Genomic DNA, 57671 nt, shown 5'->3' with positions numbered 1-57671 from the left:
ATTGTGGATTTTGCCTGCTTTGAGGCAAGGTTGATTGTCGAGCTTGATGGCGGCCAGCATGACGATAATCACGAATATGATTTACGCAGGACTGCGTTTTTGAACGCCAGCGGCTGGCGAGTGATTCGTTTCTGGAATAATGAATTCAGGACGAATGAGGAAGGGGTGTTGGGTGCCATTTTGGACGGTTTGAGCCGTCTGGTCCCCTCACCCCAGCCCTCTCCCAAAGGGAGAGGGAGCTAAAACCGCACCTGACAGATTCCCTCTCCCGTGGGAGAGGGTTAGGGTGAGGGCAACAAACCGCACCTGACAGATCCCCTCTCCCGTGGAAGAGGGTTAGGGTGAGGGCAACAAACCGCACCTGACAGATCCCCTCTCCCGTGGGAGAGGGTTAGGGTGAGGGCAACAAGCCGCACCTTACTTAAGCGTCCCCACCAGCGCCTTCCGGCTATCTTCCAGCGTCACGACGCGCTGGCACACATCTTTGCCAAACTTCTGGAAATCCGCTTCCTGATTCTTCCATTCGTTCTGAATCGAAGTCTGCAATCCGCCCAGGCTGCCTAACACACCCTGCAGTGGATTACCGCCGCCTTTCAGCACGGCTTTCGCACCCATCTCATTGATGCTGTCCTGCAGGATGCCGCCCATCGCCTGATTCACCAGGTTCTGGCCGTCGGCGCGGACCTGATCGATAGCCTTGTAGTGGAACGTCAGGCCATCCGTACGGTGCTCGATGATGCGGTTCATCTGCTCTTTCAGCTGGGCGTCCAGCTTGGTCAGGCGGGTGCGCATATTGCTGCTCTCACCCACCTCTTTAGCGATGATCTTATCCAGCGCCACGCGGCCTTTCTCGACGCGCGTCAAAGCGCCTTCGTCGATCCACGGCAGCGCCGAGCGGAGATCCGCCTGATAATCTTTCGCCTGCTCGCGTTGGGCCGCGCTCAGGGTATATTGTTTGCCGTTGTACATCACGTTGCCATCTGGCGTGATCACCAGATTACCGTTCTCACCTTTTACCTGAACGGTTTGCGGGCTGAGAATCACATCGTCGCGCGGTGTGACTTCACATTTGTATTCCGCATGGGCAGTTAACGCGGTGGTCATCAATGCCACAGCCAGCAGCGTTTTGCGCATCATATTTATCCCTCAAGACAAAACGGGCCGGCATTTGCCGGCCCTTTGCTAGTTAGTCCCACCAAATGTCGAAAAGTTCGCTAACGCGGACCTCTTCGAATTTGCGGTCTTCCAGCCATTTGCGCACGAGTGTCTGCTGTTCTTCGGTACACTTACCGATCTCTTGCTTGCAGATCAGGCCTTCCCAGGAGAGATAGCCGCTGCCATCAAACGCCAGTTTGTTCGGCTCGATCACTTCATCGATAAAGGCGTCAACTTCCTTATCAATGGTTTCTACGCTCGTCCCTTCCGGGAAACGCCATGCGACGGAAAAACCGACTTCCTGGAATTCCTCGATGTGCATCTTTTTACGCAGACGACGGCTACGGTTTGCCATTATTTAACCCTCTCGAACATTAAGTCCCATACACCGTGACCAAGACGATGGCCACGCTGTTCAAATTTCGTTACCGGACGTGAATCCGGTCGCGGTACGTAGTCGTTGCTCTGTGACTGGTTTTTATACCCGTCGAGTGACGACATCACTTCCAGCATGTGTTCCGCGTAAGGTTCCCAGTCGGTGGCCATATGGAAGACACCGCCCAGTTTTAGCTTACTTTTCACAAGCTCAGCAAATTCTGCCTGAACGATACGGCGTTTATTATGACGTGCTTTGTGCCACGGGTCAGGGAAAAAGAGCTGAACCATGTTCAAAGAATTGTCAGGAATCATTTTGTGCAGCACTTCGACCGCATCGTGGCACATGACGCGCAGGTTCTCGACGCCCTCTTCGTGCGCGGTGGCAAGGCATGCGCCCACGCCCGGTGAGTGCACTTCGATGCCGAGGAAATTCTGCTCCGGACGCGCTTTCGCCATCGTCACCAGCGAAGAACCCATACCGAAACCGATCTCCAGGGTGATCGGCGCATCGCGACCAAACAGTTCGGCGAAGTCGACTGGCTGTTCGCTGAACTCAACGCCCATCACCGGCCAGTAGTTATCCAGCGCATGTTGCTGCCCTTTTGTCAGGCGCCCCTGACGGCGGACAAAGCTGCGAATACGGCGCAGCGGGCGACCGTTTTCATCAAATTCCGGTGAAATGACGTCGTTTTTCATAAAAGAGTAGTCTGCTTGTGAGATTGTTCGGGAAACGGGCATTATCCAAAGTTAAGCCCTGTATGCAAGCATGGGAAAGATCCGGTTTACAGTCGCAAGGCGCTGTGCTGCAATCTGCGTCCCTGATTATGCGAATCGATACTCATGCAAGCCTCTCAATTTTCAGCCCAGGTGCTGGACTGGTACGACAAATACGGGCGTAAAACCCTGCCCTGGCAAATTGAAAAAACGCCGTACAAAGTATGGCTCTCCGAGGTGATGTTGCAACAAACGCAGGTCGCGACGGTTATTCCTTACTTCGAGCGTTTTATGGCGCGATTCCCGACGATCACCGATCTCGCCAACGCGCCGCTCGATGAAGTGCTGCACCTGTGGACCGGGCTTGGCTATTACGCCCGCGCGCGCAATCTGCATAAAGCGGCGCAGCAGGTGGCGACGTTGCATAAAGGTAAGTTCCCGGAAACCTTCGATGAGGTGGCGGCCCTGCCTGGCGTCGGTCGTTCCACGGCGGGCGCGGTGCTTTCTCTCTCACTCGGTAAACATTTCCCGATCCTCGACGGTAACGTGAAACGCGTGCTGGCGCGCTGTTACGCAGTGGACGGCTGGCCGGGCAAGAAGGATGTTGAGAAACGCCTGTGGGAGATCAGCGAAGCGGTGACGCCCGCGAAAGGCGTTGAGCGCTTCAACCAGGCGATGATGGATTTGGGGGCGATCGTCTGCACTCGCTCCAAACCGAAATGCGAGCTCTGCCCGGTGAACAACATCTGCGTGGCCTATGCGAATCACTCCTGGGCGCAGTATCCGGGCAAAAAACCGAAGCAGACGATCCCTGAACGCACGGGCTTTATGTTGTTAATGCAGCACGGCGATGAGGTGTTTCTTGCCCAGCGTCCGCCGAGCGGCTTATGGGGCGGACTGTACTGTTTTCCGCAGTTTGACAGCGAAGAGGGTCTGCGGGAGTGGCTGACACAGCGGCATATCAACGCCGATAAACTCCAGCAGTTGACGGCGTTTCGCCACACCTTTAGCCATTTCCATCTGGATATTGTGCCAATGTGGCTTCCCGTGTCCTCCTTCGCCTCTTGCATGGATGAAGGCGTGGCTCTCTGGTATAACTTAGCGCAACCGCCATCCGTCGGGCTGGCAGCTCCCGTGGAGCGCCTGTTACAGCAATTACGTGCCGGAGCAGTGGTTTAGCTTCGACAAGACAACGAGGAATAAGAATGGCCAGAACAATTTTTTGTACCTATCTGCAGCGCGACGCCGAAGGGCAGGATTTCCAGCTCTATCCTGGCGAACTGGGCAAGCGCATCTATAACGAAATCTCCAAAGAGGCATGGGCGCAGTGGCAGCAGAAGCAGACCATGCTCATCAACGAGAAAAAACTCACCATGATGAACCCGGAACACCGCAAGCTGCTGGAGCAGGAGATGGTGAACTTCCTGTTTGAAGGCAAAGATGTGCACATTGAAGGCTACACGCCGCCGGAAAAATAACCGCGCGGGCTGATGCCCGGCGGCGCTTCGCTTGCACTGGCCTACGGACGGTAGGCCGGGTCAGCGCAGCGCCACCCGGCAACGGTCGCGACAAAGCAAACACAACACGCAATCCCGGAATGATGAAAAAATTATTAGCGCTAGCCCTTGTTGCGCCGTTGCTTGTGTCTTGTTCCAGTAAAAAAGGCGATAGCTATAACGAAGCCTGGGTAAAGGACACGAACGGTTTTGACATTCTGATGGGGCAGTTTGCCCACAACATCGAGAATATTTGGGGATTTAACGAAGTTCTGATCGCGGGACCGAAGGACTACGTTAAATATACCGACGCCTACCAGACTCGTAGCCACATCAACTTTGATGAGGGTACGATCACGATCGAGACCATCGCGGGAACGGAGCCTGCGGCGCGCTTACGCCAGGCGATCGTCAAAACCCTGCTGATGGGTGACGATCCCGGCTCAATCGACCTCTATTCCGACGCTGACGATATCACCATCTCCAAAGAGCCGTTCCTCTACGGACAGGTTGTTGATCAGACCGGTCAGGCAATCCGCTGGGAAGGACGCGCCACCGCCTTCGCCGACTATCTGCTGAAAACGCGTCTGAAAAGCCGCAGCAACGGCCTGAAAATCATCTACAGCGTGACCATCAATCTGGTGCCAAACCACCTCGACAAGCGTGCGCATAAGTACGTGGGCATGGTGCGTCAGGCGTCGCGCAAATACGGCGTGGATGAGTCGCTGATCCTGGCGATTATGCAGACCGAATCGTCGTTTAACCCGTACGCGGTGAGTCGTTCCGACGCGTTAGGGCTGATGCAGGTCGTCCAGCACAGCGCCGGGAAAGACGTGTTCCGTTCGCAGGGTAAATCCGGCACGCCGAGCCGCAGCTTCCTGTTCGATCCAGCCAGCAACATTGATACCGGCACCGCCTACCTGGCGATGCTGAGCAATGTCTATCTGGGTGGCATTGATAACCCAACGTCGCGTCGTTATGCGGTGATCACCGCGTACAACGGCGGCGCGGGCAGCGTACTGCGCGTGTTCTCGAACGATAAAATCCAGGCCGCGAACATCATCAACAGCATGGCGCCAGGGGATGTTTACTCGACCCTGACCACCCGCCACCCTTCCGCCGAATCTCGCCGTTATCTTTATAAGGTAAATACGGCGCAGAAGAATTATCGTCGTAGATAGTTTTTTCCCCTCACCCTAACCCTCTCCCAAAGGGAGAGGGGACGGTCTGGTGTTCTCCCTCCCCCGCTGAGGACGGTTTTTCTCCCTCTCCCTGCGGGAGAGGGCCGGGGTGAGGGCAACAGACCGCACCAGCCCAACCCCATCCATACGAAAATGTTATTTGCATCACAATCTAAACTGCAAATTAATGAGGATTGCATTTTTTTGCGGGAGGTAACAAAACATAACCTCGCCTGCTGATAGAATTGCATCAAATAACAACCCTGAATGTTCCCATAACAACATATCTCCCGCTCAATTGTGAGGAAAGTAACATGAACCTTAAGCTGCAGCTTAAAATCTTGTCGTTTCTGCAGTTCTGTCTGTGGGGGAGCTGGCTAACCACGCTCGGCTCCTACATGTTTGTGACGCTCAAGTTCGACGGTGCGTCTATCGGTGCCGTATATAGCTCGCTGGGTATTGCAGCGGTCTTTATGCCAACGCTTCTGGGGATCGTGGCGGACAAATGGATTAGCGCAAAATGGCTCTACGCGCTTTGTCACCTGGTGGGGGCAGGAACGCTGTTTATGGCAGCCGGGGTGACCACGCCGGGGGCGATGTTTATGGTGATCCTCCTGAACTCGCTGGCCTATATGCCAACGCTTGGACTAATCAACACCATCTCCTACTACCGCATTAAATCTGCGGGAATGGACATCGTGACGGACTTCCCGCCAATCCGTATCTGGGGCACCATCGGCTTTATCATGGCGATGTGGGGCGTGAGCTTCGCAGGCTTTGAGCTGAGCCACATGCAGCTCTATATCGGTGCTGGCCTGTCCGTACTGCTGGCCCTGTTCACGCTGACCCTGCCGCACATTCCGGTGTCTAATCAGCAGCAGAAACAGAGCTGGAGCTCCATGCTCGGTCTGGATGCATTCGCGCTGTTCAAAAACAAACGCATGGCGATCTTCTTTATCTTCTCCATGCTGCTGGGCGCTGAGCTGCAAATCACCAACATGTTCGGGAACACCTTCCTGCATAGCTTCGATAACAACCCGCTGTTCTCCGGGAGCTTTATCGTTGAGCACGCGTCGGTGATGATGTCGATTTCGCAGATCTCTGAAACCCTGTTCATCCTGACCATCCCGTTCTTCCTGAGCCGCTACGGCATCAAGAACGTGATGCTGATCAGTATCTTCGCGTGGATGCTGCGCTTCGGTCTGTTCGCCTACGGCGACCCAACGCCGTTCGGCACCGTGCTGCTGGTTCTGTCGATGATTGTTTACGGCTGCGCCTTCGACTTCTTCAACATCTCCGGTTCGGTGTTTGTCGAAAAAGAAGTTAAGCCTGAAATTCGCGCCAGTGCTCAGGGTATGTTCCTGATGATGACAAACGGTTTCGGCTGTATTCTCGGCGGCATCGTGAGCGGTAAAGTCGTGGAAATGTATACCACCAACGGGATCACCGACTGGCAGCCAGTGTGGCTGATCTTCGCCGGTTACTCGCTGGTGCTGTTCTTCGCCTTCATCGCCCTGTTCAAATACAAACACGTCCGTGTTCCGAATGGCGCACAGCCAACCGCACATTAAGATGTGATGCTCTTGTGCCGGGTGGCGGCTTCGCCTTACCCGGCCTAAGGCTTTTGTAGGCCCGGCAAGCGTAGCGCCGCCGGGCAACATTCCGCCAGCACAATCCCCACCGACAGCAAATCTGCACTGCCTCCCGGGCTTAAGTTTCGCGCAATCAGCGCATTATCCATCTCCGCCAGCGCCGCCCGATCCCAGCCATGAGCCACGAGATGCTGAGCGTATCGCTGCACATAGCGCAGCCCTTCCATGCCGCCGCGCGACACCAGATTACTGTCCTGATTCACCACCATTAAGCGCAACAGCAAATCATGCAGCGACTGACGATTCCACTGCGCCAGCACCTTTCTTACCGTCGCAAACCCGCTCTCCGCTTCGCCGCGCGCCCCCGTTAAACCATAATCCTGATATTGACGCTCACCGGCGGTTGCCCTGCCCAAACGACCCACCAGCTCGCGATCCACCAGCCCGCGGCACATGTTACTCACCTCACAACAGAGTGTATGTGCATTCACATTCGGCACCCGCCCGGCGGCATAACAGAGCAACCCCAGCGCAAAAATCCCGCCTTTATGTGTATTGATCCCTCCCGTTGCGGCGTACATCGCCTGCTCGCAGGCCATCCCCATCGGACGAATCAGGCGCAGTTGTTCTGAGGCCGGTTTCGCGGCATGTTCCGCGCCCAGCTCCGCAAAGCGCAAAAACCACGGCGCGATGGCCGTGATGCTGCGGACAAACAGCCCGTGATCCATATCGCGATGCGAACCACTATTGAGCTTGTCCACCAGCCCCGGCTTCGGTGTGAGCTCCAGCTCCAGCCACAGAGCCTCTTCGGCGAGCAGTGGCACATTTAAGACGCGCGGTTTAGTCGCGAGCGAACCAGTCATCGGCAATCTTCTCCACGCGGGCGACAACCTGCTCGACCGGATGCTGACGCGAGCGGGAACAGGCGTGAGCGGGTTCGTCGCAGATCAGGCAGCGGCGCATGTTCTCCCCCAGCGAACGCCGCCCGACGTGCCCGGCGCTCGGGCAAATCACGTCCATATCCCACAGCCGCCCCAGCGGGTGCGTCTGTTCAAGCTCGGCGCAGTGGGCTTTGATTTCCGGTGCCTGATGGGCCACGCACCACATGGCTTCCGGCCCCGTCGGCAGCCACAAAACCTGACGATCCAGCACCTGCCAGCGGTGTTCCCACAGCAGCTGATCGCACATCTGCAACGCCACGCCCATGGTATTGCGATAGCGCAGGCTGTCTTTGATTGCACCGGGCGTCACCAGGGTCAGGGAAATCACCGGTTGTTGATAGTGCGTAAGCCAGTCAGCCTGACGCGTCGCACGGCTCTCTTTCGCCGCCAGCATCTGCGTAAGGCTGACACCCGTTTGCACGGGTGTCGCAATGGTCATGATTATGACTCCTTAACCTGTCGGACGGTGTCGATCACGCTGCCGTCACGGTAGCGGATCACGCCGACGATTTTGTCGGTAAATTCAATAGGTTTTGGCTCCCCGGTGAGCGAAATTGCGCGCGCGTATAGGGCCTCGATATCAACAACCTTTAGCCCCGCCGCTTCCAGCCGCTCGCGGATCTCCGGGCGCGCAGGGTTGACGGCGATACCGTGATCGGTCACCAGCACGTCGATACTTTCTCCTGGGGTTAAGCGCGTGGTCACACGTTTCACCACCGTCGGGATACGGCTGCGCAGCAGCGGTGCGACGACAATCGTCAGGTTCGCGGCGGCCGCCACATCGCAGTGCCCGCCCGATGCCCCGCGCATCACCCCGTCGGAGCCGGTAATGACGTTAACGTTGAAATCGACGTCAATTTCCAGCGCGCTGAGGATCACCACGTCGAGCTGATCGCAGCTCGCCGCTTTGCTGCCGGGATTGGCGTAGACGTTGGTGGAGATCTCCACGTGATTCGGATTGCGCGCCAGCGAGGCCGCTGCCTGTCCGTCAAAGCATTGAGTATCGAGCAGTTTTTCAATCAGCCCTTTCTCGTGCAGGTCAACCAGGCTGCCGGTGATCCCGCCCAGCGCGAAGCGCGCTTTCACGCCGCTGCGCTCCATTTTTTCGCCCATAAAGCGCGTACAGGCGGTGGCCGCCGCGCCGGAGCCGGTTTGCATCGAGAAACCGTTTTTGAAATAGCCGGAGTGTTCAATCACATCTGCCGCATAGCGGGCAATCATCAGCTCGCGCGGATTACTGGTGACACGCGCCGCGCCGACGCTGATCTTCGCCGGATCGCCCACGCTCTCGACCTGCACGACATAGTCCACGCGATCCTGCACCAGGCTGGCGGGCATGTTCGGGAACGGCACCAGCTCTTCCGTGAGCAGCACCACTTTACGGGCAAAATGGGCATCGACCATCGCATAGCCCAGCGAGCCGCAGCAGGATTTCCCCTGAGTGCCGTTGGCGTTGCCAAACTCATCGCTGCACGGCACGCCGAGGAACGCGACGTCGATGTTGAGCTCGCCATCCTGCAGAAGTTTGACGCGTCCGCCGTGGGAGTGGATCTGCACTGGCTCGTCCATCAGCCCGTGAGAGATAGCATCCGCAAGTTTGCCGCGCATCCCGGAGGTGTAGATCCGGGTGATCACGCCGCTCTGGATATGTTCGATCAGCGCATCGTTGCAGGTCATCAGCGAGCTGGACGCCAGGGTCAGATTTTTAAAGCCCATTTTAGCCAGCAGCGCGACAACGTTATTTATCACCCGGTCACCTTCGCGAAAAGCATGATGAAACGAAATGGTCATCCCGTCCTGCAGGCCGCTGCGCTTCACGGCCTCTTCCAGGCTTTCACACAGCTTGCGGTGATGTTTGGCGTCGACGTCGGCCAACCACGGCGTGGCGCTGTGGGCCGTATCAAAGGGTTTCAGTTCCCGCAGATGGGGGAAATTCAGGTGGAGCAATTCTGTCTGATTCATTGTGTCATCCTTAGCGACGCACGCCGGAGGCAGCGGCGCGTTCCAGCACCCTCTGCGCGTGGTCAATAATCGGCGCATCGACCATTTTGCCGTTGAGCGACACCACGCCCAGGCCGTTGCGTTCGCCCTCTTCTGCCGCTTCGATCACTAACTTCGCCTGATCCACTTCCTGCTGAGTCGGCGCGTAGGCGTTGTGCAGCAGGTCGATTTGGCGCGGGTTGATCAGCGATTTGCCGTTGAAGCCCATTTTGCGGATCAGGTTAACTTCGCGCAGGAATCCGGCTTCGTCGTTGACGTCTGACCACACCACGTCGAAGGCGTCGATCCCGGCGGCGCGTGCCGCGTGCAGCACGGCGCAGCGAGCGTAGAACAGCTCGGTGCCGTCGCCGCGTTCGGTTTGCATATCCATCACGTAGTCAAACGCCGCCAGGGCGATGCCGATCAGGCGCGGGGAGCTGCGGGCAATCGCCACGGCGTTAATCACGCCAATCGCCGATTCAATCGCCGCCATCACGCGCGTTGAACCGACTTCGCGGCCACACTCGCGCTCAATGCGCTCCAGATGGCCTTCCAGCTCGAAGATATCTTCCGGGGTGTCGGTTTTCGGCAGACGGATCACGTCCACGCCCGCGCGCACCGCCGCTTCGAGATCCAGCAGACCAAACGGCGTGCTCAGCGGATTAATACGTACCACGGTTTCGATATCCTGATACATCGGGTGCTGCAGTGCGTGGAAGACCAGCAGGCGCGCGGTGTCTTTCTCGCGCAGGGCCACGGCGTCTTCGAGGTCAAACATGATGGAGTCAGGGCGATAGATAAACGCGGTAGAGAGCATGGCGGCGTTGGCACCCGGTAAAAACAGCATACTGCGACGGAGTTTATTCATGACATTTTGCTCCAGTAGATCTGCTGCGTTTCTGAGGCGCGGATCAGCGCACTTTGCAGGCGGGCGCGGATCACACAGTCCAGCGCCCCTTTGTCTTCAACGATAATCAGCCCCTGGCGCACGTCCATGGCGCGCAGGGTTTCGTCGACCACCTGGCGGATCTGCTCGCCAAACTGCTTAATCACTTCACTGTGGATGACAATCTCCAGCTCGCCGTGGGCGGGGGCGATTTTCACCATCAGGTCGCTGGACTCCTGCGTTCCGGCCAGCGCCTCCCTTACAATATTCATGATAAATTCCTGATAGTTATGCGACTTCCGCGCTCGCGCTGTAGTGCGCTTCGAGATGCGCGAAAGTGGACTCCGGGACAATTTCCCGAATGCGGGAAAACTGCTGTGTCTTGAGTAAACGGCGCACTTCTGACGCTGAAATAGCGTTTCCTGTCGCCTTAATGCGCGGCATTTCCACCACCTCGATTTCCGCTGCGAGGAGCTGATGCAGCGTCTGGTTGTACTGGCGGGTGATGTCGCAAAACGGCTCCGAGCCGATAAAGCGATGGGTGATCCCAAGCGCGGGGGCGATAAAGTCGCGGAAAATCAGTACGTCGATTTCGCTCCACGCCTGCTGCACCTTCCCGGTCTCTTTGAGGAAATAGGCCGGGAAGGTGGCGCGGGAGATGATGTACTGCGAGCCTTCATGCACCGAGACATTCGGCAGATGCGCCACGCCCGCGCGGACCATCTCCAGACGGTCGCAAAACGGGAAGAACGACGCATCCTCGCGCACCACGAACAGGTGCAGCCAGTCACACTGGTTCGCCGCCTGCTCCACCAGATGTCGATGCCCGAGGGTGAACGGATTGGCGTTCATCACTATTGCGCCGATTTTTTCCCCGCACTTGCGGCTACGTTGCAGCGAGCGACAGTAACGCTCGATACCCTGCGGCGTGTTTTCCAGCAGCACCGCGTTGTTGCCGCTCTGGGCAATCGGCCAGAAACCGCTGCGGGCGAAGCGCTCTTTGTTGCACGGGCGGGTGCAGAGAAAGAGGTGAAAATGGCCGCGCGCCAGCGCAGCATTTTCCACTTCGGCCAGCAGACGGGCGCTGAGATTCGCGCCCCTTAGCTTTTCATCGACCGCCACGCACTTGATGACATTGGCAGCGAGCCCTGCGCATCCCACTAACTGCGTGCCGGACCAGGCCTCCACAAACAGCGTGATGTCGTTGTCCAGCCCCAGGCCGCTGTCCGCCAGCAGATAGCGAATCTGGCTTAAGCGTTCCGGGTGTTGCGCGACAATCGTATGGCGAAAGTCGATAGGGAGTTGCGAGTGCATGCTGCCGCCTTAATCAGTGCGCTGCCGCCAGGGTTTGCGCGGGTGCTTCCATGATCACATTGCTCAGATGACCGATGTTTTCGATCTCCACCTCAATACGATCGCCCTCTTTCATAAACAGTGGCGGGTTGCGTTTCTTACCCACGCCGCCCGGCGATCCGGTGATGATCACGTCGCCTGGGCTGAGGCGGGTAAAGGTACTGATGTATTCGATCAGCTCAGCGACCTTGTGGATCATGCTGCTGGTGTTGTCTTCCTGTACCATGCGGCCGTTGAGCCAGGTGCGGATCGCCAGACTGTGCGGGTCCGGGATCTCATCGGCGGTCGCCATCCACGGGCCAAACGCCCCGGTCTGCCGCCAGTTTTTTCCGGCGGTGAACCACGTGTGCTGCCAGTCGCGGGCGGAGCCGTCCATGTAGCAGCTGTAACCGCCGACATGGCGCAGGGCGTCTTCACGACGAATGTTTTCGCCACCTTTGCCGATGATCACCGCCAGCTCGCCTTCGTAGTCAAATTCACAGGAGTGGCGCGGTTTGAGCACCGGCGAATTGTGCCCGGTCTGTGAATCCGCAAAGCGAACGAACAGCGTCGGGGCCGGGTTGTGCTGGTCAAACTCTTTGCGTTTGTCGGCGTAGTTCATGCCCACACAGAGGATTTTTTCCGGCTGCTCAATCACCGGCAAAAAGGTGATGGCGCTCATCGGAATATCTACGGCGTCGTTGAGATAACGCGTGGCGTCCGCCAGGCCGTTACCCTGCAATAGCGCTTTGAGGTCGCTGTAGCGATCGCCCAGACGGCGACCTAAATCCACCACGCCGTCGGCCTGCACGATGCCGTAGCTGCGTTTACCCTGATACAGAAAACTTGCGAGTTTCATTATTCTTTCCTGAAGACTTAGACGAGGAAGTTGCCCAGAACCAGCAGCGAGACGGAGACGTTAATCGCGCCGCCAATTCGGGTAGCAATTTGGGCGAACGGCATCAGGCTCATACGGTTGCCTGCGGTCAAAATCGCCACGTCGCCGGTACCGCCCTGCCCGCTCTGACAGCAGGAGACGATGGCGACATCAATCGGGTGCATACCAATCTTTTTACCGACGAAGAACCCGGTCGCCACCAGCGCGGAGACGGTGCTGACAATCACCAGCAGATTGCTGACGGTGAAGGCATTGACCAGTTCCTGCCATGGGGTGATCGCCACGCCAACGGCAAACAGAATCGGGTAGGTCACGGAGGTCTGGAAGAATTTGTACACCACCTGAGAACCTTCCAGCAGGCGTGGAGACGCGCCGTTGCAGAGCTTCACCAGCACCGCCACAAACAGCATGCCAACCGGAGCAGGCAGGCCAATCAGCTTGTGACCGAGCATCCCCAGCATGTAGAGCAGCACCGCCAGCAGTGCGCCGGAGGCAATGGTGGTCACGTCCGCTTTACCGGAGAAGGCCGGTTGTGACACGTTGGCGTCAGCATTAGCGCGGTTTGGCATCAGCTGGCCTTCGCCGGTCAGGTGCGGATAGCGTTTGCCCAGCTGGTTCAGGCAGCCGGAGATAATGATTGCGGTTAAGCCACCCAGCATCACCATCGGCAGAACGCGACCGAGGGCCACGCCCTGATCCATGTGCAGCAGCGTGGCATAGCCGATGGAGAGCGGAATCGCCCCTTCGCCTACCCCGCCCGCCATGATCGGCAGAATAATAAAGAAGAAGATCTGGAACGGCTCAAGACCGAGCGCCATGCCGACGCCCATCCCGACGATCATGCCGACGATTTCGCCGCACAGCATCGGGAAGAAAATGCGCAGGAAGCCCTGAATCAGCACCGTGCGGTTCATGCTCATGATGCTGCCGACAATGATGCAGCAGATGTAGAGATAGAGAATGTTGGTAGATTTGTAGAACTTGGTGGTGGACTCGACCACCACGTCCGGCAGCAGGCCGTAATAGACCATCGCCGACGGGATAAAGGTTGCGCAGATTGCCGCCGCACCGAGTTTGCCGACAATCGGCAGACGCTTGCCGAACTCACCGCAGGCAAAACCGAAGAACGCGAGCGTGGCGACCATCACCACGATGTCGCTTGGCAGCTTACCGCCCAGGCAATCAATGGCGATCAACGCACCGGCTAACACAAACAGCGGCAAAGGAATGATCCCGACTTTCCAGGTATCCATAATGTGCCACCAGCGCTCTTTAAGCGACGGCCGCTGAATATCAATCGGGTCGTGGGTAACAGAGAAAGAATCGTCAGTAGTGCTCATAATTAAGCCTCTTGGTTATTTGTCCGTTAAGCGTAGAGTCGCAAAGGCTTACTTAATGTGAGGAAAGGCATATTAAAACCGAAGTTTTAATGGCCTCTATGGTTTTAATGGTTTCTTTTATTTAATGTGATTAACGCCGTATTTATTGCCGTGGTTTTTATGGTTTCTTTTCCAGATTGTACAAACAAATAACATTGTTAAATTAGCATTAGGACCCGCCTGAATTTTCTATTTTTGTTTTGCGATCAGCGCTGTGGAAATGATCACAAGTTTCAGGCAAAGCCCGTGGTTAGCGGGAAAAAGATGATATATTGGCACTCCCTGCTGATACCGTGCGTGATAGTCATGAAAGTGTCGTTTCAGATTAAGCTCTTTATTTCGCTGGTCGTCTTTTTCTCAGTGCTCTTTGCATTACTGGGTGGATATTATTATGTCGACGTCGGCAGGCAGCTTTATCAGGAGATGAGCACGCGCGCCAAAATACAGGCGGAGGAGATTGCGATTATTCCCACCTTGCGCAAAGAGGTGGAAAAAAAGGATATCAAAGCCATTCGTGAATTTATGTTCAAAATAGCGGTGCGCAGCGATGCCAGCTTTATTGTCATTGGTGACAATAAAGGTCTGCACCTGTTCCATTCTGCGTTTGCAGATCGTATCGGTAAAACGCTGGTCGGCGGGGATAACGAGGAGGTGCTGCACGGGAAAAGCACCACCACCATCCGCAAGGGGGGGTTGGGGATTTCGTTGCGCAGCAAAGCGCCGATTTTCAACGATGCGGGAGAAGTGGTAGGGATTGTCTCTGTCGGATATCTCACCAGCTATCTCGACACCATTACCGTCAGTAAAGTGGTGAACATTTTGATTGCCGCGGTGCTGCTGCTGATCGCCTTGTTTGTCTTCTCGTGGTTTTTCACCCGCAGTATCAAAAAGCAGATCTTCTCCCTCGAACCGCGCGAGATTGGCTTACTGGTACGACAGCAAAAAGCGATGATGGAGTCGATCTACGAAGGGGTGATCGCTATCGATGATAATTACCGGATCGAAGTGATCAACCAGGCGGCGCGTAATTTACTTGGTTTGCCGCAACCCGCACGGGAACTGCGCGGGCAGCTGATTAGCCAGGTCATCGCTCCGGTGCCGTTTTTCGCGCCGCAGACCATGCTGGCGAAAGATACGCACGATGAGATCTGCCGTTTTAACGATCTGACGGTGATCGGAAGCCGCGTGCGGATCATGCTCGAGGACTCCCTGCAAGGCTGGGTGATCACCTTCCGCGATCGCAACGAGATCGACTCTCTGAGCGCCCAACTCAGCCAGGTCAAACGCTACGTCGATAACCTGCGCATCATGCGCCACGAGCAGTTGAATCGTATGACGACGCTGTCGGGATTGCTGCATATGGGGCGCTACGAAGAGGCAATTGGCTTTATTCAGGCACAATCGGAGCACGCCCAGGAGCTGCTGGACTTTATCTCCTCGCGCTTTAGCTCGCCGACGCTGTGCGGCCTGCTGCTGGGGAAAGCGGCCCGAGCGCGCGAGAAAGGCGTTGAACTGAACTTCGATCCCGCCTGTCGGATGGACAAACCTTTTGCTCCCCTGCTCGAAGCGGAACTGATTTCCATCATTGGGAATTTACTGGATAACGCCATCGAAGCCACCCAGCGCGCACCGCATCCCCATGAACCGGTGGAAGTGCTGATTAAGCTCAACGATCGGGAACTGATCATTGAAGTGGCAGATCATGGCGTCGGCATTAAGCCCGAGATCCGCGAGCGGATCTTTGAGCGCGGCATCACCACCAAAACGCGTGGCGATCATGGTATCGGCCTGTACCTGATCGAAAGCTATGTCACCCAGGCTGGCGGCTCCGTTGAGGTTGCCGATAACTCGCCTCGGGGCGCTATTTTCTCGCTGTTTATTCCCGCCACGGGAACTCCGCCGCGCCCCGTTCAGGAACTGGAAGAGACTGACTATGCAACATGAACATATCGACGTATTGATCGTTGAAGATGAGAACGAACTGGCACAACTTCACGCGGAACTGATTAGCAAACATCCGCGCCTGCGGCTGGTGGGGATCGCCTCTTCTCTCGCAGAGGCTCAGACCCTGCTTTCCAGCCTGCAACCGCAGCTGGTTTTGCTCGATAACTATTTGCCGGACGGCAAAGGCATCACCCTGATCAGCAACCCGTTGCTGGTGCATGCCAACTGCTCGGTGATTTTTATCACCGCCGCCAGCGACATGGACACCTGTAGCCTGGCGATCCGCAACGGCGCATTCGACTACATTCTGAAACCTGTTTCCTGGAAACGGCTCAGCCAGTCGCTGGAGCGCTTCGTGCAGTTCGCCGAGCAGCAGCGGGTATGGAAGATTGTCGATCAGCAGAACGTTGATTCCCTGTATCAGCTGCAGGCGAAAAACTATCGGCTGGACAGCGGGAGCAAAGGGATCGAAGAGAACACGCTGGCGCGGGTGCAAAGCCTGTTCAACGACAAAGCGACGCACTGTTTTTCCGTGGATGAGGTGGTGAACGAAACTGGGTTGAGCAAAACCACGACCCGGCGCTATCTGGAACACTGCGTGGATGCGGGGTTTTTAAGTGTGGAGATGCTGTACGGGAAGATTGGGCATCCGCGGCGGATGTATCGGCGGAGTGCGGAGTAAAAAAGCCGGGTGGCGGCTGCGCCTTACCCGGCCTACGGTCATGGTCCCCTCTCCTTTTGGAGAGGGTTAGGTTGAGGGGAAAACTACCTCAAAACATACCCATACAACCGCTTAATCCCGTCCGCATCTTTCTCGCTGTACACGCCCTGCAACTCAGGCGAGAAGCCCGGCAGCAGATTCACGCCCTCTTCCAGCGCCAGGAAATAGCGCTGCACCGCGCCGCCCCAGACTTCTCCCGGCACCACGCACAGCACGCCCGGTGGATATGGCAGCGCGCCTTCGGCTGCAATGCGCCCTTCGGCTTCGCTGATACGCACCAGCTCCACGTCACCGCGAATATAGGCCTGATTCGCATCCTGCGGATTCATCACCACCGCAGGCAAACTCGCTTTGCGGAACATCGCTTTTTGCAGATCTTTCACGTTAAAGCTGACGTACAGATCGTGCATCTCCTGGCACAGGTCGCGAATCGTATAGTCGCGATAGCGCACCGGGTACTTATTGAAGATGGTTGGCAGCACCTCGGCGAGCGGCGTGTCGTCTTCGATGTGCTGCTCAAACTGCCCCAGCATCGCCACCAGCTGTGCCATTTTCTCGGCGCTTTCTGCGGGCGTCAGCAGGAACAGAATGGAGTTCAGATCGCACTTCTCCGGCACGATGCCGTTTTCACGCAGGTAGTGGGCGAGGATGGTGGCCGGGATACCGAAATCCGTGTAATCGCCCGTTTCCGCGTCAATGCCCGGCGTGGTCAGCAGCAGCTTGCAGGGATCGACAAAATACTGCTCGTCAGCGTAACCCTCAAAGCCATGCCACTTCGCGCCCGGCTCAAAGCTGAAGAAACGACGCTCGCTGGCAATCGCATGCGTCGGGTGATCCTGCCACGGCCGCCCCGCCACCACCGGCGGAATGAAGGGTTTGATCATCTTGCAGTTGGCGATGATCGCTTTGCGCGCCTCAATACCGAGCTCGACGCACTCCGCCCACAGCCTGCGCCCGCTCTCCCCTTCATGGATTTTGGCGTTGATATCCAGCGCGGCGAATAACGGATAAAACGGACTGGTGGAGGCGTGGAGCATGAAGGCATTATTCAGACGCTTGTGCGGGCAGAACCGCGCCTGACCGCGAATGTGGTTATCCTTTTTATGGATTTGCGACGTTTGCGAGAATCCGGCCTGCTGCTTATGCACCGATTGGGTCACAAAAATTCCCGGATCGTTCTCGTTGAGTTCCAGTAACAGCGGCGAGCTATCGGCCATCATCGGGATAAACTGCTCGTAACCGACCCACGCGGAGTCAAACAGGATGTAGTCGCACAGGTGGCCAATCTTGTCGATCACCTGACGGGCGTTGTAGATCGTGCCGTCGTAAGTGCCGAGCTGGATCACCGCAAGGCGGAACGGTCGAGCATCAGCGGCTTTTTCCGGCGCCACTTCGCGGATCATCTCGCGCAGATATGCATCGTCAAAACAGTGTTCGTCGATACCGCCGATAAAACCAAACGGATTACGCGCGGCTTCCAGATACACCGGCGTGGCCCCCGCCTGAATCAGCGCCCCGTGGTGGTTGGATTTGTGGTTATTGCGGTCAAACAGCACCAGATCGCCGCGCGTCAGCAGTGCGTTGGTCACGACCTTGTTGGCCGCGGACGTTCCGTTAAGCACAAAGTAGGTCTTATCCGCATTGAATACTTTTGCCGCGAACTTTTGCGCATCTTTAGCGGACCCCTCGTGGATCAGCAGATCCCCGAGTTTGACGTCTGCGTTACACATGTCAGCACGAAAAACGTTTTCGCCAAAAAAGTCGAAGAACTGACGCCCCGCCGGATGCTTTTTGAAGAAGGCTCCGTGCTGATGGCCAGGGCAGGCAAAAGTACTGTTGTTCATCGCCACATACTGGCTCAGGGTGTCAAAAAAAGGTGGCAGTAAGTTCTCTTCATAGCGACAGGCTGCCGCTTCCAGTTCCAGGAACTCTTGCGCTTTACCGCTGATGACTGCCATGACGCCTTCTGGCGCAACATCTGTCTCCTGCGAGAAGATAAACACCGGAAGCTGGAACCCTGTGCGTTTCAGCAACGCGAGAATGCCGCTGCGGCTCTCGGCCAGGGTAATGACGACTGCCGCCACATCCGTAAAATCGGTACTGTCCAGCGCCACCACTTCACGGTGCGTGGACAGAGTGGAAATCAGCTCATGGCTGACGGCAATTTTTAGTGATTTCATAGGCGTAGAGACCCGTTTCAAGGGGAGAAGAGATCCAGACAGGAGGAGAAAATTCGCGCAATAATGTCACCTTTTATTTTGAGGTGCAAGACAGAGACTTTATGCATTTCAGGCAGCGAAAGCTACCCGTTCTCCGCCTTCCTCATGTAATAATAATGCAATATCAATGATTAAATAGCGGGAGTGTATTTTGGTTATTGGACCCTTTATTAATGCCGGTGCCGTACTACTCGGTGGCGTGCTCGGCGCGGTGTTAAGCCAGAGATTACCTGAACGTATTCGCACTTCCATGCCCTCGATCTTTGGGCTGGCGTCACTCGGCATCGGCATTTTGCTGGTCATCAAATGTGCCAACCTGCCAGTGATGGTGCTTGCCACCCTGCTCGGCGCACTGATCGGTGAGTTTTGTTACCTGGAGAAAGGGATTAACGGCGCAGTCAGTAAGGCCAAAAACCTTATCTCTCGCCCAGGAAAAGCCGCAAGCGGAACGCATGAGACCTTTATTCAGAACTATGTGGCCATCATCATTCTGTTTTGCGCCAGCGGGACGGGGATATTTGGCTCGATGCAGGAAGGGATGACCGGCGACCCCAGCATTCTGATTGCTAAGGCGTTTCTCGATTTCTTCACCGCCACCATCTTCGCCACCACGCTAGGCATTGCCGTCGCGGCGATTTGCGTGCCGATGCTAATGATTCAGCTGGCGCTCGCCACCTGCGCCACGCTGATATTGCCGCTCACCACACCGGCGATGATGGCAGACTTCACCGCCGTGGGCGGCCTGCTGCTGCTGGCAACAGGACTTCGAATCTGCGGAATTAAGATGTTTGCGGTGGTGAATATGCTGCCCGCACTGGTACTCGCGATGCCGCTCTCAGCCCTGTGGACGCACTTTTTCGCCTAAGTTGTCATCAAAGTGGTGAGAGAGTGTGCACTCCGTTGCGAAATCGACAAATTTCGTTGACGCCGGATGCCCAATCGGGTTTAATGCGCCCCGTTGCCCGGATAGCTCAGTCGGTAGAGCAGGGGATTGAAAATCCCCGTGTCCTTGGTTCGATTCCGAGTCCGGGCACCACTTTCACTTCTTTAGTGGTCTTCAGAACTCCTCCAAACTCCTGTATAATCACACACATATCCCGTTTTATCTCTCATCGAGCTCCACGGAACTCCATACAGTTCTTTCCCAATCCAGACTCTGTTGGGGGCCATTGTGGGGGCTCATCGTGTTCAACGTGATTCAGGGGCCCCCAGATGGCACTGACAGCCCGGCAGGTAGAGACTGCCAGACCCAGAGAGAAAGAATATAAGCTCGCCGACGAACGCGGGCTATTTTTGTTGGTTAAACCCAATGGCGGTCGTTACTGGCGAATGAAATACCGCGTCGCCGGTAAAGAGAAAAAATTATCCATCGGTGTTTATCCGGATATCAGTCTTGCCGAAGCGAGACTCAAGCGTGACGATGCACGTAAAGTGCTGGCGGAAGGCGGTGACCCGAGCGAGAAAAAACAGCTCGAAAAACTCACCAAAAAGCTGACCGTCGAAAATACGTTTAAAGCACTTGCACTGGAATGGCATCACCATAAGCTCGCCTCGTGGTCAGAAAGTTACGCTGAAAGCGTTCTGGAAGCGCTGGAGAAGGATATCTTCCCGCATGTGGGTAAACGCCCTGTCGCGGAAATCCTGCCGCTGGAGATGCTTGAAGTACTGCGTATGATTGAAAGGCGCGGTGCGCTGGAGAAAATGCGTAAGGTGCGTCAGTATTGTAACCAGATTTTTCGTTACGCTATCGCCACCGGCCGCGCCACCATAAACCCCGCAGCAGAACTTACCGGCACACTTACCCCACCTAAGACAGAACACTTCCCTCACCTCTCCGTCAGCGAGCTCCCGGAGTTCCTCGACAAGCTTGCGGCTTACCACGGCAGCCCCATCACTCGAATGGCAACGAGCCTGTTGTTGCTTACAGGTGTGCGTACGATTGAATTACGGGCTGCTGAATGGTCGGAGTTTGATTTTGATAATGCGTTATGGTCGATACCGGAAGCACGGATGAAAATGCGCCGCAAACATCTGGTGCCGCTATCGGATCAGGTCGTGGCGATCCTGCGTGAGCTACAGAGCCTCACCGGGCAGTACCGGCTGGTGTTTCCGGGTCGCTGCGATATCAACAAGCCCATGAGTGAAGCCAGTATCAATATGGTGCTCAAACGTATCGGCTACGACAAACGGGCAACCGGCCACGGGTTCCGTCATACGCTGAGTACCATTCTGCATGAAAACAGCTTCAATACCGCGTGGATTGAAATGCAACTTGCTCACGTCGACAAGAACAGCATCCGTGGTACCTATAATCACGCGCTTTATCTGGACGATCGCCGGGTGATGATGCAATGGTATGCGGATTTTATTGATAAACAGAATGCAGCCAGGACCACTGTAGTGTAAATCATGCTTATTTTTCGCTCACAGATGTAACGTAGAGTTGCATCTGTTTTTATTTTTTTACATCAAAACCGAATAGATTAACCATTGATACTCAAAATAGTAAAAGGAAACTATTATGCCTGATAGTAACTCATCATCATTCAAACTCGACTCATCATGGTTTAATCGTTATGCAAAAATTAATTACTCCGTAGATGAATGGTATATAGCCATTTCACGCAGAGCAAGAGCCTGTAGAATTTTCGATAACTATTTCAGAATCAAAGGGAGCGAAACCCCCTTCCCTTTGCTCGGTTATGCAGGAAACAGTAAATACCATAAATGTGAACTCATTCGTACTCTTGGCAAACAGCCGTCTGACAGAGAGTATATGGCTCACATTCTATTGCAGCCTTATTATCAACAAGGATTAATTACCGTCGATATCGCAAATAAACTTCGATATAAATATAGCCGTTCAGATGAGGATATTAGAAATTTAGTAAGAATAATAACAAGAGCAATATCTAAGCGCGAAAATATAGATAACAACAATACAGAATCTGCTGAAAAAATACTTGAGCTACACGAGATAAATAACGTTAATTTCGACATCATATCCTCAGACTTAACCTTGAAAATATTTAATCCTGAACCTTACATAGAAGAATTAAAACTTAGATGTAGTGACAACTATACGCTTATCGATATAGAAGAAAAAATCAAATCAGGAAAAATATTAACCATCCTCTCCAGTGATGATTTTTATCCTGACATTACAGACATCATTAACATCAAAATGCCTTTATCACAACGTGAGGAAAAATCATTTATAAACCTTACATTCCCAGTAAGCGACTTCTCTATATTTAACATGTTCTCTAGATACACTGGCGATTCAGATAAACTCATTCAGGAGGTATCTAAATATTTGAGCGAAGGAAGTGAATGTTTAGTAAAAAGATTGCGGGAAGAATTTATTACGGATGATAGTCTCAATGATAATGCATCCCCAACCAGTTTGCTTATCGAAGATTTGAAAACATTTGGATGGAATAAAACAATTGACAGTAATGGTGCATTATCGTTAAGCCGAGCAGTATGCTCCATTGATTTAACCATTCCAGAAGAAGAGATCCTTTATAATTTTCGCTTGTGGCTTAATCAGTATACGCAACCCACTCACACAGACACGGAGAATAATACTCTTCGTTCAAAAGATGATAGTGATTTAAAAAACAAAAAATTAACAGAAGAAAGAATAGAAAGAAAAACGACAACCAGGAGTAAAAACATAGAAAGGCTAGAGATGGAAATAAAAAAATTAAATAAAAAACACACTGACATAGTAAATACCATCCTCAACTTTGAAAAAAGGTACTTACTTTGTTTTCTTGACTTCACCATCCTCTCTCTTCTGAATGAGAATCTATCTTATAATGATATAAATAACAATCATATTCACAATCAAGTAATCGATAAAGACCAAAAAAAGATGTATTTTAACCTTGTCCGAAAAGCGATGGATAAAACGTTCATTAAGGAATTGCAATTAGAAATTAACTCTGACAAACATGCTCAATACCGAGACCTGAATATTGAACGCCACTAATATGGGTCTTGCATCAAATTTTTTCGTGATGGTAACTTATGTTCAGAAACCAAAACAATGGAGTAATCACGCTGGCTCCTGGTTTTAAAGGGCGATCGTCACTACCGGACAACCCTGCCGCCATGTTTTACGGCGGCTCGCGTCTTGGTTAAATCACGCATAGCTTTATGAGTCAGGTCAGGTATCCAGACAGGGGGGAATTCACCAGCACGTAGCAATCTGATAAAGGAAACAGCATTCCGATGATCATTACTGATCCTTTATGTCGTCGATTCTAGAATTCAGGAAGGAACGATAACCTACATGCCACATTCATTACTGTAAATTGATGCTATAAGCCAAAACAACAGGTACTTGCTTCATAGCAGGAAAGAACCTTGTCGTATATTCCCGGCAATTTCTGGAATAACCGACGAACTAACTGAGGTTAGTGATTAATCGTACTAGTATTAAACGCCACCAGGACGCCAGGGATAATCAACTGCCAGCGTCTCCTTATGCACAACAAACCAGACATAGGCTGCAATATTTGTCGAATGAATGATGACCTCCTCTGGAATATCTCATCAGTGCTAACAGCTAGTATATAAAGTCATATCATCAGCTGCGATCATGGCTGGAAATGTGGAGCGCTACAGTAAGCGTTATCAAAAAGAGCAGACTGAACAGAATCGAGCCAAAACGTGATTTCCATCTTTCTCCCCAACTACATATGCAAGTGTTTTAAGTCAATTAAAAAAGTCAATCATTTTTTTTGCCATTTAATTTTTCCGTGATCTGATCGCCTTGTTGGTCTGAGAATGCGCGTGTAATTAATACAAATATACGCGAGCTTTTACCATGACAAAACCTAAAAACAGCAGCACGGAATCGGTAAAGATCGATCGTCTGCTAACCATGAAAGAATTTGCCCAGTTAACGGGCATGAGTCTTTCATGGCACTACGAGCAGAAGAAGCAGGGTAAACTCCCGGCCGCTATCTGCCTTGGTCGCGCCCGCCGCTACCGCGAAAGCGATGTGCTGGCCTGGATCCAGCAGCACTCTGACGCTAAGGAGGCTTAATCATGGGTCGCCTTAAATTCAGCCCACAGCTGGTAACAACCACTCAAGGCCGCGAACATCAGACTCCCCTGCCGGTCGCATTCGTACCGGAAGTTGATGTCCATACTGTCGCTGGTGAGCCGCTGATGGTGGAACCACGCCAGTATAACCGCAAAAACTCACTTGAACATCTGGCCGAAAACCAACAGATTTGTGCAGAGCAGGTGCTCTTGGCGCTTTATCAGCTCATTGATAACCAAAATGATGATGGACAAGATCCCGCCAGCCAATACGCATTTTATAGTGAACGCCAGCAACGTAGTGGGCAAATGCTCAAAATCCTTTTGGAACTACGTATCCCATCTAAACGTTTTCCACTTGATTTCGCCCAAAACTATATCCATCAACTTGAAAATTTCGCATTTCAGTTAGGTGAATTGTGTCAGCATAATAGCGATATTCACCCGGTACTCATTGAAATTATTGACAATGAATACAATCAGCTGATACAGCACAAGTATGAGATCATTCAACTGATCCAGTCATGCCCGGAGCACCAGAAAGAGGAGTTGGCAGGCCCTACACGCTTTTGCCCACCACAACCACGTCCTGATGCAGTGTACGTACCACCGACGCAACAGGGGCCAGCTAACCCGGCACATAGCAACAATGACATTCGCAAACACGCTAGTACAACGGGTTCTGGGGAGCCAGCCTCACATATACCAGTGGTACCCGTCGGTGTTAGCCAGGCTAATGCGCATCAGCGCGATGATGATTCATCGTTTTTTTTGGCGAAATCATCAGCTAAAACTGAACAGCTACCGGCTACGGCTACGGCTACGGCTACGGCTACGGCTACACACGACAGTGTAGCGACAAAACTGGCGCGGAGCACAAACGTATCAGCCATCCACGAACAATTCACTACTCAATGCGTTGCCAGACTTTTAGGCAACGCAGCTACGGTCGATTCTGCTGGCCCTGAAGAGTCGCAGATACAAACCGTTAAACGGTGCCACTTGCCTGCGGGCGCAGTGACTCACTCTTTTGCCACCATCAGCATCAATCATGCCGAAAGTGCCATACAACAAAAATGTGCAGCGACCGTACCCGCTACGCCGATAGCACCGGCTCACGCAGGTATTGCCAAACGCGTATCAATCGAGGCTCCCCGCCTCTGGTCGCAGCCAGTACGTCAGCGTAAAACATCTGCTTGTTCCAGTGTCCGCACTGGCCCCGAATTAGCTAGCTACTTTTCAGAGCGTAATCAATTTATTACACCAGCGCTGGCCCCAACTACGCTCACGGCCCGGTGTAACGTTCCGCCGTAATTTTTAGCGGAACACTTCCTGTCACAACCATCCTTATCGTCAATACCTTTAAAAATGGTGTTGAAGGGAGCGTTGTGCCCAAAATCCAGTGCGGTGACAGCTCATACCTGCCCGTACAAAAATAAAGGAGCACAATATGTGCGCGATGAAAACCAATGGACATATTAAGTATCCAGGCCGGATAGCCTGCGGAGATTATCCTGTGGACGATTTGCCCGAAGAGCTTTACCAGGTTGCAATAGAAATACAAAAGCTGACGCAGGCGCCATTTGAGATGATTGTGTCATGCATACTGTCTGTTTTGTCTCTCGCAGCTCAGGGAGCCTATGATGTAAAAGCGTTTGAAAGTCAGGGAACTATCCCTCTTTCACTGTTCATCATAACGCTGGCTTTATCTGGCGAACGTAAGACAACGGTTGAAAAGCTGCTCATGCGGGTATTTCGCGAGTATGACAGCAAGGCGGCTGAACAGTATCAGCTGGATTTACAAAACTACCAGATTCTGTCAGACATCTGGAAGACAGAAAAAAAAGCACTGGAATCAGCACTTAAAGCGGCAGTCAAAGGGGGGAAAGAGCCGCAGGAATTCAGAGACCGCCTGGAAGCTCATGGGCACAAAAAACCGAATGAGCCAGTAAAACGACAGCTCATTTACGACAACACGACCGAAAGGGCGCTGCTTGAAGGGCTTCGTGGCAGCGGTGCATCAGCCGGGTTGATGTCTGATGAAGGTGGCAATTTGCTGAAAAGTAACATTTTTAGCAATCTTCCAACGATAAACAAGTTCTGGAGCGGAGGGGAAGCTCCCGTTAACCGCATGAAAGACTGTTTTATCGTCAAGAATGCGCGACTCACTATGCACATGATGGTTCAGCCAGATTTGTTTTTATCGTCTGAAAAGCTTACAGAGCATTTTTTCCGGGAGTCCGGTGCTGGGGCGCGTTTCCTGCTGTCGTACCCAGTAAGCACCATGGGAGAGCGTTATGAATCATCTTATAGCCTGACACTTGCTGAATGCACAGAACTTCAAAAACTTGAAGTAAAACTTCAGGCATGGTTAGAAGAAAGTCTGAACTGCAATGGTGAACGTCAGGTACTCGTGGTGGGTGATATGCACTATCTCACAGGATTGCATAACCTTGTCGAAAGAGAACTTAACTACGGCCACACACTGTATGATTTTAGCGATGTGGGCTCTAAGATCATCGAAAATACGGTACGTATTGCCGGGACCTTACACTTACTTACCCGCAAAGATAACTCGCTCATTATCCCACGGGAGTGTATTGATTCCGCTCACGCGCTTTGTGGCTGGTACGTCAACCAGTTTATGAGCATTTTCTCTGAAAATGCCAGAGACGAGCATGATGAAGCTCTGGTAATGGACTGGCTGGATAAGTACCACACTGACCCGCGCTGGCAGGCCGGTTTTCCTGTCAGTGACGTAGCAAACTTTGGGCCGAGCGCGTTGCGTAACAAGGACAAAAGAATACACCGGGCCCTGGAGAATATCGTGGCGAAAAGTAACGGAACATTCATGTTTGTTGAAGCACCACGTAAGACACCAGGTCGACCAGGTGTGAAATATTTTGTTTCCAATAGCCAATTTAACGACTATTGGAAAAGGTCCTGAATAAGCACAACTCCCGACCATTATGGTCGGGTTTTCTGATTTAGTTTTTTCATCACACGGGGGAAAGCCGCTTATTCCGCTTAGCTTAAGCGGAATAAGCGGCCTTTTTGCTTCACTTCTGAAAAATTTCGCTTCATTGCATTGGATTTAATTCGGAACAAAATGAATATGTCAACAAAATCCACGCAAAATACTGTTTCAGCATCAACATGGTTTTCACGTCATCTGCGGGATCCTGACGCCGATGACCTCACCCCTTCAGCCTTGTGCAAACTGGCGGGTTGTAACCGTCCGCTGTACCGCATTTCCGAAAACGCAGCGTGGCGACTTTGCCAGAAGCATTATGACAGTCGGTTGCTGAAGCAGCAAAAAAAGTTGCAACCACCTGATACCCTGCATTGCAAATTCTGCGGCAAGGTCATCACCAGCCCGCGTAACTCCACCTATTGTGGTCGCAATTGCGCGAATGCCGACCGTCGCGTGATCGACGATGCACACACCGTTAAAGTGTTGAGCCATTCCTGGTGGCGAAATATTGAAACGCTGTTTCGGCACAACCCCTTCGGCCTTGACTCTGCCCCCTCCCCGCTGACCGATATTCCGGGGTTGTGGAAACTTTATGCCCTGAAAGCAGCCTGCCAGCAAAGTTTTAATGTCATCGAAGGTGAATGGCTTATCGATCCGGACACACATCAGCCGGTGGAAAAGCTGACAGCATCCATCAGACTGGAATTATGCCATCGCAGCCCAAACGCTCGCGGAGGCGCAAACACCCCACATAATATTGTTATTGCCCCCGGATTCACCAACCGCCCCCTGCAGAGCCGTCAGCCACCACAAAATGCAAATGCCCGGTTCAATGGTATTCAGGCCGGAACTGGCGGTCAGCCCATGACGCAAAGTTTGATTACAGAGTTGAAAACTCGCTACGGTGAGGACGATGTCCGTGCAATGATGCAAAAAATCAAACCTTCGTTCGCCGGGAAGCTGAAAGCCTACCCACACCGCAAGCCCGGCTATGCCACGCTGTACAGTATCCTGGTGCTTGAATGCAAACGGCTTGGTTTTACCTGTCTTGGTAGCCAGTTAGATAAACTCTACCGGCTTAGTGCCGACGCGTTGGGGTTACACCTTGAGTTACTGGCTTCAGCGTTCTTCATTGCTCTACAAACCCAGGATGCCGACGGGCTGATAGAAACGACAGAGCAACTTGACCTCAATGCCAGTTGTCGGATGACCGAAAAACCGGCAGACCTGAACATGCTCAACAGAAACCTGCGTCTTCCTTTACTGGTCTACGAAGGTTCACCGATGCATACTTTGCTCTGTACTGCCAATGCCGTGCTACGAAGGTACCTGAAAGTCGATATCTTCGAATCTGTTCAGACGCACTTTTTGAAACTGTATAACTCTGCGTTTTACCAGCCACCCGTGCTGGCTTACAGTCCACTGGAACTGGTACCGCTCAGCAGCCCACATCATAAGGAACACCCGGAGCATGACCAGTGGGCGAAAAGGGTCCACCGCAAGGGACGGACAACAAAATGGCAAAATCAGCGTCTGCATCAGGCCATCAGCGATGAAGTTAAAAAGACCCAGACCCGGCGCTCATAAACAGCAATGGTCCCGATCAAAGCCAGTTCACCAGCAAGATGACTATTTTGCCAAACCATCGGCAGACTTGCTGGCGGGTGTGGCGTCATTCCGGATATTCGCCTAATGGTATATACCTTCACTCACGCCACCATTCTCCCCCATCCGCTACCCGAGCGTCGTTGCGCGTATGCGCCCCATTGCATCCACGTGACCTGCTGGCGTGCGCACGGCACGTCATCAGGGCTCGTCTATGCTCACTGGCTACACAGCACATCGTCAGCTCGCAGTCACTCATAACCGTAGCCTTCACACGCTCATCCCTATCACCGCTGACTGGTTAGCGCGTAATCTCGCCGGTCGCACGCTATAACTAACGCACTCAAGCCTTCCCCTGCACGCACACCCACTTGCAACCCGTCTGTACTCGTGCGCTTACCCGACCGTAGCTGCATTTCTATACAGTACTCGTTACACCTTTCTTACCAGCGTGTATAAGCTGCTTATTATCCTTACAGCTCACCGACTGGTTATTGTTCACATTTCGAACATCTACATACGTACCCTCTTCTGTCTAACCGTAAAATTATTCAGTGAAAGTTCGCGGTAGTTTATTTTTCATTCAAAACTAAACGGTAGTTTCTTGCTGCAATCTATTCACTCTCATTCTATTACAATTACGCCCGCAGGTTGATGCTCTCCACTACTGCTCGCCTACTGCTGCTTAATACGTAATCTTCGTGGTTCTTTTTAGCTCTGTCTACACGGTGTAAGCTGCTGTCCTTGTTATTGCAACCGATATTCTGATTACCTGTATTTATTGCTCTAACCATCCTTATTAGCGTAAGTATTCTGACTTTTGCTTTTATAGTTCGCGCAAGATATGACTGGTAAGTCCCCTCACCTACAATTGATTATCAGCAGATTAAATCAGGGGTATTTATCGCTATTTAATCGTGTTTAGTAGGCTATTTATTTCACTGGTGCGTCATGACTCCACGGGTATTGGTGAATGCTCGTTATTCGTAGTAACGATGTACTCTGCGATTAAAAACATACTCACTCCCTATATTTACCATACATTACCCCTCCCAAAATAATGAGCAACGCACTTAAAACAGTGGTTCTCACCCATGCTAGAAAATCATTAACATTAGCGCTCACTGCTCCTTTTTTTAATTGAGCAGAATACCATTTAAAAAATCCGTACAAATATCTGTATAAAGGAATATTGAGATCTCTACCGGTCTGATAGCAGTCATCACCGCAGAAATTCAAACCCATTGTCCGAAAAACCGCCAGCGCAGCATCGCGCTCTCCTGACCACAGAAAATAGTGTGACAATGCATATTTTTTATCATCTGAAGTAATATCCGTACGCAACAGGTCGATCAGCGCCTTAGAGTCAGCTTGTGATAGATGGTGGCTGAGAGTGCGAGTATAATAATACTTATCACTGATAATGGCGTTATCAGGATATTTTTTTAGCGCAGCGTCTAAATCGGGCTTCGTTTTTGATTTATTGTAAATAAGTATACCGTAGATGTCTTCTGCCTGCGTCTCACTGGTGGGTGTATAGTACGAGCGGTCAAACGTTTTTCTGTAAAAGACTGCCCCCAGGTGAGCTATTTCCCCCTCATTATTCATTGCTGTCGTCTCCCAGTAATTAAAATGCCCGCCACTATTTTTCCATGCGAAGAAACCATGGCCTGGCGCATAAACAATATATGGCTCAATGCCGTGCAGTCTTGCGGCATCCATCAATAAATATGTGTTTGTGTCGCAGTCAGAGCGATTTATAGCATAGTTATTCGAAACCTCAACGCTTGGGGTATAGTAAAAGTGAGCGGCAATCACGTGGCTCGCACATTTTACGAAACCCGTCTGCCCGGCATCCGTTCCGTCAGATCGGCATTTCTGATTCACCGCATTAAGGTACTGATTCACTTTGTTAATGGCTTTGCTGGCGGTTATTTCGTCAGTAATACCTTGTTTTAAATCCTTCATTATCAACCGATGAGTCAGTAGCGTCATATCAACCCTCGTATCAGTTTTTCTACCTTGCTCATCCCGGTATCGTTGATAGAAATCTCGCTGATAGCCCTCCCATTTGTTCGACGATGAAAAAGCAGTCTGGCATCCGTATAATAAAAGAAAAACCCCCGTAGATAATAATATTATATCGAGTGATATCCATATATTAACAAATAACAACACTACAAACCTAAATGACCTCTTTATAAAATTGGATGATTTTACTTTCTCGATAATAAACATTTTTGATTACACCTTACTATACAGGCTGTTGCGTTGTTCTGGATTGCTTTTGATACAAAAATAATCTCTTTCCCACTCTCTATCTGTCACCGCTGACGGTATCCGGCGTATACGGCTGGAAAAGCGGTAACGAAACGCATCGGGCACGGTACTGAGATCGGCTTTAATGCTGTAAGCCGTCCCGCGCTTTTTACCGTTGACTACCACCCTCTTCTGACTGAGCTGTAGCGGGTCTCGCTGGCGATCAATCAATTGTGGTGTCTGCAGCAACAACAACCGAAAAGGCAGCGCAAAGCTGGTGACGTAATCCACGTTCAGGATCCATTGCGTTTAATCGCAATGAGCAGTCCCACGATAAAGACCAACACCCCGATTAACCCCAAAAAGATCTCAACCTGATACATATATTCGTCCTCAGCGCACCAGCGCTTCCTGTATCGTAGATATCTTCTCCAGCTAACCAGCAAAGTCAGCATGTTTCAGACGAAGTTTATTGTTAATAAGAACAAATTCAAAATTCTCAGAATGGTCACATAGCTCAGACAGGCCAGGAAGTTGGTTATTTGCTGAAGAGCCGACATACGCTATCATTTCATCGTCACTGAATTCAGCACTACTGATGGCATCGCACACGCCATTCACAAAGTGTCTCTGGTCATTTTCCAGATAGTAGTACAGGCCTTCATCATCGTCATCCGCAGGATAATATTTCCTGCTTTGCTCTTTAGCCGATAAAGCATTATCCCGGTGTTCTTTTATTGCCAGCGTCTGTGGCTCTATCGTAATCTGGCTCAGCGGACTCAGTTCATCTATGACAGATGCAGAGTACTGGTCAAACAACGCCTCCGTCATTTCCTCTGGTGGATTATCTTTATTTTCAGGCAGGAATGTCATGTCCCAGTGGACAGGAAAATCAAGGTAGGATTTCACCTTTGCAACATTTTTCTCCCGCAACGCGCTCTGAAATTGCTGAAACTGAGTCAGCATTTCACGCTTTTGCGCGTCATTAAGCGGAACTGGAACATCTACTTTTTCAGCAGGTTCAGGCTTGTCAATATCCGTCAGATCCAGGAGCACAGGAGTCATCTGGTACATAGATTGCGCTATAACAATTTTTCCCTGTAGGGTGATTTTTTTGCCAACCATTCGTTCGTATTCCGGGTATTTATCTGAAGGAATAATTAACTGAACATACCTGTCCCATTGAGCCTGATCCATATCGGCTCCTGAAACACACTGAAGATCAACGGTTTTTAACTCAAGATCAGTTTCTTCATGCACACGATCTTCTTCAACTGCGTATTTTCTTTGGGTTACCACGCCGTTCAGCGTAATATTTTCACCCTCTTTATAGCAGTACCTGGCTGTAGCAGCAGAATCTAAAATATACTTTCCTTTACTTTCATCAAATGCAAAACGAGAATTATAGTAGATTTCAGTAGGTTCATTATATAAAAGTGAAGAATGTTTATATCCATCAAGACTTCGTGGGCAATTCTCAGGACGATTAAGCATCATATCTCTGAACGCTGACCATGATTTTTTTAAGCTGTCACGACCTATAGGTATATCAGTATCTCCAGTCAGATCTTTCGATGTATTATCCATGATATACTCAAAATTATTAGCTTCCAGTGCTTTGCAAAATGCTGTTGTGTTTGCTATATAGAGCGTTTTTTTCTTCTGTGATTCCGGAGAAAGTAAACTCTTTAATAATTTAATGTTTTCATGCTCTGTTTCAGTGATAAGTGCATCGACATTTGTAAATGCAGGATGATACCAGGGTTGCTTCCTAAAATATTCATCCATTTCCCCGCCAGCAATAAAGGTATAGCCATAACGGGCATAAATTTCATTGAGCATGATTTTCAGGTCATCAACATTTTTTGCATTTGTATCTGCAGTTCTTAACGTAAGCAGAGTACGGGAGGCTTCAGGATATTCACCAGGAAGGGTGATATTTTTTACCTGAGGAATGAATTCATTATGATCGCCATAATTTAATAAGGTGCCTTTCATTCCTTTTGGGATGACCCCTTCTTTTTCTGAAGTCGCAAGAAGCTCCACACATCGTATATTTTCATCACCGGTAACCGTAACCGTGTTGTCCTTCTTCTCCATAAATTGCAGAGAACACCATGGTGCGCCATCTGAGATGGAGCCATCATCAGGTATGACCCGTTGCCAGTGATCTGAAGTCACCGAATCGGCATAAATACCAAGCCATTCATCTGCCGTATACTCATCACTTGCCCCTCCCACAAAAAATTCGCTACTATCACCAAAGAATTTAAAATCACCGGATTTGTAATCTGTTTTCTTCCCCTGGTAATAAATCGGCTTATCTTGATTGTTTACATCTCTCGCCATTCCGGCCATTGTCACGCTGGAAAGCAACAACCCTGTCAGGGTCACAAAAATATAATTCTTTATCACTTTGCCTAACCTTTAGTTACAGGATTATTTTCATTAGTTACTGGGAATGATGTGCTTAAGTAACCTCATCACACAGAGGAAGATACTCACAAGAACATATTTATTCACTGAAAGCAGTTGCTGTGATAATCATTCATTTAATCTCTTCAGCGGTTGCAGAACAGATATTCCCTATAACATGCTGAGGTATAAAAATGAGGGTGTCTTTCAAAAAGTCACTTCCTGCATGCATTTGCTCTGCGCCAGTATCGCAGTTGATTGTAGAAGCAGATGCCTGGCTCCATTCACAGGAGTCGTGTTCTCTACAGGCTCATCATAGCAGTCATATCTTTTATCCATGACAATTATCATTTTATTACAATGCCTCTGCGTACCACTTACTTTTTGTTGTTCCATTTCTGATATGGAATTATCATTCAACAACATATCCAGTAAATTTATCGATTTCGCATACAGGAAGTCGGTTCTAATTATCATGAATGCCGGAAATATCAGTCAGCAAGACGGGTGAATTATCATTAGCAGTGGCGGCCAGTTCAATACGGCCATCGATGGTTACATGATGATTTAAATAGCGGCTGTCTATTTTATCACTATCTATCAAATCTATCTGCATAGATTTATTCCAGTTCGGCGAATCACGGGTCTCAGCGCCAGTGACGCACGTCAGGGGCTTATCAGGATAAAGAAACCAGTCATATACTTTCTCATCTGTTTCAGGATTTTCTCCCCAGCCAGGAGGGCCATAGAACATCTCTTTTTTCAGTACGCCGGAAAAAGAAACCCTGTCACCTTCTTTTAAACACGCAGCCGTTGCTGAAATGTTAAACATAACGAGCACCGTGAATAGCACATGCTGTACAATATTCTTCATTTTTTCTGGCCTTATCATCTGTGCCAATGGATTATTACTGCAGCACCAGTAATTTTTCAGAGGTCGTTTTCGTTACCTCACCACTGCCGCTGCCGACAGCCTCCATATCCGCGCGAACAACGTTCACCTGCCCAGGATGCGCCGTATCCGGTTTGATAATATCGGAATCGGAGAGTTCCTCTTCAACGTTGACGTTATACGAAATCGGTGCGATATCACGTATCCACTGCTTTTGCTGAATATCATAAAGATAGAGTGGTGCCCATGCGCCCATATACGACCCGGTATGGATAACCGCCCGGTCCCGCCCGCTGTTATCCAACGACGGCAGTGTGATAATGCCTTCAATCAACCGATCGGTGACGTTGACGGGCGCAACACCGGGATCGCTGCTCCATAGCAGACTATTACACTCTGTCTCTTCGGTGCACACCTCTCCGGTACGGGGATCGAACGACGTTGTCCAGACGTAGCTGACATGTTTACCATCAAACTTCCCCTTAGCAACGGAAGCATCTGGCTTTTCGCCCGATTTCTCCTTCTGGTTATAGCGCGTCACGCCATCTGTTTCGCCGGTAATTCGCCAGCCCTGAGGCAGCTTTCTGACCAGAAACTCTGCCGGGTAATTTGCTTCGTGCCCGGAACTGAGCGTCACGTTTTTGACAAAAGTCACCCGCACATCGTCCCTGCCGGATTGTGACTCTTCATCGCCTGCAGGCTGAATCATCAACTGGCTGGCAATACGCTGAACGTAGTACGCCTCATTCTTTTTCACAAACGCCTGCTCGCTGGCAGTCACCTGCTGCACAGACATCGATTTTCCGTACCATTCTACCTGATCGGCATAAACCATCTGCGGCTGCGCATCAGCATGGTGATTAAAAACGTCATTCCAGCGGTCCAGGAGCGCATTAATTTGTTGCTTATCGGTCGCATTAAGCACGACCTCCGCTGAAGAAGAAAAACTCACCAGACTCAGTAAAATAAGCGACGCGCTGGTCGCTGTGCGTGCATAATTAAGATTCATACTCTTCCTGATAATGAAATATCAATAAACAAACTGCTTAACCAGTGCCAGTTTCACCTGGCTTGCGTACAGAAATAACAAAGATACGTTGCTTTTCATCCGGCGTTCCTGCACTGGCCGCGACCAAAACCTGCACCACCATTAAAATATGCAGGCCATAACCACCAAAAGAATGCGCACAGACCTGGTACGATTCTTTGCTGGCTATGTTTCCCTGGTTCAACATAATCTGGCGCTGGCAGCATCTTTTACTTACCCGCAGATCAGACACCGTTATGAATCATTTTTTCTTCATATTCCGGACCTGATCCGGAAATGCCCTGAACATTGCGCCATTCGGCCTGGCTATTCCCATTTTTTCCTGTGTGGCATTCGCGGCTTTGTTGATTGCCGAAATATCTAATTTTTCCTGTGCAATAACCGCAGGTGCCACCATCGACTGGCAGTACTGACGTCGCTGGCGGATCCACTCCCGTTGCGCATCGGTATGCTCAGTACTGTTCATTACCACCAGCCAGCGGGCCGCTGCCCTGCGCCATAACCCTGCGGCTTCCAGCTTTTGAGCAGTGGCATCATTAACCCTTTCAGACATCGCTCCCCCTTCTTCTTAACATCCTCAGCCACCGGTCTTTATGTAGAAGGCGATAAAGGACAGACCGCCGTCGTTATTCCCGTGCTCTTACTGAGCCGGGCCAGCACCATCTTCTGGTGTCCGTCTTCAGCTTCCGTCAGCCAGTCACAGGCCATTCCGTTGGGCACCGGGCAACAAATCATTACGGCACTGTCGGTATCCGCAAATTCATCCGGCTTTTTTGGCACCGCTTTGCCGGTACATCCTGCCAGCAGCAGGGTGGTTAACAGCACGCATAGCACTTTTAGCATCAGGCAGCCTGGTCAGAGAGGATGCGGCGCAGGCAGGCTATCTGCAGCACTGCCGGAATGGTCACCCGGTAAGCGCTGCCGCTGACGGCTTTCACCCCGTTCAGCGCTGCTCCAAAAGGACCGCCCAGACCCGCTCCGCGCAGCAGACCATGCCCGACAACACCGATGGCGGCGTGCGTACGCAGGATTTTACTGAGTTGCCCTGAGAGCAGGTGCGATACGCCCGCAGCCAGTTTCTTGTCCTGCATCAGTTGAGGAAGCAAGGCTTCCAGCTCAGTGACCTTTGTATCCACTGCCGCCAGGAACTCTGCCTTATGCGCTTCATCCATCTTCTGCCAGCTGTTGCGCAGGAAATGCTCCAGCAGGCTCTGCTCTATCTCCAGGGTGAACATGGTTTTGTCGGCCTTCAGCTTCAGGCGCTTGCACACATCCATCAAAATGGCCCGGTACAGCAGGCCATGACCACGCACCTTATTGGCGATACTGTCACCGCCAAAATGCTGCAGCTCACCGGCAATCAGCTTCCAGTTGCGACGATGCTGTTCTGGATGGTTTTCAAGCGCTTTAAACTCGCCATGCTTCAGTAATTCACTGGCAAGCCGCTGCTTTCCCTTATCGTCGTGTGTCAGTAATTCGGTAATCACCTTTAACTGCTCTTCTGAACAGTGTTGTAAAAAATGCAAATCTTCGTCGTCTTTGTACGTCAGTCCCACAATAATTTCCTCGCAATAAACAATAGTGAAACCAGAGGCGCCGGGTTAACGGCAAAATAAGAAAATACGTTGTTATTTTTGTGTGACGGATATCCGGACATCGTCAGGTAGCGCGCTGATTCATTAATGGCGCGCTGTTTCGCTATGCCAGATTTTCAATGGCCTGAAAGAAGACGTCTTCGGTCAGGGTGCTTTTCATCGTGCTCGCCTGATGCTCTTCCCGAATAAACCAGCCACCTTCCGGTTTCATGCTCAGATAAAATCGCTTTCTGCCGGGTTTGTGATCTGGTGTGTCAACGGTGAGCGTGACACAGCCTGTGCATCCATCCTGGTAAAGCTGTTCCGGCTGAATACTGACGCTGCGAATGTCGTTCTGCAGTCTGATGGTGGTGATATCGTAACGGGACACACCGCTGTTAAGACTGCGCCCCACGGTACTCAGGTCCTGCAGGGATATTGTCGTGATAACCACCTCAATGCCGGTGCCATCAAACCACTGCTGTATCTGCCGGGCCAGCACGGCCATTCGCTCACAGAAGGTCCGGATATCATCCTCAACTGAGCCGCCACCGGGCGTGGCTGCGTGTTGCTTTTGCTGCACTTTTTTAAAAAACTGTTCCCTGACTGACACCTTATATCCCCGCTTTTGATGTGTTGCCTGACGCTGTCATCCTGTTCATTCTGGCTCTTAGCCTGTACTGCCGTTCACGGGCTTTACCCACCGAACGGTAAGTGCGCCCGGGAAATTTCACCGCCAGTTCGCACAGCGGCAGATGCGCATATTTCTTCAGCAGCGCCTGCTCTTCCTCACTCCACATTTTCTGCCGGTTTTCCCCACCGCCCAGAAATGTAATCCCCAGCTCACAGGCCCTGATTTTTACCGCGTCCGTCGACCTGCCCGGCAGGTATTTTGATACTGCGGTTCCCTCCTGCGGGTAGTGAGCGGCCAGAATGCATTCTTCTTCCCGGCTCCAGCCTCTCGCGCTCACTACCCCCAGCCTGCCTGCCATCCAGGTGACCATTCCCGGTGTACGCTCCGGCAGCAATGCCCTCACCGCTGCATTGCCTTCCGGGTAGTGAGTGCGCAGGATATCTTTTTCGGCTTCTGTCCAGGCGGGTCCATTTCTGCGTGAACATTCCAGCGCGCCCGCCGCAGAGCGAACCGACTCTGGCGAGCGGCCAAGATATTCTGCGATTTCCACTGCCGTCATATCCTGGCGATAGTGCTTTTCCACAAAATCCAGCTCGCGCAGTGTCCAGGGCGACCGGTGGTTCCGGTAAGGAGGGAAGTAGCTCATCTGCCCGGTTCCCGCTGCACGACAAGCGCATAGCGAGCGGTAAGCTGCTTCAGCGCTATTTCTGTCTGGCTTTGCAGAGCAACAGGAGACTGCCCCGGCGGTATTTGTGCCAGTTGCCGCAGTTGCTCTTCCACCGGTACCGCGCGGTTAAACGACCGGGTGATGTCATACACCATGGTTTTCAGCTCACTCCCCGTCAGATAGCGCCCTTTCCGCTCATCCAGCGCGTTCAGTTTATCGCTCAGTTGTTGTAACTGTGTCATGCCCTGATGCCAGCCGTTGAGGTTTTCAGCAGGAAGCGCCGTGGCATTAAGTTCCTGCTGCCACTGTTGCGCCAGTTTCTGGCTCTGCTCTGGCCACAGTGCCTGCATCTGGCGAACCAGCTGATTACCGTACTGTTGCGTCCAGATCGGTGACTGGAGGGTAAGGCGATTGAGCTGTTGCTGCGTTTGCTGAACCAGGTCACCCGGCAGGTTGCCTTTCTGTCTCAGGCTCGCCAGTTGTTGCTCTGTCAGCGCCGCCGGCAGCGGTGCCAGCGAAGCATTCAGTTGCGATATCAGTGGGTCTGGCCGCTGAAATACCTGCCAGCCCCACAGCCCTGCGCCGCCTAACACCAGCATGGAAAACGCGCCGATTGTAAATGATTTCCAGGGACACACCGACGGTGGGAGTTCTTTCGCCACAACTACTCTGGGTGCAGGCTCTTGCTGTGCCACAAATATCCACTGCGTGGCAGTTAGCTGAGTACTTTCGGTCGCCGTAGCTGACGGTAGCACGACGCCCTCATGCGCAGCTTCCTGGCCAGTATCACCACTATTTTCCAGCCGCACCGCCGCGTTATGCAGTTGTGAACGCAAAGCCTCCAGCTGGCTGACGTGTTTCAGTTCAAGGCGCTGCAAAACTTCGCCCATATCGGATAAATGCTTCTCTGCCTGGTAGAGTTTTCCCAGGTCGGTATACGAGAACGACAGCGTACGCACCACCTGTTGCAGGCGCTGACTGAGGCTCGTCAGAATTTCCATCCGGGCGTGTACCGGCTGCGGCCAGAGACTGCCCCACTGGTGTGAGAGCAGCGCATCCATTACCGCCAGCCCTTCACACAGTCCGTCCAGTCCGGCAAGACGGGTGCGTGCCAGCGTATACCAGGCTGCAGTTTGTAACTCCATGCCGTTCTGACTGAAAAGGTTGAGACAAAGCGTCTCCACGTGCTGCCAGTCCACATCCGGGCGGGCCGGATGTGTCAGTTTGCTGAGTTCATCGCGCAGTTTTGCATAATCCGGCAAGGCCCGCGGGTCGCCTCCGGGCCGCAGACGTTGCGGAGTTCCGTAAGACATCTGTGATATCCCTCAGCTAATCAGTCGTCACCAAAGACTTTCAGCGTCGCCATATCCGAGGAGTTCACCGTATGCCCGGAGAAGGTGATTTTCGACACGCAGCGCTTGTTGTCATTATCACTGTTAATGTTAATCCAGTCGGTGGTGGTGCCTTCCTTAATTTCCGAAGGGACATTCAGCGTCTGGCTGCTGCCTTTAGCCGCCTTAAAATAAACGGTAGCCCCACTTAAGTTCAGGTCCCCATGTTCAGCGGTCAGTTGCAGACGTTTTATCACCCGACAGACCGGGATTTTCAGCGCCAGGTCATTCGTTTCATTACGTGGCATGGCAATCACGCCCAGTGCTTTATGATCGTTCGCCTGAACGGACAGGCTCAGCAGTAAGCCGGTTAACAGGCACGGTAATGCAAGACGACATTTTTTCATCTTCAGGTTCTCTGTGGTTAGTGTGAATAATGGTTCAGCCCCGGAGAATATTCCGGCCAGGGCAACCGGTCAGCGGCTTAGCCACTCTGGAAGGTGAGCCCCAAGCGGCATCGCCGGGGTGGTAAAGCGCAGCGGTGTTTTCTCAAGCCTCAGCGCAGTATTAAAGTAGTGCAGTTCGCCAAAGGGTCCGGTTTCGGTTGCCATACAGGCAGCAATCCATTCTTCGTCCGAACCTGTGGCTTTTTGCCATCCATCCACCAGCCCCTGCTGTTGCAGCCAGGTAGCGGTGCGGCATAGCGAGACGTCCACCTGCCAGGCTCCGCCTTCACGGCTCTGACGCTCCAGTGCCATCAGAACGCCAAGCGTGGCAAGGTATCCCGTCAGGTAGTCATTCGGATAAGTGGGTCCGAGCTGAGGTCTCTGATTTTCCCCCTGCGCCATCGCCATACCCGTACAGGTCTGCGCCAGTTGTTCAAAACCGGGGCGATTTTTCCACGGGCCAGTGTGACCGTAGCAGTTCAGGTTCACGGCTATCAGATGCGGGTTCAGTTGCACCATTTCCGGAACGCTCAGGCCGTAGCGTCCCAGCGCTTCCGGGCGATAACTCTGCACAAACACATCGCCGTCACTCACCAGCCGTGCGGCGGTCTGCTGGTCAGCCAGCACGGACAAATCCAGATACGCATTGCGCTTGCCGTGGTTGGTGTCCACATCGAACGGCAGAATGCGTGGCCGGTGCGGCGAGGAGATATGCAGCACATCCGCTCCCATCTGCGCCAGACCCCGGGTGGCGGTCGGTCCGGCAATCACATGGGTAAAATCCAGCACCCGCAGGCACTGCAGTGTTTGCTCTGTACCATAGAGCCGGGAGCGCGGTGCGCTGTCGCTCACTTTCGTCAGACGAATCAGCGGTTCAGCACAGACTACCCGCCCCTGCGGATGAGCCTGCCACTCCTCAAAAGTGCGAACCACGGCACCGCAAAGTCCGGCATCCGCGAGTGTGGACTCCAGGTATTCGGCGTTCCAGGTCATCACAGCATCTGCAATGCAGCTGCGGTTATTGGGCACATTGAGGATATCCAGAATGCCGTCGCGCAGCTTCGGGTAGCCCCCGTGCAGAAATATCCAGCGGCTATCACCGGTGCGGTAGAAATCGGTTGTCGGATAGTCCGGGTCGTTGTACTGCCAGTTGTGCCCGTTCTGGCGCTGGAAAGCGACTGCATACGTCGAGGCCGCTGCGCTGTGGTAGTCCACCGTAATCTGCTGCGGGGCCATACCCTGCTGCACACGGAGTGAGTCCAGCATCACCCCCTGCAGAGCCAGCACAGCAGCCGCCGCTTCGCCGATACGAAAAGGCATCGGGTATACCGGGTCGGCACCGGTCAGCGTGACCCGGTCAGCAGGAAAAGCATCCAGCCCCAGTTCACAGCAAAGGTTTTCGAACAGGATGTATGCACTCATAGCAGGATGCTCCAGTTGTTACGGATGTTTTTATCTGACATCAATACCTGTAGCTGATGCTCCAGGGCGTCGCAGTGTGCGATATCCCGTCATTACGCCGCTTCGGTATCTGTGCTGTCCAGGCTCTGCCAGTACTGAAGCGCCACCGGATCGGCAATGTATTCAACCTGCCCATGATGGCGCTCCACTTCGTTAATGATCTTCGCCAGCTCCACCCGGAAGAACTCTTTACGCAGATTAATTCTATTCATCCGGTAGTGCTCAAGGTGTTCATGTAACACTTTCTCCAGAGCCGGGGCATCATCACAGGAGATCATTGCATGGACATCAAAATCAAACGGCACCGAGGCATCACTCAGCTCTTTAACCCTGTCCATTGGTTCAAGCCGCCGGGTCATGCCTACTTTATAAACATTCTCACCGAAGGAGCCGATGTTCGAAATGATATAGACGTGCCCCTGCCGGGTGAGCTGAGCCATGGATTTGGCTCTTTCATACTGCTGGTGAACCGCCGCAATTTGTTGCTCCAGCTCAACACGCTGCCTTTCCAGCTCCGTCTTGTGCGCACCTTCCGCAGCCAGAAGCGCTTCCTGCAGCACCCGCTGCTGCTCTTCGAGACGGTGCTGTTCTTCTTCCGCTTCCTGCTGTTGTCTGCCCAGCTCATCCTGGCGTTGCTTTTCCTCACGCATCTGGCGCTTAATTTCTGCCTGATATTCCTTCTCTTCCTGCGCTTTTTCCAGTAAGGCAACCTTATCAAGGAATTGCTGTCTGACGCCGTTCCAGTCGGCATTATCCTGCAATTCAAGATGGGTGATTTTTTCACGAATAGCCGCATACCCGGCCATCTCTTTTCTCAACTGGTCGTACTTACTTTGCCAGTTATTGATGGTGGTGCCTGCAAGCAGCGTTTTCGCTTTAAAGGTATATGCAGAGTCCACGATGCGCTGCAGCGCACGGGAGGATTTGGCTCTGGTTTCGTTAAACACCTCTTCACGGCGGGCAAGGCGTTTGCGCTCACCGTACATCACGCGCTCTACCTCATGATTTACCCGTTCAGTAAAGGCATTCTCTTGTTGCTTCAGCTTTTCCCTGGCCTCTTCAAGTTCTGCCGTGCGTTGTTTAAATCCCCGATAAATAAAATAGCGAACCAATATGCTAACCAGAATCAACAGACCGAAGAACAGACCAATAATCCCGGCAGGTCCGGATGCAGCCTCAATAAAGCGCTCGTTGATATTAATTAACACTCTTATTACGGCATAAATAGCCCATAAAATGACACCAAGAATAATCAAAATACCTGAAGCGGCATCACCGCCACTTTTTTTTCTGGCCATATATCAGTCCTTTGCTGTTTAGAAAATAACTGAGGGGAAAAATCGACATAACGGCTAAAGCTATGACATAGCTCGTGCAGTGAGGAATTGTTGATTTTTCAGATGCCGGATTAATACTCGTCCTTCCGGCATAAATTCTGTGCCGTAGCGCACCAGCCCAATCCCCTTAAGTTCTGCATCAATGGCGTAGCGCAACTCACCTGGCACTTTCTGTTCGAGCAGGGTCACATTGAGGGACTGCAAACGAGGTTCATACTTGAGCAGGACACCGGCCAGCGTTTCGATCAGCTCGTGGGCTGTCCCGGGCATGCCTTGCAGAATTTTGGTCATATCCGGCAAACCATAATCTGGTAGATGGGATATGGTCCCGGCCCGGGCATTCAAAATACTCTGGATGTTATCCAGCACGGATAAAATTACCTGGTCTTCTTCGTTTACAACTTCAAGGGGAAGGTCTCCTGTAAAGTTGCCAGTAAGAATTTCGTATAAAGATGCTGATTTTCTATCCAAAGTAAATACCATGTGGGATTAAATATTAATTGGGCTCAGGAAGATACGTTTTAATATAATATTCCCTTGTTCTTTGGAACCATTCCGCACGTCCAAGTCAAGCTCCTCTCGCGGCAGTTTAAGATACTCGCAAAATGTCATGAATGAAATATCACCTCAATATACTTGATTTATAATCATTTCATTTTCTGCACTTTCTCACAACAACCAAAAATAGTATTAGCATAGCACTGGATAATATTAACGGGGCAATATAGACGAGACTGGCAATTTCTCCGTATTTTTCTAAAAGAGCAACGAAAACATTTAACTCAAAAACATCATGGTGATTTCGCATATGATTTTTCAATGAAAAAATGAAACTATTCACCACATTAAAAAATAGAAGACCAATCAATATGTAGAATCTAACTTTGAATCGATTGGGTGTGTTTTTTAGCAGAAACAAACAACTAAAAATCAATAGAAGAAAATTGAAAATAGTAACCATTAAATCAAATCGAAACAAAGAACTTAAATAACTTGAAAGTTCCCCTTCGTTTACAATATCATAATAATGTAGTTCCCCACGATAATAGCCAACATTTAACAAGTAAAACAAAACAATGCTAACAAGTAAAATTAATGAAAAGTAAATTAAGAATTTCATCTCCAGTCCTTAATCCAGATTTCGAATGGCGGCTCTTACTGGATGGTATTTTTCATACAACCTCGTTCCGTAAGCTTGCCCTAAATTATTAGCTTCCATGTCTGATTTGGTGTCATCCCAGCTCCCTCCATTTATTAAATCATATGCTTCTCCCGCATATTGCGCTGTATCCGTTATAATTTGCATTGTATTATAACGTTTCCCTGCGCTATATGTAAAATGTTGAATTTTGTCGTATCCCGGGCTTGTGTGTGTTTTAGGAATAAGCGCCTCATAGATATGATAAAAAGCCAGTAGTTCTGACCTCATGTAGCTATCCTCCATATTTGTACCAAATATACTGACAATTTCATCAACAACCGAATCAGGATCTTTTGAGTTCTTTAGGAAATATTCAAATATCTTCACCATTAAATCCCTGTATATTAGCCTTGAATAATCCCCCTTACCTGCATTGCTTTCATTTTTTAAACACTCTAATGCATGTTTAATATATTTATTGGTGATTTCACTCGGGTTGTTTATCTTATCTATTGTTTCCTTCGATGTTTTAGATACACCGCCAGATCTTCTTTTTATATAATACCCAACCGTTAAGTTACGTTCTTTCGCTATTTTTTCAATCTCACTCAGGCCCAGTAAAATGGCCTGATTGCTCTGCTTGTTTATGGTGTAAATATTTAATTTTAAGTTAAATGAGCACGTATTGTCTTGTTCGGCACAGGTTTCTGATACGGTAGATTTTAAAGATATTTCTTTTGTTTTTATATCATCAAAAACGCTTAAATTTATTTTCTTAAGTTCAACACCCCGAATGTAAATGATTAGCATTACCTTAACGTGCCTATCATTAATACCAATTGACGCGATCGTTTTTGACGAGTCCAACTTCCCCGTAAGAGGCATTCCTATTTGGTCCATAAAAACAAGTTTATAATTGATGTATTGCTCATCCAAATACACAGGCAAATCAACAATCTTTACGGCCTCAGTATAATAATTCTTACTATTAATCATTTTCATCCTCTTGATCTAAGATGATATGAATACTGAATTTTTTCTTTCCATTTGTATAAATGGAATCAGTGTATCCATTTTCATCAGTTATGCCTGACGTTATCTCCCCTGATTCATCAATTAACAAATATCTTGCATGGGGAACAAAATTTCCGACTGTGTTGCTTAACTTAAATTGAAGATTATAGAAGGAGTGAATTTGCTGAATCATTTTTGATTCTATCGGTATTGTATTTGCTCCCGCCGCCATAGTCCTTTTCACTTTGCGCATATAGGTCGCTGTCGTGCCGTACTCGACCTTCCCGGCCTCAAGCTTCAGGTAACTGCCACCACCAATTAGGGTGATACGTTTTTTTCCGGCAAAGGAGATGTCACTCGCTGAGCTCAGCGTCAGCTTCTTCTCAGCGAACAAACGCATACTGGCGTTTTGCGCCTGGACATCTATTGGCCCTTCCCCGGATTTCAGGCTCAGTTGACCGGTGCGGGCAAAGAGCCCCAGCTTCTCCCCGGTCAAAGCGGTCGCATTGCCCATCACGCCAACACTGAAGTCTTCTCCGGCGTTAAGCGCAAGGTTCCGGCCAGCGGCCAGCTGCATATCTTCACCGCTGGTCAGAGCCATGCCTTCTGGCGCAGAGAAAAGCACCGCTTCATTGAGCGGTTTCAGTCGCTGCTCAAACATCTGTATCTGGCTGTCGACATCCCCTTTCAGCGCCAGGGCCTTTTCTGCGGCCATTTCCAGCTGTTGCAGTTGCTGATTAAGCCTGTCGATTTCCTTCAGCGCGGCATCCATATCAAGAGCATCACCCTGGGCTTTCGCCTGAGCATCCGCAGCGACAAAGAGTCCCTTTCCTGCTCTCAGGGTTCCCCACTCATCGGTGCGCAGCTCTGTGCCTTTACCGCGCAGTTGTCCCTTGCTGTCCACCAGGTTTCCGCTGTTGAGCTGCGTCTTGCCGTATTCCGTGGCGAGTTTGATGTGCTCCTCACCTCGCTTGTCTTCCATCCGTAATTTTGAGTTGGCAGGCGTCCGGAGGATGTTCCGGGTGTGATTGTCCCGGTTCACCAGGTCGGGATGCTCGGAGTCGTGCAAGGCATAGGCGATGTACGGCAGATCAATATCGCCATTGCTGTACGCAATCGCCACTTCGGTGCCATCGATGAGCGGCGTATGCCAGCCCAGCGTTTCACCGGAATAGGGCTTCGCCATCCGTAGCCATAGATAACCGTAACCGGGTTCCGTGCCTTCCCGGTCGAAGTCCAGCTTCACCCGATAGCGCCCCTGCTCGTCCAGGTGTGCGTAGATATCATTTTTTTCGCGACTTTCGATCCGGGCCGGAATCGTACCTGGGATGACCGGACGTGGGATCTCTGCCGGACGAAAGCAGTAACGTTCGGTGTAAGGCAGGCCCCAGACCGACACATGCAGACGGGAATCACGCGCACCCCGGAAGGTCAACAGCGTGAGGATCACACCCTCTTGCAGGGCCGTAATGACGTCGCCCTGCGGCTCCAGCACCTGCCCGGGTGTGAGGTGTGCAGCATTGCTGAACAGGTGAACACGGGCCGACCTGTTGAGCTCCCGCTCGTGGTGAAGTCGGGCGTAGAACGCGCCAGATTCAGTTTCCGGCTCCGGGCTGGCGTCATCACCCGCTTCACGATAAGGTGCCGCGTAACGGTAATGCTCTCCGGTGGTGACAGCATTATTACGCACGCTGACCGCCGCATTCATCGGCGTAGTGGCTGTCCGGTAGTTGTAATCACGCGTGGTGACAGTGCGGGTGGCAATGTTGTGCCAGGTCCGCACATCCCAGACCGATTCTGCTGCGCCGTCGAACAACCCCGAGGGCTCGCTGTAGGGCAACTGCACATCAAACTGGTAGTTAAGCTGGCTGTCGGCCAGTATGTAGGTATCCAGACCGCGCACGTCATCCATCATCGTGCGCCAGTAAATGCCCACCTCAGACAGAATGCGCTGGATGAATTGCAGATCCGTCTCCTGCCACTGAGTGATAATTTCACGCGGCGGGTACGTATGCTCCAGTTTGAATTCAAAATCGGGACCTTCCAGACCGTGTTTACGCAGCACCTGCTCAACCACCTCAGGAACGGACTGGTTCTGATATACCGCGCACTGTCGGGTGTATCCCAGGAGCGCCAGGCGCGAACTGAGCGTAAGCCGGTAGTGAGACTGATCCTTTGAGGTTGAAAGCCATTCCAGGCGGGTCACCATGCCGTGAACACTTTTACCGCTCCGCATCCGGAAAGAGGCATATTTCATCAGTACCGCTTCCGGGGGGATGTTCGCCTGAAGCGTGGTGAACTCGATGTCCCAGCTGAAGGGTTCGCTCAGTGCTTCCCTGCCGTAAAAGCGCAGAACATCCGGCTTCACTGAACTGTCATTGATATCCAGAAAATATCGGGTCTGTCCGTCAAAAAGCGCTAACCAGTTATCCATCACTTCACTCCTTCACCGGCACGAGGCTGAGCCAGCCATCACCCAGTTCAATCGTGCGGGGTTTGTCCGGGTCCAGGTCGTCACGGGTCAGTACCAGGCGCCAGCGGTTGTCCTTCTGATCCGGGCGGTTAAACAACCCCACTACAACCACGAACTGAGCGTCTTCATCCATGGGCATATTGAGTGTCATGCTGCCTTTGGGCATCACCAGCAGCGATTTTGACGCCAGTACGTCGTCTTTAAGTACCGTATCGGCATTACGCAACAGTGTCTGGTAATCGGCGGCATCAACCGCTTTACGATCCCTGAGCTGATAGACTCTCACCATCGTCGCCAGCGGTGTCTGTGCGCCATCGGCGTTAATAGCCGTACGCGGGGTAAAATCCAGATGCAGCGTTTTAATTTTTTTGTAGAAGATGGATTTCGTGATGCTGACCGTACCGTCCGTGACAGTCTGAGTCAGACCGCAGCCAGCGAGCAGGCTACAGGCAATAAGCGTCAGCGCCCACCAGCGGGTTACTGTTGCCATTCAAAAGTTCCTTTATTGAGAGTGGGAGTACGTGATTATTCGAAGCGGTAGTGCCCGTCTTCAGCGGACGGTAACGCAGAACATTGCAACCCTTCATAGCAGCCCAGATTGACGGTCAGACTCTCCCGACTATTGCTGAGCTTGCCAGCTTTCAGGCCCAGCAAGCCGGTGCGGCCCAGCTGGATACGTCTGCCCTTACCAAGGCGAGGCTCAGGCAGCAATCGTACAGGTACGGTGAGACGCAGTCGGGCGTCACTGCGGTAGCCGAGATAAACACGCAACAGGACCAGTAAATCGGTATGGAGAAAGCCACCAGGTAACCACCCTTCTGCTTCCTCCGGATCTTCTGTCTCCAGTGTCACCAGTACCCGACTGCATGCTTCTTTTGCGGTTTTACCCAGCGTGGCTCGCTGAGACAGACGGATCCGATTTTGGACACCCAGTCCGCTGCGGTTATCGATATGGACCTTAACCGGGTCGGGTTCGGTGATAATTGCCCGGGTATTCGGTGCCAGCAGACTCACCAGGGCCCGAATGCCTTCTGCATTGCGGGTGGGTAATCGCATGGTGCCCAGCAAGGCCAGAAAGCGGGAAACCGGCGTTGCCACCTGCTCAGCCGTGCCCGGTATACCGAGTCCCACCAGTCCCAACAGACACTGTGATGTGGCATCGCGGCCACCAGCCTCAAAGGTGGCCGGATAGGCGTATTTTCGCCAGATCCGATAGTACTGGGTGGTGATACGGTGGCTGAAAATATCCAGAAACGAGGTGACCGCCTCGTGCCCTTCGCGGCGCTGCGCAATGTCGTCCAGATAGGACGTTGGCAGAGGGGAGTCCACGCCATACATCCCCAAAAATGTCGTACGGACCGTTGGGGGCAATGTCGGGTTGTCTTCGTCGGTCTCCACCGCTTTGAGTGTACTGACCGGGAATCCCATACCAGGCCAGGGCCTGAATCGTACCGGATCGTTGGCCGGATGGCTGGTGGTGCCCAGTTTCGGCGCGTCCGGATTTTCCTGCTCCAGCAGCTGGCAGAAACGATAAAAATTGGCCCGCCAGATATCTTTGCTCAGGACTAATGTCAGCCCGGTACGTGCTGGCTGTGATTCTCGCGCCATCTCAGTCGTTTTCCTGTCGGTTGCAGCACCAGCGTGAGCTGGTTAAAGAGGTGAATATCCGCGTAGAGCGCAAAGAAGCGATGCAGCATCTCGCCGAAGAGATTCACATCGCCTTCGCCTGCAAAATTGTCCATGTTCAGCGTGACTTCTATGTCCACGCCCCGAAGCATAAAGCCCTTCTCAAAGCGTCGGATCAGGGTGTGCTTCACCGCGACGATAGCTTCGAGCCGACGGCGGTTCATTTCATCATCGGTCCAGTCGTACAGCGCCAGTGTTCCCCGCAGCACCTCAGGATTGTCCATCATGCTGAGGAAGTTTGAGCCGAGATGGCTCATCACTCGCCAGTGAAAACGGTCGTTTGCGGGCGGGTACAGCGGCATTGTCGGTGCTGTGACGTTCAGTACCCTGACGGGCACCTTCCCGGTTTTGACCACCCTGTCCAGCAGGGTACTTTCCAGTGCTTTACGCGGAAGCTGACCATTGGTACCGGTGATCCGCATCGAGAGCGACTCTGGTTTCTCAGACAGCTGCTCCAGTTCGAACGAGCGGCCGCCGAGGATCAACCAGGTGTCATACAGCCCAGAGGGACCCCGCTTCACACGGGTATGGAAATAACGCTCTGGTGCATCGTGGCGCATCATTCCGCCACGGTGCCGGAAGCTGGTGAAGGGTACATAAGGATGTTTGCCATTCTTCACCGCGCCATGGATATTATCGACGCTGTAAATCTCGGTGTGACCATCCTGAAGACGCAACGGCCTGAGCAGGTATTCGTTATCCAGCGGGTTAAGCGTCAGCGGGTCGGCTTCCAGGGTGAAGAGGTTGATGACCGGCGCACAGTGCAGCCGGAAGTTTTCCGTCTCAAAAGGCAGATCGGATGACCAGGCTTCACTGAGCACGATGTCGATTTCAAACCAGGAGCTGGCCTCAGTGAGCCCGATGGTGTCGAGACCACGCAGCTCAACAAACATAAATTTCGGACGGAAGCTAAAATATTCCAGCAGCAGCTGGTAACCGCTGAAGGCTGTATCTGCTTTCTTCCACAGGCCGTCATTGTCATCAAAGCCCATGGGTTTGCACCAGCCATCAAACTGATGGCGTTCGGTGTATGTCCCTGCATGGCGGGCATACATGGCGTGGACGCGACGGGTCATTGCCAGATGCAGTGCTGAACTGATCGGACTCTCTGCGTTGAGGAATATGGCGACTTTGTCGATCCCGGCTTTACTCCAGTCCACTTTTTCCGGGCATTCGAAGCGCAGACGGATAGCAGAGCGGCCATCGGTTTCAGTATGCAGGCGGGCGTCCGCAAGATGCAGTGGTTGCAGGGGAACATCGCGGGTCGTCCGATACTGACAGGCGGTTTTATGCGGCCCAACAGGGCGTGAAAGCACGGAGAAGCCTTCAGCCAGCATTTCGGCCTGACGCAGGCCACGCCAGTCTGGCGAGAATTCGACAATGGCCAGCGACGGGATGGTCCGCATATAGTGCGGCCACAGCAGACTCACCAGCCCTTCGGTCAGTTCCGGCAGGTCATCATCCAGTTTTTCACGCAGACGGCCCATCAGGAAGGCAAAACCTTCAAACAGACGTTCTACATAGGGATCGTGGGCGCCGGGTTTATCCAGATTAAGCATCGCTGCCCGATCAGGATGGGCTCGGGCAAACTCTTTACCCGCCTCACGCAGGTAGCGCATCTCAGCTTCGTAATAGCGTAGGGTTAAATCATCCATGCACGGCATTCCTGAAAATTTTTAAATAAAACATTAGCCACAGAGCACCATGGCACGGGCCGGATCGATGGCGATCAGACCCGCCAATAGCGTATCCATCTCAGGCATCAGACGGGCTTTATCGGATTCGCTGCGACCGGCTTTCAGGCGCAGCAGTTTCAGGCGGCGAGCCTGGACTTCAAACAACAGAGCGGGTTCCCAGTCTTCCAGTGTCAGCTGTGGTGCGCTGCTGGTCAGTTCGCCAAGCAGATGAAGCGCCATATCATTTCGTCCATACTGTTCTGCCACCCGGGCCATCAGCAGGCGTATCAGCCAGCGATGGCGTGGTGTGTCCATCCCCGGTCGGGACTGGAGCCAGGCAAGCGCCGCTTCAGGTCCTTCCGCGTCACCTTTTTCCATCGCTTCAGATTCAAGAAGCAGCACATCGTCGGACTGGCTGTTAACAACGGTGGTCGGTTCATCACCGTACAGCAGGCCTTCCTCATTCACTTTTTCAGCGATCCAGGCGGTGGTGACTTCATCAGCGAAGGGCGTTCCGTCATTCCATGCCAGCCCTTCAAGGCCCGGAAGGCGCTGAAGGAGGAGCCGCAGATCGAGAAGAACGGAGTCTGTCCAGGCATCCCACGGGTGACCGGCATGACTGAGCCCCTGCCAGAGATACCACTGGAGATCGAGCCAGAAATGATTCACCCCCTCGCAAAACATCTGGCTGGCCTGCTCAACCAGTTCAGTCCAGTTTTTCTGAAGGTAGAGCCGCTTGAGTTGAGCCCGGTACTCGGCCTTCGGCGGTACCAGACGGGTGCGCCCGCTACTGTCCAGCGGAGGGATCTGATCGACCGTGTCCCATCGCACAGTCTTAATCAGCCGGTGAGAGGCAAGCCAGCCCTGCGGCTGTTCACTCAGCCAGCGGGAAAGTAACTTTGCCTGGTCGAGCAAATCGCGACCAGATTTCACGGCTGACAGCTGCGGTGAATCTGAGTGGGCCGGTTCACGTCCATGCTCCTGGGCGCTGCTGTTCTGGGGGACCAGCGCGTCCATACCGCCTGAGCGAGCCAGGCGGTTTTCCAGTGCAGTACACAGGCCAGCAAAAGAAGGCTTTTCAGCTTCCGGCCAGTTGGCAACGGCAGACTCAAGCAGGTTTATGGCGCCGACTGTCAGACCGGCATCATTACTGTCGACTTCCGGCCATAAAGAGAGTGTGTCGATAATTTTTGTACTGTTCAGCCACTCCAGGGCCGCTTTACGGGCAACCGGGCGTTGTGGATGACAGGCCTGGCCGAAGCGGGTCAACATCGCGACAAGAAGCAGTAGGCCCTCAGACAAACCTTTTTCGCCGTCGCGGCTGAGGCGGGCCTGAATGTACCAGGTGACAACACGAATATCTTTGGCGCTTTCGCAAAGACACGTCCGGGCCAGTTCGCACAATCGTGCTGAATCGGTACCCGAAAGCTTATTGATCTCTTCACGCATCAGCTGAAAATTATCATCGTATGCGGGATCGTCGCCGGTTTCAGGGCCAGAGGTGAACGGGTGCAGCCAGTTATCCCAGAGCGACAGGGCGTCATTTGCCCGGGAGAGGAGACGCAGCCTTTCTTCTTCGCTGGTGGCACAGGCGGTTAACAGATCTTCCGGTGAACTCATTGATTTCCCCATTCATTACTAAATGAAACGTTAAACGCTTCTATTGATCATTGTTCCGGACAGTGGGCACCGTAATCGGTTACAGTAAAATCATCCCCCATTGTTATGACATTCAAAGAGATTCCACCTTCACGTTGATAATCAAAGTTACAGAATCCAAATCCAGTCCCAGAGCAAGAATCCACTTCGGTTATTCCTTCGGCATTTAAATCTTTGGCAATGGAGTCGCCCTGATCTGCTTCGATATTTTCAGCCTTCCATCCATAATTATTGAGCAATTTTCTGGCACTCTTAATATCTTTTCCGTAAATGTTTGGTACAGGTGCGATCCCATTACAAAATGGTTCTATCGGTGCAATTGGCTGAACACGAGCAATATTACCGTCATAAAACAAATCAGCTACTGCGGCCATACCCGGGAAAAATTCTCTCAGACGAAATGTGTTATTTATATTGGTTTTGGAAACTGCTCCCAAAGGCGAATTTGAGCCATCGGTGATTTTATCACCATAAATTAAAGCCTGGAGAGATCCCTTGCTATAAATTGCCACATTTCCATCTTTGACAAAGCAGGATCCGCTTGTACCATCCTCACCTTTGCTGAAAAAACCGACGATAGTCAAATCACCTTTAGAGATTTCACTAATCACTCTCCATCCCAGAGATGAAACAGCTTTTCCCTCGATAGTCCTGGGTGGATCTCTATCACAATTTAATACAGGCTCACCAGAAGGTGTTTCCTGAGGCGCTGCTGGCAATTTATTAATGGTGACAATATGCAAGCCTTCTACCGTTGATGATACTTTAGGTATATTTTCCGAAGCAGTGGATGAAAAAGTAGTTGTTAAAAAAAATAAATTGCAAACACATATTAAACAGTGTGTAAATCGACGGGTATAATTTAAAATCATAGATGCCACATGGTTTTTAAAGGTATAACGTTTCGCATGTGAAACGTTATGCGAAAAAATAATAAATTTTAATTTATTTTGCTGCTTACTCTTAATATAGCGTTGTCGTAAACAGGGTTTTGTTTTTCTTTTTTGGCTGCATTGTAGTAATTCAGGGCATCATTATACTGACCTTCCCCTTCGTATATTTTTCCTATATTATAATTTGCACCCGCCCGGATTGTTGCTGCATTTTTACCAGAGGCCAGTGTAATAGCTTTGCGGTTTGCCCATATAGCTTCAGCAGTACGACCAACCTTCTGATATACCAACCCGAGATTGCCATATGCTTTGCCATTTTCTGAATAGTTATTGACTGACTCTGTGAAAAACGAAATTGCCTCCTCATATTGCTTCCGACGGTATGATTCTTCACCCTTCAGATTCAGCGCATTTGAAATGTCAATTTGCTCAGCCCCCCAGTTTTGATGAGACAATGTTGCGTTGCTATTTAAAAGTGGCGTTAAAACATTATCGATATCACTGGCGCCGACAGAAATACCTTTTATATTGTTCACGTCTTCGATGGCACCATTTTCATTAACTTTAAAAACAGTCCATAAATTACCCGACTGGTCTTTAGGTACATAATATGTTCGAACTAACGACCCCCCAACATAAACAAACACTTTCGCTTCACTGTTAGATAAATTCTTGGTATCTGGATCAGACTTATCACTATAGTCGTGAACAGCATAAACATAGGGCTTCCCATTCTCACGTCTGGTTAACGTAATAGTTTCAGGTCCATAGCTATCTGTATCATCAACGTCAAGATTTCCATTATCGCCCAACTTATGGTCGAAGAAAATATGGTTTCCCGGATATACCATATGTGAATCAAGATCAGAAGGTGAACTTCCCCATCCCAAAACAACGCGCATACTATCAAGCCCTTTCATTGTCGGGCTTAATGCATAACTCATCCCACCACATGGGCATTTCGCCACCAGGGTTGAATATCCATTTTTCTTTATAATTATCAGACTTTCATTTGTGTCGGTTGTGATATTGCCAATCTGGGCGTTTCCGGAGTCATCACTTAAAGAAGAAATGGATTGCTCTCCGTTTCGCTGAATAACCACCTGCGCACCTGATATTTTTTTGTCCTTAACGACAGCGCTTAAGACTTCTACAGTATTACTTTCAGCATATCCAGCGAAACTGAATGAGATTGATAAGGCCAGTAAACTTAATTTAATTACACCCTTCATGTTTATCCTTAAATAACTACTATATTTCAATATAATTAAACCGACACATCTTAATTCAGGATGATTTGTCGATGTCCTTCATGAATCTGATGACGGCTTCCAGAGAATCGTCGTCCTTGCCATTGACGATTTGCGGTGGCTTCCACTTCAGCAACATACTTTTCTCTTCACCCTGAGTGGGTTTGCCCTTCCAGTAGCTTTGCCAGTGGGCTTTTCGGATATGGGGACGAAGGCGCCGATGGGGCGCGGAGGATCTGTCCCCGGAGGTACTTGCTTCCGATACTCGCGGTGCCTGTCTGAGCGCCGAACCGGCCCGGACACCCGCAAAAATTTGCACGGGTTTATCCGGAGGAATGAAGCGCTGATGCTTTCCGACGCGTCTGGGGGCTGGCCGGACGGGTTTCCCCTGCCTGCCCCATTCACTGTTTTCAGAGCAGAGCCAGAACAGCACCGGCAGTACCGCGTTCCAGAATCCATGGATCCCCTTCTCCTGCTGACTGATGGCTGTGGAAACAGGGTTGGTTAAGGCGAGGTACTCCATCCCTAATGGAATGTGCTCCCGGGAAAGCGGATCCTGAGACAGCGTCAGAGCGAGCAGCGCATCCGTCTGGTTATCATGATCGGCAAGGGTGAAGAAAGCGCCCATCAGAGCGCCCTGACCTTCGGCAAAGACCGTGTCAGCCGGAAAATCAAGCCAGAATCCCCAGAACGGCAGGCGGCGAAGCATTTCACCTGACAGAGCATCTGTCTGACGGGTTTCACCCAGGATCCGAAAGAGGGATTCATCGCAGTGAAGGAGTGTTTTACCGGTACGCCAGGCTGCAAGCGCCATATAAACGATATGTGGCGGGAAACGCTTCATGAGCACGGGGCTAAGAAACCCTTCCTTTGGCGCCGGATTATGCCTCAGCCAGTCACTGATCCAGGCCCGACACTGCCGAAAGGTCATAAACTGCCAGGGGGCCGGTGATTCAGGCTCCCGCCATTTATCAATCTTGCTGAAAATACCCGGGGACCAGCCTTCCACCTGTTTTGCGAAAGCGAGTGCCGGATGAAGTTTCCCGCCCATCGTTACTGGCGCTCTTCTGCGCCAGCGGCGACATTAAAGATAGCGTTGGGCAGCGTGAATCCCTGTAGCTTCAGCAAGGCAAGTGGGCCGTTGCCGAGCTCACTGCGCATCACAAACTTCAGAGGGTTGCCGTCGGCGGTGATCCACACCAGTTGCGTTCGGCTGGCATCAAGCGGGGTGATGAGAGCCTTGTCCAGCAGGCGAATGAAACCCCAGTTGCCCTGATTGTTAGCATAGAGCTGCATACCACTGTTCACGCTCCGCCAGCTGAGCGACACGCCTGGATACCAGGTATTCCCCGGCCAGGTGAAGCTCTGCCAGCTTTCCATCTGGTTGAAGTAATCCAGGTTTTGCTCATCAAGGGTAAGCTGCACTCTGGCAACATCCCGCGAAGGACGCGCCATCAGTTCGAAGTGAACCCCTGCATCGCCCTGAGAGAACATGATATCTGACAGTTCTGCCAGCTGGTTAATCGCCTGAAGGAAATCCGGGCTCACCACCATTCCCTGGCTTGCAGAAGGGTCAACGACCCAGCGATTGCCTTCCTGATGAAGGATCCCGCCAAGATTAGTTTTCAGGAAGGTAGTGATTCGACCCGAGTCGCTACGCAGGAACTGTGCCAGTAACGGCAGGGAGGCATCGCTGCCGGTGGCTTTAAACGGATACCGTCCCGCAAAGGCCTTATTCCACTGATCGACAATGGTTGTCTGCCAGCGGGCATTGAGGCTTCCCGCAGCCGGGGTAAGAACCTGCCGCCAGGCCAGATCCAGTGGTTGCACAAACAACGACTGGCCAAATCCGTTCCACTCCTGCCCCAGGCTTGCCGCAACCAGACTTCCATAATCGCGGGTGTCCGTCAGATCGATGGCTTTACCCTGGAACACGGTCTGGGCAAGCATCTGCGACATAGCCTGCGGATCCGGGGCGCTGGTGACCTGCTGAAGCTTCAGTCGTACCTGGGTAACACGGGCAAGCCAGGACTGGAAACTGAGATTACCGTTGCTACCGGTTCCCTCTTTACCTTCCATCAGACCCATCAGCGGTCCAAATACACCATCGAGCGGGCCTTTAGGGCCCTGCGCCTGTTCGATAAACTGTCTGGCATTTTTTTTCTGGCCGATCAGTTTCTTGGCCGAGTCCACTAACGAATCAGCCAGTGCCTCACCCTTTTGCCCTGTTTTTCCCTGCCAGGCCAGCGTGTTCATCAGAGCAACCAGCGGTGACTGGCGGACATCGCCGATCAGATTAAGCTGAGCGATTGCTTCAGAAAGTGACGTGGCTTCCTGCCACTGAATGCTGTTGACCATGTTCAGCCAGGCATTACCAAAATCGGTAAAATAGCGTTCTGTCAGACGGGCTTTCAGCGCCTCCGGGGAGATATCGCTCCCTGTCTGGTGCGTCTTATCCGTCAGGACCCAGTCAATTTCATCGCGACGGGTTTTGACAACCTCGTTAATCGCATCCTGAACCTGCTCTTCCCAGGCCTGACGCGTAAACATTCCCGGGACGACTTCGTCAGTGCTGAATACCGTTGAGGCATCGGTGTCGCCGGTCATATCTGCAAGGGTCAAATCAGGCCAGTTGCTGGCAACGCGCTTCAGCATGTCCTGGTATAACCCGGATTCAGCGTTACGCTGGCCTATCTGCTTGAGCAGGATCTGACGGACTGTGCTGATTAATTCAGCGTCGGGCTTAATTTTCCATTCCGGATGAGCCGGGAGGTTCTGTGCGTAGAAGCCCAGCAGTTTCGGTGCCAGGTCCTGCCATGTGCCATCCGGCACATTCTGACGTTTCGGCCAGGCGACCAGTACGTTTTTTGCCAGCCAGCCTGCGTCCGCTTTATCCGGACGGGCCAGCATCAGATAACTTTTCAGCATGTCATAGGTGTGCTGTGTGCCCTGCGTACGGGCATCACTGGCAGGAGGAAGTTGCACAAAGGCATTCAGCTGCTGCCTGAGACTCTCTGCTGTGGCATCCCTCATCAGCTGCGCGTTGTTTTTCGCATACAGCGGCCAGAGCGCGGCCAGCGTGTCGCTGTCCTGATTAAGACCAAAGCGGGTGTACCACGGAGCGCCGGTCACTTCACGATGTTGCAAACGGGCGATAGATTGCTGTAGTACGAGCTGGTTGTGCAGGCGTTCAGCCAGGGGTTTTGCAGTATCCGCTGCCTGCCTTGCCGTCTCCTGCGCCTCATAAATCTGAGCCCGGTTAACAACGAGCGACAGCAGAGTACCGGCTCCCCATAAAAGGATCAGGGAAAGCAGGAGTAATCGCAGCACCTTCAGCCAGTTGAAGCCCAGCTTTCTGCCGC

The 57671-nt window shown here is 51.8% G+C and carries 51 protein-coding genes, 1 tRNA gene and 2 pseudogenes (1 of these 54 running past the window's edge); 15 read left to right on the top strand and 39 right to left on the bottom strand.

Features of this window, described 5'->3' with window-relative positions; genetic code table 11:
* Positions 1–243 carry the 3' portion of an endonuclease domain-containing protein gene (locus QQF33_RS10800; protein ID WP_285157792.1) on the top strand. Its footprint begins 123 nt before the window's first position, so 243 of the gene's 366 nt are visible here — the last part of the coding sequence; its start codon lies off the left edge, out of view; it ends in the stop codon at positions 241–243.
* A 174-nt stretch (positions 244–417) separates the two neighbouring features.
* On the opposite strand, the gene QQF33_RS10795 is transcribed toward QQF33_RS10800, so the two are convergent.
* From QQF33_RS10795 to trmB, 3 genes are read right to left on the bottom strand one after another with little or no spacing between them, the layout of a single operon-like run.
* Complete coding sequence (locus QQF33_RS10795) at positions 418–1137, bottom strand: YggN family protein (RefSeq protein WP_103946645.1); 720 nt, start codon at positions 1135–1137, stop codon at positions 418–420.
* A gap of 49 nt (positions 1138–1186) precedes the next feature.
* Positions 1187–1513, bottom strand: coding sequence for a YggL family protein (locus QQF33_RS10790; RefSeq protein WP_129035117.1), 327 nt, complete (start codon positions 1511–1513; stop codon positions 1187–1189).
* Positions 1510–2229 carry a tRNA (guanosine(46)-N7)-methyltransferase TrmB gene (gene trmB, locus QQF33_RS10785; RefSeq protein WP_282494387.1) on the bottom strand — a complete coding sequence of 240 codons (720 nt, stop codon included), beginning with the start codon at positions 2227–2229 and terminating at the stop codon, positions 1510–1512. The genes QQF33_RS10790 and trmB overlap by 4 nt, the downstream gene beginning before the upstream one ends.
* Positions 2230–2373: 144 nt before the next feature.
* Between trmB and mutY the strand changes: the two genes are divergently transcribed.
* From mutY to QQF33_RS10765, 4 genes are all read left to right on the top strand, one after another.
* A complete protein-coding gene (gene mutY / locus QQF33_RS10780) occupies positions 2374–3426 on the top strand; it encodes an A/G-specific adenine glycosylase (RefSeq protein ID WP_390888470.1) in 1053 nt (350 codons plus the stop codon).
* A 26-nt stretch (positions 3427–3452) separates the two neighbouring features.
* Entirely contained in the window at positions 3453–3725 is a 273-nt protein-coding gene (locus QQF33_RS10775; RefSeq protein WP_100778991.1) for an oxidative damage protection protein, read from the top strand.
* Between the two features lie 122 nt (positions 3726–3847).
* Positions 3848–4924, top strand: coding sequence for a membrane-bound lytic murein transglycosylase MltC (gene mltC, locus QQF33_RS10770; RefSeq protein ID WP_285143822.1), 1077 nt, complete (start codon positions 3848–3850; stop codon positions 4922–4924).
* 314 nt (positions 4925–5238) lie between these two features.
* A complete protein-coding gene (locus tag QQF33_RS10765; protein ID WP_285157791.1) occupies positions 5239–6495 on the top strand; it encodes a nucleoside permease in 1257 nt (418 codons plus the stop codon).
* 44 nt (positions 6496–6539) lie between these two features.
* Here the strand turns inward: QQF33_RS10765 and citG are convergent, their stop codons facing one another.
* The 8 genes from citG to QQF33_RS10725 are packed head-to-tail and all read right to left on the bottom strand — an operon-like array spanning position 6540 to position 13893.
* Complete coding sequence (gene citG / locus QQF33_RS10760; RefSeq protein ID WP_285157790.1) at positions 6540–7379, bottom strand: triphosphoribosyl-dephospho-CoA synthase CitG; 840 nt, start codon at positions 7377–7379, stop codon at positions 6540–6542.
* Positions 7357–7896 carry a citrate lyase holo-[acyl-carrier protein] synthase gene (gene citX, locus QQF33_RS10755; protein WP_285157789.1) on the bottom strand — a complete coding sequence of 180 codons (540 nt, stop codon included), beginning with the start codon at positions 7894–7896 and terminating at the stop codon, positions 7357–7359. The genes citG and citX overlap by 23 nt, the downstream gene beginning before the upstream one ends.
* Positions 7897–7898: 2 nt before the next feature.
* Positions 7899–9419, bottom strand: a complete 1521-nt coding sequence (gene citF / locus QQF33_RS10750; protein ID WP_285148355.1) for a citrate lyase subunit alpha — start codon at positions 9417–9419, stop codon at positions 7899–7901.
* Positions 9420–9429: 10 nt separating this feature from the next.
* Positions 9430–10305, bottom strand: a complete 876-nt coding sequence (citE, locus tag QQF33_RS10745) for a citrate (pro-3S)-lyase subunit beta (protein WP_285148354.1) — start codon at positions 10303–10305, stop codon at positions 9430–9432.
* Complete coding sequence (gene citD / locus QQF33_RS10740; protein ID WP_285148352.1) at positions 10302–10595, bottom strand: citrate lyase acyl carrier protein; 294 nt, start codon at positions 10593–10595, stop codon at positions 10302–10304. The genes citE and citD overlap by 4 nt, the downstream gene beginning before the upstream one ends.
* A 16-nt stretch (positions 10596–10611) precedes the next feature.
* Positions 10612–11637: a [citrate (pro-3S)-lyase] ligase gene (gene citC / locus QQF33_RS10735; protein ID WP_285143828.1), complete on the bottom strand. Its 1026-nt coding sequence runs from the start codon at positions 11635–11637 to the stop codon at positions 10612–10614.
* 13 nt (positions 11638–11650) lie between these two features.
* Positions 11651–12514 carry a fumarylacetoacetate hydrolase family protein gene (locus tag QQF33_RS10730; RefSeq protein ID WP_282494378.1) on the bottom strand — a complete coding sequence of 288 codons (864 nt, stop codon included), beginning with the start codon at positions 12512–12514 and terminating at the stop codon, positions 11651–11653.
* 17 nt (positions 12515–12531) lie between these two features.
* Positions 12532–13893 (bottom strand): 2-hydroxycarboxylate transporter family protein, encoded by a 1362-nt coding sequence (locus QQF33_RS10725; protein ID WP_282494377.1) that lies wholly within the window; start codon positions 13891–13893, stop codon positions 12532–12534.
* A gap of 345 nt (positions 13894–14238) precedes the next feature.
* On the opposite strand from QQF33_RS10725, the gene QQF33_RS10720 reads away from it, so the two are divergent.
* Positions 14239–15876: an ATP-binding protein gene (locus tag QQF33_RS10720; RefSeq protein WP_285148393.1), complete on the top strand. Its 1638-nt coding sequence runs from the start codon at positions 14239–14241 to the stop codon at positions 15874–15876.
* Positions 15866–16558 carry a response regulator gene (locus QQF33_RS10715; protein ID WP_285148351.1) on the top strand — a complete coding sequence of 231 codons (693 nt, stop codon included), beginning with the start codon at positions 15866–15868 and terminating at the stop codon, positions 16556–16558. The genes QQF33_RS10720 and QQF33_RS10715 overlap by 11 nt, the downstream gene beginning before the upstream one ends.
* 83 nt (positions 16559–16641) lie before the next feature.
* On the opposite strand, the gene QQF33_RS10710 is transcribed toward QQF33_RS10715, so the two are convergent.
* Positions 16642–18777, bottom strand: coding sequence for an ornithine decarboxylase (locus QQF33_RS10710; protein WP_285148349.1), 2136 nt, complete (start codon positions 18775–18777; stop codon positions 16642–16644).
* A 190-nt stretch (positions 18778–18967) separates the two neighbouring features.
* Between QQF33_RS10710 and QQF33_RS10705 the strand changes: the two genes are divergently transcribed.
* The 4 genes from QQF33_RS10705 to QQF33_RS10690 all read left to right on the top strand — a co-directional run bounded on the left by QQF33_RS10705 (position 18968) and on the right by QQF33_RS10690 (position 22813).
* A complete protein-coding gene (locus tag QQF33_RS10705) occupies positions 18968–19681 on the top strand; it encodes a DUF554 domain-containing protein (RefSeq protein ID WP_282494373.1) in 714 nt (237 codons plus the stop codon).
* A gap of 95 nt (positions 19682–19776) precedes the next feature.
* Positions 19777–19852 (top strand) — tRNA-Phe (locus tag QQF33_RS10700).
* Positions 19853–20028: 176 nt separating this feature from the next.
* Complete coding sequence (locus QQF33_RS10695; protein WP_285157788.1) at positions 20029–21222, top strand: tyrosine-type recombinase/integrase; 1194 nt, start codon at positions 20029–20031, stop codon at positions 21220–21222.
* Between the two features lie 115 nt (positions 21223–21337).
* Positions 21338–22813 (top strand): hypothetical protein, encoded by a 1476-nt coding sequence (locus QQF33_RS10690; protein WP_285157787.1) that lies wholly within the window; start codon positions 21338–21340, stop codon positions 22811–22813.
* A gap of 104 nt (positions 22814–22917) precedes the next feature.
* On the opposite strand, the pseudogene QQF33_RS10685 reads toward QQF33_RS10690, so the two are convergent.
* Positions 22918–23355 (bottom strand): annotated as a pseudogene (locus QQF33_RS10685) (IS110 family transposase); the annotation flags it as partial.
* A gap of 298 nt (positions 23356–23653) precedes the next feature.
* Here QQF33_RS10685 and QQF33_RS10680 point away from each other — a divergent pair.
* The 4 genes from QQF33_RS10680 to QQF33_RS10665 all read left to right on the top strand — a co-directional run bounded on the left by QQF33_RS10680 (position 23654) and on the right by QQF33_RS10665 (position 28435).
* Positions 23654–23875, top strand: a complete 222-nt coding sequence (locus QQF33_RS10680; protein WP_285157786.1) for a helix-turn-helix transcriptional regulator — start codon at positions 23654–23656, stop codon at positions 23873–23875.
* A gap of 2 nt (positions 23876–23877) precedes the next feature.
* On the top strand, positions 23878–25188 hold the full coding sequence (locus tag QQF33_RS10675) for a hypothetical protein (protein ID WP_285157785.1): 1311 nt from the start codon (positions 23878–23880) through the stop codon (positions 25186–25188).
* Between the two features lie 136 nt (positions 25189–25324).
* Positions 25325–26821 carry a YfjI family protein gene (locus QQF33_RS10670; protein ID WP_285157784.1) on the top strand — a complete coding sequence of 499 codons (1497 nt, stop codon included), beginning with the start codon at positions 25325–25327 and terminating at the stop codon, positions 26819–26821.
* Positions 26822–26983: 162 nt separating this feature from the next.
* Positions 26984–28435 (top strand): hypothetical protein, encoded by a 1452-nt coding sequence (locus tag QQF33_RS10665; RefSeq protein ID WP_285150314.1) that lies wholly within the window; start codon positions 26984–26986, stop codon positions 28433–28435.
* A gap of 1038 nt (positions 28436–29473) precedes the next feature.
* On the opposite strand, the gene QQF33_RS10660 is transcribed toward QQF33_RS10665, so the two are convergent.
* The 26 genes and pseudogenes from QQF33_RS10660 to QQF33_RS10535 form a co-directional block, all read right to left on the bottom strand.
* Positions 29474–30448 carry a hypothetical protein gene (locus QQF33_RS10660; protein WP_285157783.1) on the bottom strand — a complete coding sequence of 325 codons (975 nt, stop codon included), beginning with the start codon at positions 30446–30448 and terminating at the stop codon, positions 29474–29476.
* Positions 30449–30790: 342 nt separating this feature from the next.
* Positions 30791–31012, bottom strand: a pseudogene (locus QQF33_RS10655) (DNA-binding protein); the annotation flags it as partial.
* A 135-nt stretch (positions 31013–31147) separates the two neighbouring features.
* Positions 31148–33127 carry a DUF4459 domain-containing protein gene (locus tag QQF33_RS10650; protein ID WP_285143840.1) on the bottom strand — a complete coding sequence of 660 codons (1980 nt, stop codon included), beginning with the start codon at positions 33125–33127 and terminating at the stop codon, positions 31148–31150.
* Between the two features lie 466 nt (positions 33128–33593).
* Entirely contained in the window at positions 33594–34001 is a 408-nt protein-coding gene (locus tag QQF33_RS10645) for a DUF4431 domain-containing protein (protein ID WP_285143841.1), read from the bottom strand.
* A 34-nt stretch (positions 34002–34035) separates the two neighbouring features.
* Positions 34036–35028 carry a hypothetical protein gene (locus tag QQF33_RS10640; RefSeq protein ID WP_285157782.1) on the bottom strand — a complete coding sequence of 331 codons (993 nt, stop codon included), beginning with the start codon at positions 35026–35028 and terminating at the stop codon, positions 34036–34038.
* A 37-nt stretch (positions 35029–35065) separates the two neighbouring features.
* Positions 35066–35299 carry a hypothetical protein gene (locus QQF33_RS10635; RefSeq protein WP_285143843.1) on the bottom strand — a complete coding sequence of 78 codons (234 nt, stop codon included), beginning with the start codon at positions 35297–35299 and terminating at the stop codon, positions 35066–35068.
* A gap of 9 nt (positions 35300–35308) precedes the next feature.
* Positions 35309–35620, bottom strand: coding sequence for a PerC family transcriptional regulator (locus tag QQF33_RS10630; protein ID WP_285143844.1), 312 nt, complete (start codon positions 35618–35620; stop codon positions 35309–35311).
* 38 nt (positions 35621–35658) lie between these two features.
* Positions 35659–35910 carry a hypothetical protein gene (locus tag QQF33_RS10625; protein ID WP_285143845.1) on the bottom strand — a complete coding sequence of 84 codons (252 nt, stop codon included), beginning with the start codon at positions 35908–35910 and terminating at the stop codon, positions 35659–35661.
* Complete coding sequence (gene msyB, locus QQF33_RS10620; protein WP_285143846.1) at positions 35910–36623, bottom strand: acidic protein MsyB; 714 nt, start codon at positions 36621–36623, stop codon at positions 35910–35912. Before msyB ends, QQF33_RS10625 begins: the two co-directional genes overlap by 1 nt.
* A 142-nt stretch (positions 36624–36765) precedes the next feature.
* Positions 36766–37254 (bottom strand): hypothetical protein, encoded by a 489-nt coding sequence (locus QQF33_RS10615; RefSeq protein ID WP_285143847.1) that lies wholly within the window; start codon positions 37252–37254, stop codon positions 36766–36768.
* A gap of 1 nt (position 37255) precedes the next feature.
* The gene (locus tag QQF33_RS10610; protein WP_285157781.1) at positions 37256–37921 is read right to left on the bottom strand and encodes a hypothetical protein; all 666 of its coding nucleotides are present in this window, start codon (positions 37919–37921) and stop codon (positions 37256–37258) included.
* Positions 37918–39255 carry a VasL domain-containing protein gene (locus QQF33_RS10605; RefSeq protein ID WP_285157780.1) on the bottom strand — a complete coding sequence of 446 codons (1338 nt, stop codon included), beginning with the start codon at positions 39253–39255 and terminating at the stop codon, positions 37918–37920. Before QQF33_RS10605 ends, QQF33_RS10610 begins: the two co-directional genes overlap by 4 nt.
* A 20-nt stretch (positions 39256–39275) precedes the next feature.
* Positions 39276–39680: a DUF2541 family protein gene (locus QQF33_RS10600; protein ID WP_285143850.1), complete on the bottom strand. Its 405-nt coding sequence runs from the start codon at positions 39678–39680 to the stop codon at positions 39276–39278.
* 69 nt (positions 39681–39749) lie between these two features.
* Entirely contained in the window at positions 39750–41141 is a 1392-nt protein-coding gene (locus tag QQF33_RS10595) for a CoA transferase (RefSeq protein ID WP_285157779.1), read from the bottom strand.
* A gap of 92 nt (positions 41142–41233) precedes the next feature.
* A complete protein-coding gene (locus QQF33_RS10590; protein WP_285157778.1) occupies positions 41234–42478 on the bottom strand; it encodes a GIY-YIG nuclease family protein in 1245 nt (414 codons plus the stop codon).
* A gap of 60 nt (positions 42479–42538) precedes the next feature.
* Positions 42539–42988 carry a type VI secretion system baseplate subunit TssE gene (gene tssE / locus QQF33_RS10585; protein WP_285143853.1) on the bottom strand — a complete coding sequence of 150 codons (450 nt, stop codon included), beginning with the start codon at positions 42986–42988 and terminating at the stop codon, positions 42539–42541.
* A gap of 658 nt (positions 42989–43646) precedes the next feature.
* Complete coding sequence (locus QQF33_RS10580; protein ID WP_285157777.1) at positions 43647–44654, bottom strand: hypothetical protein; 1008 nt, start codon at positions 44652–44654, stop codon at positions 43647–43649.
* A complete protein-coding gene (locus QQF33_RS10575; RefSeq protein ID WP_285157776.1) occupies positions 44647–47106 on the bottom strand; it encodes a type VI secretion system Vgr family protein in 2460 nt (819 codons plus the stop codon). Before QQF33_RS10575 ends, QQF33_RS10580 begins: the two co-directional genes overlap by 8 nt.
* A gap of 4 nt (positions 47107–47110) precedes the next feature.
* Positions 47111–47635 carry a type VI secretion system lipoprotein TssJ gene (gene tssJ / locus QQF33_RS10570; RefSeq protein ID WP_285157775.1) on the bottom strand — a complete coding sequence of 175 codons (525 nt, stop codon included), beginning with the start codon at positions 47633–47635 and terminating at the stop codon, positions 47111–47113.
* Positions 47636–47670: 35 nt separating this feature from the next.
* A complete protein-coding gene (gene tssG / locus QQF33_RS10565) occupies positions 47671–48753 on the bottom strand; it encodes a type VI secretion system baseplate subunit TssG (RefSeq protein WP_285157774.1) in 1083 nt (360 codons plus the stop codon).
* On the bottom strand, positions 48717–50486 hold the full coding sequence (gene tssF / locus QQF33_RS10560) for a type VI secretion system baseplate subunit TssF (protein WP_285157773.1): 1770 nt from the start codon (positions 50484–50486) through the stop codon (positions 48717–48719). Before tssF ends, tssG begins: the two co-directional genes overlap by 37 nt.
* 33 nt (positions 50487–50519) lie before the next feature.
* Entirely contained in the window at positions 50520–52127 is a 1608-nt protein-coding gene (gene tssA, locus QQF33_RS10555) for a type VI secretion system protein TssA (protein WP_285157772.1), read from the bottom strand.
* Between the two features lie 47 nt (positions 52128–52174).
* A complete protein-coding gene (locus tag QQF33_RS10550) occupies positions 52175–53038 on the bottom strand; it encodes a PASTA domain-containing protein (RefSeq protein ID WP_285157771.1) in 864 nt (287 codons plus the stop codon).
* A 68-nt stretch (positions 53039–53106) separates the two neighbouring features.
* Positions 53107–54291: a tetratricopeptide repeat protein gene (locus QQF33_RS10545; protein ID WP_285157770.1), complete on the bottom strand. Its 1185-nt coding sequence runs from the start codon at positions 54289–54291 to the stop codon at positions 53107–53109.
* Positions 54292–54346: 55 nt separating this feature from the next.
* On the bottom strand, positions 54347–55360 hold the full coding sequence (locus QQF33_RS10540; protein ID WP_285157769.1) for an AcrVA2 family anti-CRISPR protein: 1014 nt from the start codon (positions 55358–55360) through the stop codon (positions 54347–54349).
* Positions 55361–55362: 2 nt separating this feature from the next.
* Positions 55363–57671: ImcF-related family protein (locus QQF33_RS10535; RefSeq protein ID WP_285157768.1), on the bottom strand; the 2309-nt coding region annotated here is incomplete at its 5' end.

Origin of the sequence: Lelliottia wanjuensis, assembly GCF_030238365.1 — a bacterium.
Lineage (GTDB): Bacteria > Pseudomonadota > Gammaproteobacteria > Enterobacterales > Enterobacteriaceae > Enterobacter > Enterobacter wanjuensis.
Note: the sequence above shows the minus strand (reverse complement) of the source record. Positions and strands in the feature narration are given on the sequence as shown.

Coding starts and splice junctions, on each gene's coding strand:
- mltC (WP_285143822.1), top strand. CDS start 3,848: ATGAAAAAATTATTAGCGCTAGCCCTTGTTGCGCCGTTGCTTGTGTCT.
- citX (WP_285157789.1), bottom strand. CDS start 7,896: ATGACCATTGCGACACCCGTGCAAACGGGTGTCAGCCTTACGCAGATG.
- QQF33_RS10795 (WP_103946645.1), bottom strand. CDS start 1,137: ATGATGCGCAAAACGCTGCTGGCTGTGGCATTGATGACCACCGCGTTA.
- citD (WP_285148352.1), bottom strand. CDS start 10,595: ATGAATATTGTAAGGGAGGCGCTGGCCGGAACGCAGGAGTCCAGCGAC.
- QQF33_RS10730 (WP_282494378.1), bottom strand. CDS start 12,514: ATGAAACTCGCAAGTTTTCTGTATCAGGGTAAACGCAGCTACGGCATC.
- citF (WP_285148355.1), bottom strand. CDS start 9,419: ATGAATCAGACAGAATTGCTCCACCTGAATTTCCCCCATCTGCGGGAA.
- QQF33_RS10580 (WP_285157777.1), bottom strand. CDS start 44,654: ATGATTAATAGTAAGAATTATTATACTGAGGCCGTAAAGATTGTTGAT.
- mutY (WP_390888470.1), top strand. CDS start 2,374: ATGCAAGCCTCTCAATTTTCAGCCCAGGTGCTGGACTGGTACGACAAA.
- tssF (WP_285157773.1), bottom strand. CDS start 50,486: ATGGATGATTTAACCCTACGCTATTACGAAGCTGAGATGCGCTACCTG.
- QQF33_RS10610 (WP_285157781.1), bottom strand. CDS start 37,921: ATGAGCTACTTCCCTCCTTACCGGAACCACCGGTCGCCCTGGACACTG.
- QQF33_RS10675 (WP_285157785.1), top strand. CDS start 23,878: ATGGGTCGCCTTAAATTCAGCCCACAGCTGGTAACAACCACTCAAGGC.
- QQF33_RS10690 (WP_285157787.1), top strand. CDS start 21,338: ATGCCTGATAGTAACTCATCATCATTCAAACTCGACTCATCATGGTTT.
- QQF33_RS10545 (WP_285157770.1), bottom strand. CDS start 54,291: ATGAAGGGTGTAATTAAATTAAGTTTACTGGCCTTATCAATCTCATTC.
- QQF33_RS10550 (WP_285157771.1), bottom strand. CDS start 53,038: ATGATTTTAAATTATACCCGTCGATTTACACACTGTTTAATATGTGTT.
- tssJ (WP_285157775.1), bottom strand. CDS start 47,635: ATGGCAACAGTAACCCGCTGGTGGGCGCTGACGCTTATTGCCTGTAGC.
- citG (WP_285157790.1), bottom strand. CDS start 7,379: ATGACTGGTTCGCTCGCGACTAAACCGCGCGTCTTAAATGTGCCACTG.
- QQF33_RS10680 (WP_285157786.1), top strand. CDS start 23,654: ATGACAAAACCTAAAAACAGCAGCACGGAATCGGTAAAGATCGATCGT.
- QQF33_RS10695 (WP_285157788.1), top strand. CDS start 20,029: ATGGCACTGACAGCCCGGCAGGTAGAGACTGCCAGACCCAGAGAGAAA.
- tssA (WP_285157772.1), bottom strand. CDS start 52,127: ATGAGTTCACCGGAAGATCTGTTAACCGCCTGTGCCACCAGCGAAGAA.
- QQF33_RS10645 (WP_285143841.1), bottom strand. CDS start 34,001: ATGAAGAATATTGTACAGCATGTGCTATTCACGGTGCTCGTTATGTTT.
- QQF33_RS10630 (WP_285143844.1), bottom strand. CDS start 35,620: ATGTCTGAAAGGGTTAATGATGCCACTGCTCAAAAGCTGGAAGCCGCA.
- QQF33_RS10765 (WP_285157791.1), top strand. CDS start 5,239: ATGAACCTTAAGCTGCAGCTTAAAATCTTGTCGTTTCTGCAGTTCTGT.
- QQF33_RS10725 (WP_282494377.1), bottom strand. CDS start 13,893: ATGAGCACTACTGACGATTCTTTCTCTGTTACCCACGACCCGATTGAT.
- QQF33_RS10660 (WP_285157783.1), bottom strand. CDS start 30,448: ATGACGCTACTGACTCATCGGTTGATAATGAAGGATTTAAAACAAGGT.
- QQF33_RS10710 (WP_285148349.1), bottom strand. CDS start 18,777: ATGAAATCACTAAAAATTGCCGTCAGCCATGAGCTGATTTCCACTCTG.
- QQF33_RS10720 (WP_285148393.1), top strand. CDS start 14,239: ATGAAAGTGTCGTTTCAGATTAAGCTCTTTATTTCGCTGGTCGTCTTT.
- QQF33_RS10595 (WP_285157779.1), bottom strand. CDS start 41,141: ATGAGTGCATACATCCTGTTCGAAAACCTTTGCTGTGAACTGGGGCTG.
- QQF33_RS10590 (WP_285157778.1), bottom strand. CDS start 42,478: ATGGCCAGAAAAAAAAGTGGCGGTGATGCCGCTTCAGGTATTTTGATT.
- QQF33_RS10625 (WP_285143845.1), bottom strand. CDS start 35,910: ATGCTAAAAGTGCTATGCGTGCTGTTAACCACCCTGCTGCTGGCAGGA.
- QQF33_RS10665 (WP_285150314.1), top strand. CDS start 26,984: ATGAATATGTCAACAAAATCCACGCAAAATACTGTTTCAGCATCAACA.
- citC (WP_285143828.1), bottom strand. CDS start 11,637: ATGCACTCGCAACTCCCTATCGACTTTCGCCATACGATTGTCGCGCAA.
- QQF33_RS10600 (WP_285143850.1), bottom strand. CDS start 39,680: ATGAAAAAATGTCGTCTTGCATTACCGTGCCTGTTAACCGGCTTACTG.
- QQF33_RS10775 (WP_100778991.1), top strand. CDS start 3,453: ATGGCCAGAACAATTTTTTGTACCTATCTGCAGCGCGACGCCGAAGGG.
- tssG (WP_285157774.1), bottom strand. CDS start 48,753: ATGGCGCGAGAATCACAGCCAGCACGTACCGGGCTGACATTAGTCCTG.
- QQF33_RS10575 (WP_285157776.1), bottom strand. CDS start 47,106: ATGGATAACTGGTTAGCGCTTTTTGACGGACAGACCCGATATTTTCTG.
- QQF33_RS10640 (WP_285157782.1), bottom strand. CDS start 35,028: ATGAATCTTAATTATGCACGCACAGCGACCAGCGCGTCGCTTATTTTA.
- QQF33_RS10540 (WP_285157769.1), bottom strand. CDS start 55,360: ATGGGCGGGAAACTTCATCCGGCACTCGCTTTCGCAAAACAGGTGGAA.
- QQF33_RS10670 (WP_285157784.1), top strand. CDS start 25,325: ATGTGCGCGATGAAAACCAATGGACATATTAAGTATCCAGGCCGGATA.
- QQF33_RS10715 (WP_285148351.1), top strand. CDS start 15,866: ATGCAACATGAACATATCGACGTATTGATCGTTGAAGATGAGAACGAA.
- trmB (WP_282494387.1), bottom strand. CDS start 2,229: ATGAAAAACGACGTCATTTCACCGGAATTTGATGAAAACGGTCGCCCG.
- citE (WP_285148354.1), bottom strand. CDS start 10,305: ATGAATAAACTCCGTCGCAGTATGCTGTTTTTACCGGGTGCCAACGCC.
- QQF33_RS10605 (WP_285157780.1), bottom strand. CDS start 39,255: ATGTCTTACGGAACTCCGCAACGTCTGCGGCCCGGAGGCGACCCGCGG.